Genomic DNA, 57671 nt, shown 5'->3' with positions numbered 1-57671 from the left:
AACCGTAGAGGCACTTGTCATCAGAATCGGACGGAGGCGTTGAAGGGCAGCATCTTTGATGGCACTCATTTTATCCTCTCCGGCTTCCTGTTTCTGATTGGCAAATTCTACAATAAGAATACCGTTCTTCGCCACCAGACCGATCAGCATGATAATACCGATCTGACTGAAAATATTCATCGTAATATCTCCGAAATACATGAAGACCAAAGCTCCGGCAATAGCCAGCGGCACTGTCAACATGATAATCAACGGATCTTTGAAACTTTCAAACTGGGCTGCCAGAATCAGATAAATCAAAAGGATAGCCAGGATAAAGGCGAACATCAGACTGGAGGAACTTTCACGATATTCTTTCGAGTCTCCCGACAGGGCAGTGCGGAAAGTGTCATCCAATGTTTCTTTGGCAATCTTATCCATTTCATCCAAACCTTGCCCGATTGTTTTGCCGTCTGCCAATCCCGCAGAGATGGTAGCTGACACAAAACGATTATAACGATACAACTTTGGAGGTGCAATACCGCTTTCCAATTCAATCAAGTTGTCCAGCTGAATCATATCCCCGCTACTGCTACGGACGTAAATAGCTTTCAGGTCGGCCGGTTTGTTTCGTTGTTGGCGGTTGATTTCACCAAGAATTTCGTATTGTTTACCGTTCATATAGAAATATCCCATACGTTGGCCGCTTAATCCATATTGCAGCGTTTGAGCAATGTTTTTGGTACTTACTCCCATAATACTGGCCTTGTCGCGGTTGATCTGAATACGAGCTTCCGGTTTACTGAACTTCAAATCAACGTCCGCCATCTGGAAAACAGGATTCTCATATACTTTAGCCATAAACTTGGGCAACACTTCTTCCAGCTTTTCCAAATTGGTAGCCTGAAGTACATATTGTACAGGCATGCTTCCACGACGTCCGCCGAAAGAAGACTGCTGCTGTACGAATGAACGCGCCATTGTTTTCTTCTGTACCGCTTTTGATATTTTCTCTGCCACATCCATCTGGGTATAATTACGTTCATTCATATCCTTCAGCGTGATGCGCACGTTTCCGCTACCGCTGGATACACGGGCAGTTACAGCCTCTGCATCAGGCAGAATGGAGTCTACCAGTTGATTGATGTCTTCTGTGTAATCCCTGATATATTCATAGGTGACGCCTTCCGCTCCTCGTGTATTGATACTGATTTGCGAACGGTCTTCAAGTGGGGCCATTTCCGCAGGAACTGCATTCCACAGAATACCAATCAGGCAAATGGTGATGAAAGTAAATGGAAGAGCGATCCAGCGTTTACTAAGAAAAGCGGCAAGCGAACGGCTGTATAGCCGGTTCATTCCTTCAAAGAACGGTTCTGTTTTTGCATAGAACCAACTTTGTTTTTCCCGTTTAATGAGTAACTTCGTTGCCAACATCGGAGTGAAAGTCAATGCGGCGAATGAAGATATAATCACCGAACCCGAAATTACGATACTGAACTCACGGAATAATCGTCCCGTCATTCCATCCATAAAGACGATAGGGAAGAATACCGCTACCAGCGTAATAGTGGTGGAAATAACGGCAAAGAAAATTTCTTTGGCTCCTTCTATTCCCGCTTCTTTCGGGGCCATTCCTTTCTCTATACGGATGTAGATATTTTCCGTCATAACGATGGCGTCATCTACCACCAGTCCCACCGATAGTACGATGGCGAGCATGGAAAGCACATTGATGGAGAATCCTGCCAGATACATAACGAAGAAAGCACCGATAAGGGAAACAGGGATTACGATACAAGGCACCAACGTGACGCGCCAGTCACGCAGGAAGAGGAAGATAATGATGATTACAAGTACAAAAGCCTCATATACAGTGGACTTAACCTCATTGATAGACGCACGGATAAACTTGGTATTATCAAAACCATAATTATAGTGTACATCTTCCGGCAAGTCTTTTTTCATTTGCTCCATACGTTGGTATACAGCATCCGCAATCTCAATGTGGTTGGCTCCCGGCTGTGGAATGACTACGACACCCACCATAGGAACGCCGTTCATCTTCATATAACTCTTGATATCAGCCGGCCCCAATTCAGCACGTCCGATATCACTGAATCGTACAATACGGTTATTCTCTTCTTTGACAATCAAGTCATTGAATTCATCTGCGGTATGCATCAATCCTAGTGTACGGATCGTCAACTCGGTGGTATTTCCTTCGATACTACCTGAAGGAAGTTCCACATTTTCGTTATCTACAGCGTTTTTAACATCGACGGGAGTGATACCGTAGCCTGCCATCTTTACCGGGTCGAGCCAAAGGCGCATGGAGTAACGCTTTTCTCCCCAGATAGATACACTACTTACATCGGAAATAGTCTGTAATTGTTCTTTCACAGTCAGATCCGCTATTTCACTTAATTCCAACAGAGAACGTTTGTCACTCTGAAGAGCAACCATCAAGATAGGCATGGCATCGGCATCTGCTTTTGAAACTGTCGGTGGGTCACAGTCGCGAGGCAGATAACGTTGGGCACGTGAAACCTTGTCACGTACGTCGTTGGCCGCTGTTTCCAGATCGACGGACAATTCAAATTCTACTGTAATACGGCTTTGCCCCTGCTGGCTCACACTGGACAAAGAACGGATACCGGGAATACCGTTGATATTCTGTTCCAACGGTTCAGTTATCTGGTTTTCGATAACGTCGGCATTAGCTCCCGGATAAGAGCAGCTGACAGAAATAATCGGATTATCTACCGACGGATATTCGCGGACACCCAAATAGTTGTATCCGATGAATCCGAAAAGGAGGATAATAATCGTTAATACTGTGGCTAATACCGGGCGACGTATACTTAATTCGGAGATGTTCATTGATTTATGATTTCTGATTTCTGAATTATGATTTCTGAGTTATGGATTGAAGATTTCTGATTTTTGAATTCTGATTTCTGGTTTCTGAATGTTTGCTGTATTCTGCTGACTTATAAATCATAAATTATTTGGCTTATAAATCATAAATCAGAATTCATAAATCAGAAATTCTCATTCTTCAATATTGTCAAGTGTTACGGCGAGTCCGGTACGGAGTTGCAATGTTCCTGAAGTGATGATTGTGTCTCCTACGTGCAATCCTCTAATCACTTGCACTTCAGATGCGGTGCGGATACCGGTAATAATATCCACCGGTTCGGCCTTTCCTGATTTATATAGATAGACTTTATCTTTACCCATTTCCGGCACAATTGCTTCCGTTGGGATGGCTATTGCATTAGGTATTTCATCCTTTTTCAACAGTACACTGGCATAACGGCCGGGAAGCAGGGTGCGATTGACATTCGGGTATAATGCACGGGCGGTAAATTGATGCAGATTCGGATCGATGGCAGATTCTACAGCGTATACCTGTGCGCCGAAAGCATCCAATGTTCCTTCAACGCTGAAATTGAGATTGGTGCCCTTTTTGATTTGCTTGGCATAGCGTTCCGGAACGGAAAATTCAACCTTCAGTGGAGCGATTTTTGTCAGCTTGGCAACGACTGTGGTCGGAGACGCATACGTACCGATACTGACTTGGCGAAGTCCGATCACTCCGTCAAACGGAGCACGTAGCTCTGTCAGTTCAATATTAGCTTTGATAATTTCTATATCGGCATTCAGAGTTGCTAAATCCGTTTTCACCTGTTCGTAGGCTTCTTTACTGACAGCATCCCGTTTCAATAAAGCATCCTGGCGGAATACACGGTCTTCTGCCAGTTTCAATTGCGAAATCAACCTTTGCAATTGTGCCTGCAACTGCCTGTCATTCACTTTGGCTAGTAATTGGCCTTTCTTTACGGCTGTTCCTTCTTCAAAGTTGATTTCTACAATTTTTCCCGACGTTTCGAAAGACAAATCCACTTCTTCATCGGGCAGAAGTACACCGGTAGTGGTGAATTCATCTGTCAGAGATTGTGGTTTTATGACCTTGGCATTTACATTTAAAACTTGTTTCCCTCTTTTTTTATTACCGCCCATCACTTTGTCGGCGGCTGCTAGTTCGTCGTTTTTTTTTGGTAATTGTGAGTAGATTCCTCCACCGATAATCCCGGCACCAACAAGAATAATGATGCCCCATTTAGTCTTCTTATTCATGGTTTAGTATTGTATATGGCAATTATATTGTACATCTTCAAAAATTAGACTTCCCCTAATGGGAAAGGTTTAAAGAAAGGAAGAGTAAAAAAGAGTTAATCAGTAAGCAGCCCGATATTTTCCTTCCTCTTTATCTTCCAACATATTGAGATAAGAGGTATAACGGGATTCGCTGATGAGGTGCTCTTCCACTGCTTTGCGTACGGCACATCCCGGTTCATGACGATGTGTACAGTTGCCATATTTGCAGTCGGCGGAGGTTTTGAATATTTCGGGAAAATAATGTCCGATCTCTTCTTCTTCCATATCGAATGTGCCGAAGCCCTTGATACCCGGAGTATCGATGATATAGCCATCTCCTTCCACAGGGAACATTTCGGAGAAAGTAGTAGTATGCATTCCTTTGTTGTGGTAAGAAGAAATTTCGCCGGTCTTGGCTGCTATGCCCGGCAGTATGGAATTGATAAGAGTTGATTTGCCGACTCCCGAATGTCCGGAAAATAAAGTAATCTTGCCTTCCAGTGCTTTTTTGATTTCAGCCACTCCAGTGCCGTTCTTTGCGGAAACTTTGAAGCAAGGGTAGCCGATTTGTGTGTATAAGTTGATAAGGGCGTCCAGATAGCGAAGCTCATCTTCGTCGTAAGCATCTACCTTGTTAAATACCAGTTTGACAGGGACGCGATAGGCCTCTGCGGATGCAAGAAAGCGATCAATAAAAATAGTGGAAGTTTCCGGATAATTGATGGTTACCACCAGCATACACTGATCGAGATTGGCAGCAAGGATATGAGATTGTTTGGAAAGATTGGATGAACGGCGGATGATGTAGTTCTTTCTATCTTCTATTTCACTGATAAAAGCAGTGCCTTCCTGATTAAGTATAATCCGGACACGATCACCCACTGCAACAGGATTAGTACTGCGAATCCCTTTCAATCGGAAATTCCCTTTGATTTTACATTCAATAGATTGTCCGTCATCGGTTTTCACCTGATACCAACTACCCGTGTTTTTGATTACTAATCCTTTCATATAAATTATAAATTAAAAATGAAGAATGAAGAATTCAGGCTGTGTTTCAACTGAATAATACAGCATTATAATTCCTCATTCTTCATTCTTAATTCTTCATTATTTTTTAGACGGTCATAATTTCTTTATCCTTTTCAGCCAGCATATCATCGATTTGTTTGATATACTTATCATGGATTTTTTGCAGTTTGGCTTCCGCATTCTTCTGCTCGTCTTCTGCCAATCCGTCTTTTACGGCCTTTTTCAGTGCGTCGATGCCGTCACGACGCGCGTTGCGTACGCTTACTTTAGCCGTTTCGCCTTCTCCTTTACACTGTTTTGCCAGTTGTTTACGACGTTCTTCCGTCAGGGGAGGGATGCCGATACGGATCATTTCTCCATTGTTTTCGGGCATGATACCGAGGTCAGAGTCGATAATTGCTTTTTCGATGACACGGAACATGCTTTTATCCCAAGGCTTGATCACGATACTGCGGGCGTCCGGAGTAGTAATTGCTGCTACATTGCTGATAGGTACCATACTTCCGTAAGAATCTACGCGGATACCATCTAATAAGCGTGCACTCGCTTTTCCGGCGCGGATATGTGCCAGTGCTTCTTCCAGATACATGATGGCCATATCCATCTTTTCTTGTGCATTGTCAAGGCAAGTCTTTACGTCTACCATATTTTTTGAGATTTAAAATTGCATTTTGATTGATTAAGTAGCAAAAGTATATTATTTTTTGTTCATCTGCAACAGCATACCCATCTTTTTTATGAGTGACTTGCCAATGATAATCAGGGTAACGGCGGTGATAATCATTAAAATACCCATCATTAAGCGGGGAGTCAGTTTTTCGTGAAACAGGAGAACACCGAAGAATAAAGCTGTCACTGGTTCCAGAGCACCCAATATTGCCGTTGGTGTAGAGCCTATATAATGGATGGCCAGTGCGGTACAGACCAGTGATACGGCAGTTGGCAGGATGGCGAGTGATAATACATCGGCCCAGAGCCAGGCAGACGGTATTACTTGCAGTTCCGTACAGAAATTTAAACGGACGATATAAACCGATAGTCCGAACAAAATGGCATAGAAGGTAAGTTTCGTGGTCGGCAGTTTTTTCAATGTCGAACGGTTTACACCTACTATATATATAGCATAAGAGAGAGAAGACAACAGAACAAAGATAATTCCCAAAGTCGATAGCGGTTTGTTGCCGTCTCCCTGATAAAGCAAGGCAATGCCTGAAAGTGCCAGCAGGATGGAGAAAACGGTAATGGCGGAAATCTTTTCCTTGAAGAATATTCCCATAATGACAGCTACCATCACCGGATAAACAAACAGAATCGTTGAAGCAATTCCGGCATCCATATAATTATAACTCATAAACAAAAGCAGTGATGAAAAAGAGAATAACAGCCCCATAATGACTAAGGGCAAAACGTCTGCCTTATGAAGTGCAAAAGACTGATGCTGCATTTTCATCAGAATACCCAATACGATTGTCGCAAAGAAGTACCGGTAGAATAAAACGGTATCGACACTCATTCCGGCTGCATAGAGCGGAAGTGCAAAAAGAGGATTCATACCGTAGCTCGCAGCGGCAATCGCTCCATAGATAAAACCTTTGGTTTTGTTAGTCATTGTTTTGCTTTTTTTAATGGCGTGCAAAAGTACGCAGTTCACCAATGATAAACAAGTGTTTAGGCGGTTGATAGTATAATTTAATCTTTCGTATGCTAAAAACTATTTCTTGGTAAAGAGATAACTAATCTTGTTTATGCATAAAATTAATCGTCTGACTATAGTCAAACTTGCGTCTGACTACTGTTAAACTTACGTCTGACTATAGTTGAACTTTCGTCTGACTATAGTCAGACGAAAAAGAATTAACCGTCAGATGATTAATTTTATTCGGTAGGGAGATTAGTTATACGCCTCCCGAGTAATAGTATGCAGGCAATAGGCAATCAGGTTTTTGAATAAACACTTGCATATATCTTGGATTTTCCCGAATATTGCATCTGAATTATCGAAAAACACAGATGGCCAAAGCTAAATTTCTTGTTGTTTATTGCCTGTTCATATCGGGACTTTGTTGCATGGCAAATGTGACGAAGGATATCAATATGCGCTTTAAGGACGTAAGGCAGGGACTTTCTCATCAAACAGTCAATTGTTTCTATCAGGATGAATTCGGATTTTTGTGGATCGGCACTCAAGACGGGCTGAATCGATTTGACGGACGTAAGTTTGAAGTATTCAAACCGGATAACGCTAATCCTTATTCCATCAATATCAATAATATCAGGCAGGTTTGCGGAAATAAAGCCGGATTGCTCTTTATCCGTAGTTTGCAGAGCGTGACTCTTTATGATATGCGTTTGAATCGTTTTAGGGTGTTGCGTGAAGGAGAAGTTGCGGGAATCTGTTATGCGCACGATGCATTATGGATAGCTACCGGAAAGGAAATCTACCGTTATCGCAACCTCGACCAGGCGCCCGAGTTATTCTTTTCATTTCCTTCGGATGAGGAGGATGTATTGATGAACAGTCTCATGGTTCGTCAGAATCAGACAGTGGTGGTGGGTACTTCTTCGAAAGGTGTATACTGCATCGACCAGTCTGCACATATCACCCGGCGTATGGATGTGGGAGCTGTCAATTCAATAACGGAAGATAGAAACGGGAGTATCTGGATAGCTACCAGAAACAGAGGGCTTATACGGTTGGATGAAGATGGAAAACTTACTCATTTCAAGCATAACAAGGTAGCTGAAAATACGATTAACCATAATAATGTGCGTCATGTGACGCAAGCTAATGATAGTCTCCTGTATATCGGAACCTATGCCGGTTTGCAGACTTTAAACCTGTTTACCGGAGAGTTTACAGATTATGAATATGACTTGAATGTGGAGGCGGCCGATATACGTTCCATTATTTCGATGCATTACGACACTTCGGGGACTTTATGGTTGGGGACTTTTTATCAGGGAATCCAATATTATAATGTAGCGAATGATGCTTTCCATTTTTACCGCTCGTCTACGGCTGTTGGCGGTCATTTGAATTCTTATATTATCAGTTCCATTGCCGAAGACCGTTCCGGCCGGATCTGGTTTGCAAGTGAAGGAAGCGGGTTGAACTATTATGATAAACATACCAAACGCTTTTTCCCTTTAAAAAAGGTCTATTCTCAAGAGCTTTCTTTTAAGATAGTGAAGTCTCTTTATTATGAGAAAGAGCCGGATTATCTTTGGGTAGCTTCTCTTTATCAGGGAATCAACCGGATTAATCTGTCGACCGGACATATAGAATCTATCTCGGAAAACATCTATACTCCGGAAGGAAAAACAGTTGTTGACAGAGCCTATAATCTGGTGAAAATGATAGAGTTTGCCGGCCACGATTCTTTATTGATAGCTGCCAAGGGAGGATTGCTTGTATTGGATAAAAAACACCTTCGACTTCATCATTTCGAACACCCTTCGTTGGCTGCCAAACATCTGTCGCAGGTTTGGGATATGACGTTTGACAAAGACGGGGATCTATGGCTGACTACCTCTTTTGATCTGATACGAGTCAACCTCAAAGCGGGCATTGCCCATAGTTATCCTTTCTCCCAAATAGCGCAGAGTACAGCGCAGCATCACATCAACCACATTTTATGTGATAAGAAAGGACGTATATGGCTGGGATCGACAGGCTCGGGAATTTATCTATTTGATAAGAAGACAGATTCTTTTGTGGGATACGGAGCGAAACAGGGATTGGAAAATGGATTTATAACCGGATTGGTGGAGAGTCCTTTGGATGGTTCTATCTATGTGGCAACCAATGGTGGTTTCTCTAAATTCAACCTGGCAACGACTACATTCGAGAACTATAACAGACAGAGTGATTTTCCCTTGAATAATGTAAATGACGGAGGGCTGTATATTGCGTCCGACCACGATATTTACGTGTGTGGTCTGGCGGGTATTGTCTCTATCGCCCAGGAAAAGCTGAACAAACAGTCTGTTGACTATGATGTGTTTGTAAAACGGGTGCTTGTGGATAATACGGAAATACAACCGCTTGATTCGTTGGGGCTTATCAAAGAAACCGTATTGTATGAACATCGGTTAGTATTGCCGCCCAGATATTCTTCCGTCACTTTTGAGATAGCAAGTAACACCCTGAATAATATTTCTAATATCGGTCTGGAATATAAACTTGAAGGCTTTGACAACGAATATATGAAGGCGGGCGATAATACGATGATTACCTATACCAATCTTCATCCGGGGCATTATACTTTCCATGTCCGTGGCGACCAGGTGGGCGTTCACGGTCGGGAAGCACCTTCCGTTAGTTTTGAGCTGATAGTGGAGGCTCCGGTTTATCAGCGGGCATGGTTTATTTTGTTGATGGTGCTGGCAGCTATCCTTATTGCCGGCTATATTATCCGTATGTTCTGGATACGAAAAACCTTGCGGCACTCTTTATTGGCCGAGAAACGGGAAAAAGAGTATATCGAAAGTGTGAACCAGTCCAAACTGCGGTTCTTTACCAATGTATCGCATGAATTCCGTACTCCGTTAACGCTTATATCCAGCCAGCTCGAAATGCTCCTGATGCATAAGGACATTATTCCTGAAGTATATAATAAGATTCTGGATATTTATAAAAATTCCCGCCGGATGAATAACCTCGTGGATGAAGTCATTGATATCCGTAAGCAGGATCAGGGATACTTGAAACTAAAGATTTCTAAAGAGAATATTGTGGCGGTGATAGAGGAAATTTGTGGCTCTTTCTATAGTTATGCCCAACTGAATAAGATAGATCTCCGCTTTTCTTCCACTCTGAAAGAAGCAGATTTGTATATTGACAAAACACAGATAGAGAAAGTATTCTATAATTTATTGTCCAACGCTTTTAAGTATACGAAGCCTGGTGACTGGATTTCTGTTGAGCTGTCAGCGGAAGGAGATAATGACATTGTGATTTCAGTCAACAACCTGGGGGTAGGCATTGATAAATCCAAGATCAAACATGTATTTGAACGGTTTTGGCAGGATGATTCGGCAACAACCACACGAACTGTCAAAGGATCGGGCATTGGATTGGCGATGGCGAAAGGAATTGTAGAGTTGCATCAGGGAACCATCGGAGTGGAAAGCGAACTGAATGGAGTTACCTCTTTTACCGTTACTCTCCACCGGGATGCGAATATGAATATGGAAGCCTCTTCCTCCGCAGACGAGCACGTTGCCGAACATTATATAATAGAGCCTCAAGAAATCTCGGAAATGGTGAAGCCGGATAAAACGGTGAAAATACTGATTGTAGAAGATAACCCGGAAATGCGTAAAGTATTGACGCAGATTTTTGAACAGATATATGAGGTATATACGGCTGCCGACGGGCAGGAAGGATTGGAACGGGCTTCTTCGCTCCAACCGCAGATGATTGTAAGTGACATCATGATGCCTGTTATGTCCGGACTGGAAATGTGCGAGAAGTTGAAAAGTAATTTGCAGACCAGCCATATACCTGTTGTCTTGCTGACAGCCCGCAACCGGGAAGAACATACCTTGGAAGGCTTGCAGACAGGTGCGGATGATTATATCTCCAAACCTTTTAATATCAAGATATTGGTAGCCCGGTGCAACAATATCATTCAGACTCGTAAACTACTTCAACAACGGTTTGTTCGAAACGACGAACCTAAAGTGGAAGACCTTCCGTTTAATCCGATCGATAAAAAGATGTTGATGGATGCTACGGCGATTGTGGAATCTTATATTGATAACCCAGACTTTGACGTAGCTACTTTTGCACGAGAAATGTGTATGAGCAGAACGTTGCTTTTCACCAAATTGAAAGCATTGACCGGACAGACCCCGAATGACTTTATTTTATCTTTGAGACTGAAAAAAGCAACAGAAAAATTGCGGAATGACCCCAATGCCCTGATTGCTGATATAGCATTTGATTACGGTTTTTCTAATCCAAGTTATTTTATCCGGTGTTTTAAAAATGCTTATGATATTACTCCGGCTGCTTATAGACGGAAATATGCAAACTCTTAATTTATAGTGTTTTATATACTTTCTGCCTGACGAGATTTGTACTATTTGAGCTTTTATACGGACGATTCTATTATTCGAAATCATTAATAATTGGGATTTTTGCGCTGTAATCATTCAAATTATTACATAGTATGAAAAACATCGTAATTAAATGGGCTGTGTTCCTGACAGCCTTTCTTATCTCTTTAGAGGTTAGTGCTCAAAACGTCAGAGTTTCTGGAGTGGTGACAGACGCACTTGGACCGATCCCCGGAGTTAATATCATGGAGGAGGGGACTACTAACGGTACAGTGACGGATGTAAATGGAAAATATTCAATCAGTGTCTCGGCTAAATCTACCCTTGTTTTTTCTTGTATAGGATATAAGGAACAAAAAATACGTGTCGGTACGAAAACGGTACTGAATGTGAATATGGTGGAAGAGTCGAAAATGCTCGATGAATTGGTGGTTGTCGGTTATGGAGTTCAGCGTAAGAGTGATGTAGCCACTTCGGTAGCTTCGGTCAAAGCGGATGAAATGAAAACATTTCCCGCCGGCAATGTGGCTGACATGTTACGTGGACGTGCGGCAGGTGTGAATGTAACGAGTAGTTCCGGACGACCGGGATCGACTCCTTCAATTACCATTCGTGGTTCCCGTTCTATCAGTGCAGACAATGCACCTTTATATATTATAGATGGTTCTCCTTCCAGTGCAACAGAGTTCAGTACGTTGAGTGCGGATGATATTGAATCGGTTGAAATTCTGAAAGATGCTGCGTCGCAGGCTATTTATGGTGCACGCGCCAGTGACGGTGTGGTACTGGTGACTACCAAACGTGGTAAAGCCGGAAAAGTGGAAGTCAACTATAATGGCTATCTGGGTATTCAATCTCTCTGGAGAAATTTCGATTTCTACTCTCCCGAAGAATATATGCAGCTTCGTCGTGAAGCAAAGGCGCATGATAAAGGAATAATTGATGCGCGTGAGATTTCTATAGCCGAAGCGTTGGAAGACGAGGTGATGCAACGGGTATGGGCCAGCGGAAAGTTTATCGACTGGGAAAAAGAAATGTTCAGAAATGCAATCTATCATAATCATGACGTCAGTGTACGTGGAGGAACAGAAAAAATCAAAGTATCGGCAGGTGCCAACTACTTTGACCAACAAGGAATGGTGGTTACCGGATCGGGGTATCAGAAGTTTTCTTTAAGACTGAATCTGGACTTTGAAATAGCTAAATGGATTAGTTTCGGTATCAATTCTTCTTATGCGATGACAAAACAAGATCGTGAGGATGGTAACTTTAATGATTTTATTACCAGTTCTCCATTGGCGGAGATATATGATGCGGATGGCAAGTATACAAAATATATCAACTCGGAAGGAAATTATAATCCTTTGTACCGTGCCGAACATTATGGACGTGAAGTAACCCGTGATAATTACCGCCTGAACTTTTTTATGGATGTGAAACCTTTCAAGGGATTCAATTATCGTCTGAATACTTCTGTTTATAATCAGACGTCTGAAGACGGTTCTTATAAAGATTCCCAATATCCGGGAGGCGGAGGAACGGCCGTTCTTGACGAATCGCGTACACAGAACTGGCTGGTTGAGAATATTGTGACCTATAAAGTGCCTATCCGCAACAAGAAACACCAGTTGACATTGACCGGCGTTCAGTCTGTCGACCATAATGGTTCGAAGTCTGTCGGGTACTCGGTTGAGAATCTTCCGGTGGATAAAGACTGGAACTTCATTTCTCAAGGTGAGTTTACAGGCAAGCCTCGTCGTCAGTTTAATGAAAATAACTTGGTGTCTTTCATGGCTCGGGCGCAATATTCGCTTTTAGATCGTTATTTGTTGAACGTGGCTGTCCGCCGTGACGGTTCCAGCCGTTTCGGAAAAGAAAATAAATGGGGAACTTTCCCGTCGGCAGCTTTTGCCTGGCGTGTCAATCAGGAGAGTTTTCTAAGAGATGTGTCGTGGATTGATAACCTGAAACTGCGTGTGAGTTATGGTATTGTAGGTAATCAGAACGGTATCGGCAATTATACTACTTTGGGACTGGCTGATAATAAAGGATATGAGTTTGGAAATGTTTTTCAAATGGGATATTTGCCGGGCAAGGAACTGTCTAATCCAAACCTGAAATGGGAACAGTCTGCAACAGCTAACTTTGGTGTTGACTTTAGTTTCTTCAATGGGCGTCTGAATGGTACGGTTGAGTATTATAATACTCATACGAAGGATTTGTTGGTGAAACGTTCCCTGAATGCGTCACTCGGATATACTACCATGCTAGATAATCTGGGAAAGACGAAATCCAGTGGTATCGATCTTTCTTTAAATGGTGACGTGGTACGTACAAAGGAGTTTACCTGGACACTCGGAACTAATTTCAGCATGTATAAGAATGAAATTGTCCGTATTGACGATACTCTCGATGAGAACGGGAAACCGGCAAGTCAGGTAGCCCAGGGGTGGATTATCGGAGAACCGATCAATGTATACTATGATTATCTGATAGATGGAATTTTTCAGTATGATGATTTTGATATCACTCGTGATGGTACGGGAAATCTGGTCTATACACTGAAAAACACCTATGATAGTGATAATGACGGTGTGGCCGACAGTCCGATTAATTACGGTGGCGCTATTGAACCGGGAATGGTCAAGGTGCGTGATAACAACGGGGATGGAAAGATTACAGCTGATGACAGGGTACCTATCCGTAAAGATCCGAAGTTTACACTCTCCCTTTCTTCTACATGGAACTGGAAAGGATTTGATCTGTTCATGGACTGGTATGGAGTTTCCGGCAGAAAGATTAAGAACGGTTATTTGTACGAGTATAATTCCGGTGGTTCTTTACGTGGAAAATTGAATGGGGTGAAGGTGGATTATTGGACTCCGTTCAATCCTTCGAACAAATTCCCACGTCCTTCTTATAGTGCGGACCCTGCATATTTGAGTGCCATTGCCATTCAGGATGCTTCTTATATCCGTTTACGCACCTTACAACTGGGATATACTTTCCCCGCCCGACTATTGAAGAATACTCCGATTCATAAATTACGATTGTATGCAACTGCTACTAACTTGCTGACATTTACGGAGTTTAAATCTTATAGTCCCGAACTGACTCCAGGGTCTTATCCGGAGTCCAGACAATATGTGTTTGGTGTCAATGTTTCATTCTAAAATAAAGAATCCTTATGAAAAAGTTAATATATACAGCCTTTGTCATTTGCGGAATGTTGACCGCTTCTTGCTCGGATTTATTAAATCTGGAATCAAAAACAGACGTGACGAATAATTATCTGTTCACTACTCCCGAAGGGTTGAATACTGCCGTTACAGGGTTGTATTCCCTGGCACGTGAATTACCGGGTGGAGCGGATAATAACGAATCTAATCTGTACATCGTTACCATGTGTGACTTTAATACGGATATTGCCATACTTAGAGCAGGTGTTTCTACCTCAATCGGACGTTTGAATACAAGTTTTACTCCAAGTACTGGAGATGTCAATAAGTTCTGGAAACATCACTATGGGATTATCGGAAAAGCAAATGAAATTATTGTAGCGGCAGAAGCCTTGGGACTGGATGACAGCGATGTATTGCACGCATGGAGTGAAGCGAAATTCTTCAGAGGACGGAGCTATTTTGAACTTTGGAAACGCTTTGACCGCCTTTATCTGAACGTCACTCCAACCACTGTCGATAATCTGAAACGGGAGTATAAACCGGCTTCTCATGAAGAACTGATGACACTGATGACGACTGACTTGGATGATGCAATGAAAGGTCTGGACTGGTCGCTTCCTCAAAATAACGGAAATGTATTGTATGGACGGGTAACGAAAGCGACTGCCAAACATGTCCGTGCACAGGTTGCCATGTGGGAATCGGATTGGGATACAGCCATTGAGGAATGTGAAGACATCTTTAAACAGGAGGGCATTTACTCAATGGAAAAGAAGGCCGAGAATGTATTTAATAGCGCAGATTTGAAATCCCCGGAAGTGTTGTGGAGTTTCCAATATTCACAAAACTTGGGTGGAGGAGGTTCCGGAACTCCGGTTGCCGGACATCGTATCTCTATTCAGACCACTACCCGAATCAATAAAATTGCAGGTTGTATCAATACGGCCGATCAGGGTGGATATGGTTGGGGACGTATTTATCCGAATACCTATTTATTGAGTTTGTATGACCAGGCTAAAGATACACGATACAATGAATTGTTTGTACACCGTTTCAAATACAATGATCCTACTTCTCCTAAATATGGCGAATTGATTCCCCTTGCGAAAAGTTCCAGTTATTGTGAGACGTTGCATTTCATGTCGAAAAAATACTTTGATCAGTGGACTATGGCCGATAATCCGGACCGGACAACGGGATTCAAGGATTTGATTGTCTATCGACTGGCTGAAACTTACTTAATGGCGGCAGAAGCGTATATGCGCCGTGACGGAGGAATGAGCACGGATGCTCTGCGCTGTTACAATAAAACATGGGAACGTGCCGGGAATGACAAATTTGCGGGACCTCTGACGCAAGATATTCTTTTGGATGAATATGCCCGTGAACTGAACTTCGAGGGAGTCCGTTGGCCTTTACTAAAACGTTTGGGGCTTTTGGGTGAAAGGGTGAAAGCGCATTATGGCGAGACAAAAGCTGAAAATCCTTATTTAGATAAAGATTATGCGGAATGTCGTACCAGTTTTGTAGTTGGAAAGCACGAATGTTGGCCTATCCCACAGGAGCAGATTGACTTGATGGGGAAAGAGAATTTTCCACAGAATGAGAATTGGTATTAAGCGATTGATTATCTGAAAAACATGAATGAGTATGAAAAGAATAATATATCTGTTATTGATTTTAAATCTGGGGCTGCTTTCCTGTGTCGATGATGCGTCGGTACGTGTGATGCCTGAATTTAATTGTAAAGATACAAAAGTAAACCTGGCAAAAGCGGCGGGTTCTTCCGTTACATCGCTATTATATACTAATGTCGGTCAGGTTGTTGCTCAATATCAAGCGGAGTGGCTTTCTGTAGATGTAAACGCTAAAAGTGTAATATACACTGCCTTGACGCAGAATGACGGTGAGGATGCAAGGAGTACTGTTGTGAAACTGACTTGCGGTTCATATACAGTGGAAGTGACGGTTACACAGGATTCCAAAGAACCGGATCTTTCTTTGAAGGTAGGACAAAGTGTAGATGATGGTATCGGTATGATTTTCTGGGTGGATCCTTCGGACAAGATGGTAGGAAAAGCTGTATCTGTAAAACGTCAGGGAGGAAATCCTTTTGAGGCTTCTGTGATGTCTCATAATGCGCTTTCTACAGTGAATGGATATGCCAATACGGCTTTGTTTACTGCTCCTGCTGCAAATGATGCAGTGGCATACTGTCAGTCGTTGGGTGAGGGATGGTATCTGCCTGCACGTGATGAGTTATGGGAGTTGTTTGATGTTTACAACGGTATTGGACATGCTGACCCGGATTTTGCTTCGGTTGTACCTGATAAGTTGACGGAAGTTGAAAAAGCGGCACGTGCGGCATTTGATAAGATGTTGACCGATTTGCAGGGTGATGTGATAAACGAGGCTGCCGGTTCGGGCAATGGGGAAAGCTATTGGTCGAGTACGGAAAATGCAGCAGGGGATAAGGCTTATTGGGTACGTTTCGGAAAGTCTGGTGCTGATGCAGGAAATAAAACAGCTACCAACCGTTTTGTGAGATGTATGCGCACAATTGGTGATTATACTTATCCTGAAGAGCCGGCAACTCTGACGGTGGCTCCCAATCCTGTGACATTGGAAGGTGCTAACGAAGCGGAAGCAAATGTTACGTTGACATCCAATAAGAGTGTATTCAGTGTAGTGTTGGCAGATGATTCCTGGCTTTCATATACTATTTCAGGCACAACAGTTACGTTCAAGGCAAAATCAAAAAATACCACTGGTAATATTCGTACGACAATTGCTACAATAACAGCCGGTACTGGCGCAGCCGCAAAAGCAGTGGAGGTAACGGTGAATCAAAATGTAGCTGCCGAGGGAGACGCTTCCCTCGAATTGAGTACCAATACGGTGACTATTACGCCTGATGCGGTAGCAAAATCAGAGGTAATCACAATGATTTCTGATGAGACGGAATTTGCAATAAATATCACTGATGAATCTTGGGTGAAAGCGTATGTTGATGTAACAAGTAAAACTCTTTATTTTTGGACTTTATCTCCCAATCTGAATAGTTCTAGCCGGGTAACGACTGCTACGGTAATAGCCGGAAATGGAGCGAATGCACCTAAACAAGAGGTCACGATTACACAGAGAGGACTTTTAAGTTCCGAGTTTGCGGTGGGACAGGTAATTGCGGATAATGGATCGTTAAAAGGAGGCATTGTATTCTGGGTAGATGGAACTAATCGTGGTAAGGCTAAGATTATGTCGTTGGACAGAGAGAATTTGGCATGGTCTACAGCAGGCTCTCCGGCTTCTACCGGAGTGGATTTATCTAATGATGACGGTTTGGCAAATACTACTGCCTTGGCAGCATTGCCGAATGCAGCGGAAATGCCTGCTCTTAAATATTGCATGGATAAAGGTGCTGGATGGTATTGGCCTACAAGATCGGATCTGGAACAGATGTTTGAAACCTATAATGGGACTAAAGTAGCAGATGCGACGGAGGATAATCCGAATGCGATTACTGATTTTGAGAAAGCAAATCGTGCGGCATGGGATCGGGTTGTCAGCAATGCGGGAGGAACTATTATGAATGAGGCTGTGTCATCTTCTACAGGAGATACATATTGGGCTTGTCGTGAGGCTTCGAATGGTGTGAATGGATTTTATGTACGTTTTGGAAAGCCTATATCTTGGAGCAGTGCAACCTCTAAAAAGAGTTCTTTAAGATATATTCGTGCAGTCCGTTCAATCTCGAAATAATGGTATTAGGTATGTATAAGGTATATAGAAAAATAATCTTAGCCTGCTTGTTATTGATTGTTGCCGGCACGGTCTGCGGTCAGCGTGTGACGCAAACGATCAACGATGGTTGGAAGTTCTCCCTCTTTGAGGGAGACGCGTCCACTGCTGACTTTGATGTGTCCGGTTGGACTGACGTTTCCATTCCTCATACTTGGAATGCAAAAGATGCAGAAGATGAAATCCCCGGTTATTTCCGGGGAAAAGGCTGGTACAGGAAAGCCGTGACAGTGGAGGAACTGATTGCAGGTCAAAGAGTTTATCTTTGTTTTGAAGGAGCCAATCAGGAGACAAATGTATTTGTGAATGGAAAGTTGGTAGGGAATCATAAAGGTGGTTATTCTGCTTTTACGTTTGATGTGACTGACTATGTTCATACCGGACGCAATTTGGTGGCAGTGAGTGTTGACAACTCTTATAATCTGGATATTGCTCCTCTTTCGGCGGATTTCACTTTCTTCGGCGGACTTTATCGGGATGTTTATCTGGTGTATACTTCGCCCGTGCAGCTATCTACCACCCATTATGCTTCCAGTGGAGTATATCTCAAAACTGTTGGGATAACAGATGCTCAAGCGGAAGTGTGTGCAAAAACATTCTTGTCCAATGCTTTGAAAAGTAATCAGGCATTGATTCTTGAAACGGAGATTTTGGATGCAGACGGTAATAGAGTGGCACTTTCCGCAAAGAAAGTGAATGTGAAGGCAGGAGAGAAGAATGTAGCCTTTGAAGCGTTGATGACTATTGCGCAACCCAAACGGTGGGATGTTGATTCTCCTTATTTATATAAGGTGTATAGCCGTTTGAAGAATAAAAAGGGAGAAGTTCTCGATTGCGTTGTTAATCCGCTGGGAATCCGTGAATATCATTTTGATGCGGAGAAAGGTTTTTTCCTGAACGGGAAATATCGGAAATTGATTGGTACCAGCCGGCATCAGGATTACAAAGGAATGGGGAATGCCTTGCGGGATGAAATGCATATCCGGGATATACAGTTGAGTAAGGATATGGGAAGTAATTTCCTGCGAGTGGCTCATTATCCGCAAGATCCGGTTGTGATGCAGATGTGTGATAAGTTGGGGCTGTTGACTTCGGTTGAAATTCCGATTGTAAATGCTATTACTCAAAGTAAGGCGTTTATGGACAACTGTGTGGAGCAGGCTACGGAAATGGTTTGTCAGAACTATAATTATCCGTCTGTCATCATTTGGGCTTACATGAATGAAGTGCTTTTGCGTCCTCCCTTTAATCCTGACAACAAGAAAGAACGGGCGGAATATATGAAGTTTCTTCATCAAATAGCTTCGGCTGTTGAGGCACAGATCAGAAGTCTGGACTCGGAACGCTATACCATGTTGCCTTGTCATTCTGCTTCCCAAATCTATCAGGAAGCAGGGATTACTGAATTGCCGATGTTATTGGGATTTAATCTTTATAATGGATGGTATGGTGGTAATTTGGGCGGATTTGAAGAGAAACTGGAAGAACTTCACAAGGAGTTTCCTCATAAACCGTTGCTTATTACCGAATATGGGGCGGATGTAGATACTCGTATTCACTCTTTTTCGCCGGTGCGGTTTGATTTTAGTTGTGAGTTCGGCTCTGTCTATCATGAACATTATTTGCCTGAAATTCTAAAAAGGGATTATATCGTGGGGGCTATGGTCTGGAATTTGAATGATTTTTATTCCGAAGCCAGAAGAAATGCTATGCCTCATGTGAACAATAAAGGGTTGGTAAGTACGGATAGAGAACGTAAGGACGGATATTATCTTTATCAGGCTTATCTGAAAGAGTCACCTGTCCTGCATATTGCTTCTAAATCTTGGAAGAATAGGGCAGGAGCCAGTCGGGATGGAAAGAGTTGTACGCAACCGCTGAAAGTTTATACTAACGCGGATAAGGTGGAGGTCTTTTTGAATGGAAAAAGTTTGGGAGTATATCCGGTAGCAGATAAGGTGGTTTCCGTGGACATTCCTTTTGTAAACGGAAAGAATGTGGTGGATGCTGTGATTGAAAAGGAGGGACGTGAATATCGTGACCAGTATGTCTGTGATTTTAAATGTGTCAATGTGAAGAATGGCTTTACGGAAATCAATGTACTACTGGGTGCTCGACGCTATTTTGAGGACCGGATAGCAGAGATGTGCTGGATACCCGAACAGGCTTATGCAGAAGGTTCATGGGGATATATTGGTGGGGAAGTGGCTCCGAACAAAACTCGTTATGGCTCTTTGCCTGCCAGCGATACAGATATACTGGGGACGGATCAGGATCCTGTCTTCCAGACACAGAGAGTAGGCATTGAGGCTTTTAAGGCAGATGTACCGGATGGTGTTTATGCTGTATATTTATATTGGACAGAACTTACTTCTGAAAATAAAAGAGAGGCTTTGGTGTATAATTTAGGAAATGATGTGGTGAGGGAGGACTATATTAACCGGGTATTTTCTGTGGATATAAATGGAGTATCTGTTGCCAAACAACTGAATATTGCAGAAGAATACGGTTCCGAACGTGCGGTTATTAAGAAATATATTGTTCCGGTTTCACAAGGAAAGGGGCTTGTCGTTCGTTTTGGAGCGGTGGAATCTGTGCCTATTTTAAATGCAATACGAATCGTAAAAGAATATTAGATGATGAAAAATAGTATAGTTATATTGTTTTTACTGCTGTTATCCCAGTTTGGTTATGCGCAGGGAAGCACATTTAAGGTCACTGCCCGTCCGTGGGTGAAAGGACAGAAAGATCTTCCCTGGAAAGAGTATGATACCCGTACTATTGTTCAATTGGATGGGTTCAAACCTACTGGCAAAGTACGTGTGAATAAGTATGGAAGTGATTTGGATGCTCCCAGGCATCGGGCTACAGGATTTTTCAGGGTAGAACGTACCGGAGATCGATGGTGGATGATTGATCCCGATGGGTATCGGCATTTGCAGAAAGTGGTGGTAGGAGTACGTTTAGGTACTTCCGAACGCAATAAACAAGCAATGCTGGACAAATTCGGTACGGAGGAAAAATGGATCGAAGGAACGGCACGGATGATTCATTCGCTGGGCTTTTCCGGGGCCGGCTCCTGGAGTAATGAAGAAGCTATTGCCTCTTACAATGCCTCTCATAAGGAGGTACTGACTCGCTCAATCATTCTGAACTTGATGAGTGGATATGGGAAGAAACGAGGAGGAACTTATCAGTTACCTGGTAATACGGGATATCCTAATCAGTGTATTTTCGTTTTTGACCCAGAGTTCGAAACCTATTGCGATGAGATGGCACAAAAACTGGTCGCAAATAAAACGGATAAAAATATCATCGGCTATTTTTCGGATAATGAACTGCCGTTCGGGCCGAAGAATCTGGAGGGGTATCTGACTTTGAAGAATCCCAATGATCCGGGAAGATTGTATGCAGAATCCTGGTTGAAACAGCAGGGTATTACTTTGCAGCAAATTACGGACGAACATCGGGAAGAGTTTGCGGGGGTAGTAGCGGAACGATACTATAAAGTGGTGTCGGAAGCGATTCGGAAGTATGATCCCAATCACCTTTATTTAGGTAGTCGTCTACATGGAAAACCTAAGTTTGTCCGCCAGATTGTGGAAGCGGCAGGCAGGTATTGTGATGTCGTTGCTATTAACTACTATGGTGCATGGACACCGAGTGAGAAGACCATGAAGCATTGGGGCGAATGGGCTCAAAAACCTTTCATCATCACGGAATTTTATACGAAAGGAATGGATTCCGGGCTGGCAAACACAACAGGGGCAGGTTTTACCGTTCAAACCCAGCAGGAACGTGGATATGCCTACCAGCATTTTGTTTTAGGATTATTGGAAAGTGGGAATTGTGTCGGATGGCATTGGTTCCGTTATCAGGATAATGATCCGACGGCAAAAGGGGTAGATCCTTCGAATCTGGACTCTAACAAAGGGCTGGTAGATAATGAATACAATCTTTATAAACCGTTGGCCGATGCTATGAAAGAATTGAATATCAACGCTTATCGTTTGGCTGACTGGTTCGACCAACAATCAACTAATAATAAATAAAATACATACCATGAAAAAACTATTTATATTGGGAACTTTTCTGTTTATAAGTTCTATTCCTATGGTGTCTTGTACGGATGATGATGATAAAGATCCTAATTTTATGCCTCCTGACATAGTGATGGGAGGGGGAGATGTAGAGTCGGAATATCCGGAGGATTTGCCTGCTCCCGGAGCTTCTGTGATGTATACTCCGTCATTAAATGCCAATATGTATCGCCCTATCAGTGTTAAGTATTCCAGTGCTTATCCGCCTATATCCAGTTGGAAAACAGAGAATACACGTATTATTGCGTATATGGACGGGTATAAACCGGCTATTAAAACGTTGAAAGCGTATCAGGAGTCGGTTAATAAATACGGAAGTTCGACTACGCTTCCGAAACAGGCGGCTACGGGAAGATTTTATACGAAGAAAATAGACGGACGTTGGTGGTTGGTTGATCCGGAAGGTTGTCTGCATCTGGAACGTAGTGCGACTTCTTTGCGTAAGGGAACTTCCAGTCGTAATAAAACGGCCTGGAATAGCAGGTTTGGAACTGATGAGAAATGGTTATCTATTACTCAACGTGAATTGAGTGAGATCGGCTTTCACGGTACAGGTGCTTTCTGCACAGGAACTTATTCACTGATTCAGACTCATAATGCTTCCAATCCGAGCAGTCCGTTAACTTTGGCGCCTTCATTTGCTTTTCTAAGCCAGTTCAAGAGTGCGAAGTCTTATAGTTATCCCGGAGGAAGCGATGATAACGCGGCAGGTCTTGTGTTTTATAATGGATGGAGTGAATGGTGTGAATCATATTTGGCAGGTAGTGCTTTCGCAGATTATTTGCGGGATCCTAATGTGTTAGGTTTCTTTTCTGATAATGAGATAAACTTCTCTTCAAACAGTTCTCGGATTTTAGATCGTTTTCTGGCTATCAGTAACTCAAGTGATCCGGCTTATGTTGCGGCGAAAGCTTTTATGGATTCTAAAGGTACGCAAAATGTGACGGATGACTTGAATAATGAGTTTGCCGGGATTGTAGCAGAGAAATATTATAAAGCAGTGAAAGAGGCAGTGAAGAAAGTAGATGATAAGTTGCTTTATCTGGGAACAAGATTACATGGAACTCCTAAATATATGGAAGGAGTAGTGAGAGCTGCCGGAAAATATTGTGATGTTATTTCTATCAACTATTATAGCCGTTGGAGTCCTGAACTGACAACAGCGATTGCTGATTGGGCTAATTGGGCGGACAAACCGTTTCTTGTAAGTGAGTTTTATACGAAAGGGGTGGAGGACTCTGATCTGAATAACCAGTCGGGAGCCGGATATTCTGTCCCTACACAAAACGAGAGAGCTTATGCTTATCAGCATTTTACATTAGGATTGCTTGAAGCTAAGAATTGTATCGGATGGCATTGGTTCAAATATCAGGATGATGATGGTACGGATAATTCGTCGAAACCTGCTAATAAAGGTCTTTATGATAATTCTTATCAACTCTTTCCTTATTTATCTTTCTTTGCCCGCGAATTGAATTTTAATGCGTATGATTTGATTCAGTATTTTGATAAATAGGTGTTTGTTTCTATATAATATTTGAGAGGAAAAACAAGGTGCGAATTTTACAGGATTAGTTTTGGTTAAAGCTATCCTGCTAAATTCGCACTTCTTATTTCTAAATGAATAATCAATGTCTTATCAGAGTAGAATATCATCTGATAGACAAATGAATATCGGTAGTGAAATATTAGTTATGTACTAACGTACCTATCTCTTCTCCACTGATAACCTTCTTTAAGTTGCCTACTGTGTCCATATCAAATACGACGATTGGCAGATTGTTTTCTTTACACATACAAGTCGCTGTCAAATCCATGACTTTCAGACCGCGTTTCAGTACCTCATCGTATGTAATATCGTCGAATTTGGTAGCGGTAGGATCTTTTTCGGGATCAGCTGTGTAAATACCATCTACACGAGTACCTTTCAGCATAACGTCTGCTTCGATTTCTATGCCTCTAAGTGAAGAACCGGTGTCAGTAGTAAAGAAAGGATTTCCCGTTCCAGCGGACATAATGACTACTTCGCCGTTCTCCATACATTCGATAGCTTTCCATTTACTGTAGAATTCACCGATAGGTTCCATCCGGACTGCTGTCAACACACGTGCCTTTACACCGGTAGCCACAAGAGCAGAACTTAGAGCGAGACTGTTGATTACGGTAGCCAACATTCCCATTTGGTCTCCTTTCACACGATCAAAACCTTTATTGGCTCCGCTTAGTCCGCGAAATATATTGCCTCCTCCGATAACGATACCAATCTGTACCCCTTGCTGGTGGATTTCTTTGATTTGTTCAGCATATTCTGCCAGTCTTTTTTCATCAATGCCATATTGCTTTTCGCCCATTAAGCTCTCTCCACTAAGCTTTAGTAAGATTCTTTTATACTTTGCCATACCTTTTGCTTTTTATTGTTTGCCGCAAATATAGAGATAATTTATCGGATAGCCTCACTGGGATATGATTACTTTTTTCATTATTTGTCTTCCCAAAAGGGTTTGTACAATTCCCCGCAATGAAAGATAAACGAGAAAAGCCAGCCACAGGGCATGATTTCCTAAAAGGGGATGGAAAGCGTAATAGACTCCAAAGAAGCTGGCAGAGGCAACTAACATGGAGTAAAGCATCTGCCGGGTAGCAGTGGCACCGATAAAAATGCCATCCCATAAGAAAGCGGAGAAACCGGCTAACGGAATAATGAGTGCCCAGTAAAAATAAGTGTCTGAAGCGCTGATTACTGAAGTGTCATTGGTTAGTAATCCCAGGAATTCTTTTCCGCCAGCTGTATAGAGAATCGTGAATACCAGTGAAAGACCGAACCCCCAATAGAAAAGATGATGTACTGTGTTACGTAAGCCTGTTTGGTTTTTGGCACCAATGTAACGGCCGGCCAGTGCTTCACCGGCATAAGCGAATCCGTCCATAATGTACGAAAATAAGGTAAATAATTGCATGAGCAAGGTGTTCACGGCTAATACGATTTCTCCTTGGGCGGCCCCTGCAGAGGTAAAAAACATAGTGACTATAACAAGGCAGAGGGTACGGAAGAATATGTCCCGGTTGACTTGAAAGAAACGGTACATGGCTTGTTTCTGTATGATTTCTTTCCACACGATTCGTTTTTTAAGCGCACTATAGTAACGCATGTATAACAAAATAGCCATGAAGAAACCTGCATATTGGGCAATTAAAGTCCCTGTTGCCACTCCTGCTACTTTCATGTCCAATAAGTAGACAAAACATAGACTGGCTACAATGTTGACAATATTTTGAGTGATAGCGATATACATGGGAAAACGTGAATTCTGCATCCCGATAAACCAGCCGGCGAATCCATAAAGCCCTAATGTGGCAGGAGCTCCCCAAATGCAGATGTAGAAATAGGTTGTTGCCAGTTGCTTGACCTCCGGTGTGGTTTGTATCAGTGTAAATGCCAGTTTCAGGATAGGGTATTGGAGTATCAACAGGCAAAGTGCTATAAATAATCCTACTCCAACAGAACGTAGTAGTAACCGGGTGATTTCGTTTAAATCATGCTGACCGTACGCTTGTGAAGTCATTCCGCTTGTTCCCATGCGCAGGAATCCAAAAATCCAGTAGATAATATTGAATAACATTCCCCCTACTGCAATGGCTCCAATGTACGCCGGAGAACCGAGATGTCCTACAATCGTGACATCGATAAGTCCCAGTAGCGGAACGGTAATATTCGATATAATCGATGGGATGGCTATCTGTAATATTCGTCTGTTTACGGAGGATTTTTTTTTATCTGTCATTGTATAAAAACACTTTTATCAATTTGATTGTTCTTTTCGCGAACAAAGGTACATTTTTTATTTTTTTATTGTATCTTTGTGTGTCACGAACTAAATAGCAATCAGATGGATTATGAGGACCTTAACTATTTTTCTTATCTCTTTATTTTCATTGCCGCTGGTGCTGAATGCGCAGTCGGTTGATGAGATGTTACAAAAAGTGTCTGCTGCCATTGAGGCAGGGCAGAATGGGCAGGCTGTGAGCTATTTCCGGCAGACTATCGCTCTGAATATAGACCGTACGGAAATGTATTATTGGACGAATGTAGACAAGAACAGTGAAATTAGCTCCAAACTGGCTACAGAATTAGCGCTTGCCTATAAAGAGAATCGGAATTACGATAAAGCCTATTTATTTTACAAGGAATTACTGCAAAAGACTCCTAATAATGTAGATTGTTTGGAAGCTTGCGCAGAAATGCAGGTATGTCGTGGGCAGGAGAAAGATGCTTTGCGTATGTACGAAAAAATATTGCAACTTGAGGCGGATAATCTGGCGGCTAATATCTTTTTAGGAAACTATTATTATTTGACAGCAGAACAGGAGAAGAAAAAGTTGGAGATGGATTATAAAAAACTTTCTTCTCCCACTAAAATGCAGTATGCCCGCTACCGGGATGGATTATCGAAGTTGTTCACTACCCGGTATGAGAAAGCGCGTAACTCTTTGCAGAAAGTGATTCTGCGTTTTCCATCAACAGAAGCTCAAAAGACATTGGATAAGATATTGAGGATAGAAAAAGAGGTGAATCGCTAAGCGGTTCACCTCTTTGATTTTTTTCGAGGTACTTTTTCATTCCATCTCAATTGGACAAAGTAGTACTCCACCTGTTGTATGACGATCTATCGATTGATATACAGGTTGACCTCTTAATATTGTTTGGGATAATATAGTCATATTTCTTGTTTTTCTATGGGTTCCTGTTATCAGAGTAATAGCTTTATTTAGCATGAATTCATTAGAATCGCCTAAAGGAAGTAAAGTGTCTTCTGGATTTTGGGATAAATTAAACTCGTTCCAATCGTAATCGGGTGTAAAGCCTGCACTGTAGTCTGAATTTATAGCATTGGTAACCCTTGTAGTAATAGGCCAATATGCCCATTCATATTTGTCATCTGAATATTCCTGCATTCCGACATTTTTTCCTTCTGTCAATTGACCGATGAGCACGATATTCATAAAAGGCTCCAAACTGCTGATAACTAACTCTGAAGATGATGCAGTGTTTTCACTTGTCAAGATGTAAATCCGATTGGAATTAAGTTTCAAATAACCTGCCGTTCCTTTTGTTTCTGTATTGAAATATCTGGTATGCGTCACTTTTCCTTTATTGTTGGAAAAAATACCAAAAACATTATCTTTAGACTCTTCGGGAATCAAAAGTCCGGCTAACATATTGGCAGAATGTTCATAACCACCTCCATTATAACGTAAATCTAAGACAAATTCATTCACGCCTCTTGACTGGAAATCCGCAAATATAGTTTTCATTTCTTCGTCATAAGTACGATCCTCTACCCCCTTTGGACCGGGAGTGAAATGATTGTAAACTAAATAACCTATTTTTTTATCTCCAACGGTTAATACATCATGATAATATAACGGATTATCTTCGACTGCCGTAGAAGCTTCTATGTCAATTGTTTTAGTCGTTTCATTATGAGTTATAGTCCATTGGGTGGCAGAACCACTGAATAAAGTTTTGTAATTTCCTTCTTTTATATTATTTTTTCCATTTATACCTATAATCCAATCTCCTCGCTCCAAACCAGCTTTATCTGCAGGACTATCAGGTAGAATATACAAAACTCGTGCATAATAATATCCTAAAGGCTTGTTATTTCTATCTACTACACTAAACAGTGTAAATTCCATCCCATAAGTATTGTCTGCATCAATACTGGTACGTGTCTTATAACCTTTATTTTTTTTCATGTAAGAATAATAGTAGAGGTGTTTTCCATTTCTTGTTTTACCATCTTTTAGGCTGAGTAACGAATAAAAAAAAGCTTCAGGGTCGGCAGTGTAATCTATTTTATTAGTCGCTGGTAACTCGCTATACCATAAATAGTCGTTGCGCAATTTCTTCTCTATCCAATGATTTATGCTAATGTCTGTATTATCGTCGTTTCCTTTTATCGAATCATCGTTATCATCGGAACAAGACACGATAAGTAAACAAAGAAATATCCCTATCCATATATTTAAACTGAAGTTTGCTTTTATCATCTTTCTCATTTTTAATCAGGTTGTTAATCACAAATATATTTATTTTTTCAACACATTGTAACAGTAATAGTTTGTTAAGTGATAATTATTTCAGTAAATATTCTACTTCCTTAAACATATACCCTCTTTTAATCAGCTTCTCATCTTCTAATATCAACTTTCCTTCAGGTTCTACACAAACGATTCGTGCAAGAAATTCTCCATTGGCATCTTTATATCGATGCATCCCTTCCCTTCTGAAAAGAGATTTTTCATATTGACAGGCTATTGATGGCGTATCGCCTTTTTTGAGCAAGCTATAATAAGATTGGATACGCAGCATGATATTTTTCAGTATTTCAAATAGATCATGCTCTTCTTCTGTGATTTGTAGCAGTGAAACGGGGTTAGGAGCAGAACTGTGAAATATCTCCTGATTAATATTAATTCCGATGCCTGCAATGCTCTGACTGATATTCCGCCCCATCAGATCGTTTTCTATCAACATCCCACATATTTTTTTTTCTTTCCAATAAATATCATTCGGCCATTTGATAGAAATGTCGGTGGTATAGGTATCCAATTCTTCTTTAATAGCTAAAGATATAATCTGTGAAATAAGAAACTGACGTCGTGCTTCCAAAAACCCGGGGAAGATAACGGTGCTGAAAAGAAGATTCTTGCCAGGAGCTGATTCCCACGAATTTCCACGCTGTCCCCGACCGGAAGTCTGAAAATCGGCGACAACGACAGTTAGTTCCTCCACTTTCTGTTCAGAACAGAGAGATTGCAGATAATTGTTGGTAGAGTTCGTCTCGTTGATATGAATCAATGGAACCGGGAATGTATCAGGGGAGGGCATCATATTCTGCGCGTAACTTTTTAGTAAATTTCTTGATTACCTCATCATAAGAGTGGTCAATAAGCTCTTTCATCAATTTATCGTCTACGTCACTGTCAAAGCGGACACTATTCCAGTACTTTTTATTAAAATGATAAGCCCCTTCAATTCCCGAATAATGTTCACGCAATTCGATTGCTTTTTCCGGATCACATTTTAGTGCGATGTGATTAGCTTCTTCCAGGTCAATGAGAGCAAACATCTTGTTCATAACCTTTACAACTAGTGATACATCATCGAAAGGAAAAGATTCGGTGACTCCTTTCTTGTTCAAGCAGTATTCTCTGACAGTTTCTACATTCATAATAAATTAATAATTATAGTATGTTTTCATAATTAGTTTATATCATAAATTTAAGCGCAGATTGCACGAATTTCACGGCTTTTATAATGATGAATATGTAAAGCCACAGCATTCTTTAATATAAAGGAGGATAAAACGCTTCCTCTATGTGTTCAACCTTGAAGTTCCCGTCGTTGCCTACTACAGTGATGATATCGAAGCGTACAGGAGTGTCAATCTGAAACAATCTGATATAGGCATCTGCTGCACGTACTGTACGTTTTATTTTGGGTAAATCTACAGCATCTTCCGGGGCCGCAAACAGAGTGTCACTGCGCGTCTTCACTTCTACTACAATCAGTTCATTGTCTTTTGCGGCTACAATGTCCAGTTCGAAATGTCCTTTTCTCCAATTCCGGTCACGAATAAGATAACCTTTCTGCTCAAGATAAGCTACGGCGGCATTTTCTCCGGATTTTCCTAAATCATTATGTTCAGCCATCTTTTTTTGCAAATTTACTGCTTTTATTCTTTGTTTTTACAGAAGTAAAAGTAATTTTGCAGAAGATATGAGAAAAAGGAGTAAGAAGTGCCTGAAAATGCATGTCGAGTGTACCAAAAGGGAACGACGGATGAGCATTTTATTGAGCGACGAAGAACAGCTGATTGTAGATCGTTATCTTGAGAAATATAAGATAACGAACAAGTCACGTTGGCTTCGTGAAACAATTCTCATGTTTATTCATAAGAATATGGAAGAAGATTATCCCACCCTTTTTGGTGAACATGATATGAGGCGATAGTTGAAAATTAAAAATTAAAGAGGGGAATGCTAGACGATATTTACTTCATGAAACAGGCTTTGATAGAGGCAGGTAAGGCTGCCGAGCGGGGAGAAGTTCCCGTTGGAGCTGTTGTGGTTTGTAAAGAGCGGATTATTGCGCGTGCCCATAATCTCACAGAAACATTGAATGATGTAACGGCTCACGCCGAGATGCAGGCTATTACAGCTGCTGCCAACGTGCTTGGTGGTAAGTATTTGAACGAATGTACCCTGTATGTCACCGTTGAGCCTTGCGTGATGTGCGCAGGGGCTATTGCTTGGGCACAAACAGGCAAGCTTGTGTTTGGTGCCGAAGATGAAAAACGCGGCTATCAGAAATATGCCGGTTCGGCTCTACATCCTAAAACAGTGGTTGTAAAAGGGATAATGGCTGACGAATGCGCTGCACTAATGAAAGAGTTTTTTGCAGCGAAACGGAAATGAAAGCAGTGTAATGGCTATTTGATTTCCTCAAAATCTACATATTCGCCATCATCCTGGGTGAATATTTTTTTATGTCTTTTCTCCGGAACATTCTCGGAATATATTTCTTCTTCATCATCATTTGAACGGCGATTCGTTTGGTTATAGCTTTGTTGGCTTGTACGTCCTGATTCCGTTTGTTTCGGGCGGGATGAAGAAGAACTACGTCCTAATCCGAAAATCGTTCTTAGTATGAAGCCGACAATAGAAAGGCCAAATACGAAAATGGCAATGATAAAAATGAGTATGAATAAAAGTATATGCATCGGACTATGATTTTTATGTTGTTACTTTGATAAAACTCATAGTACAACAAACGTGCCAAGAGATTGTTTATTTACTTTTTCTTGTAAAAAGTGAAAGTAAAATATACCATACAATAATGGCGGCAAAACTGCTAATTCCAAGAAATAGAAGAAGAGGAATGCAGATAATCAGGAATATAAAACTGATTTTGTTGTCATTCCATGACAGGTTTTTAAATTTCAAAGAAAACATCGGTATTTCTGATACCAGTAGTCCGGAAAACAGACAGACAAGTATAAGAAGGTAGACAGGATGGCAGTTGTCTGATATCAGGAAGTCATGTGCCCCTGCCACTAATGAGCCCCAAAACAGAGCATTGGCTGGTACTGGGAGTCCGACAAAAGAGCTGGTCTGCCGTGTGTCATTGTTGAATTTAGCTAGGCGCAAGGCCGAAAAAACAGAAATCAAGAATGCCAAATAGGGTAGATAAGGAGCGATGAACTCCATATTTGCCGGATAGTACATTTCTTTGAACAAGGAGAATACGATCAGTGAGGGAGCAACTCCGAAGCTGACATCATCTGCCAATGAATCCAGGTCTTTTCCGATAATGGAATGTGCATTGAGTGCACGAGCCAACAATCCGTCAAAGAAATCAAAAATAGAACTTAAAGCGATGAAAAGTAGAGCCAGTTCATATTTTGCTTCAAAAGCCATGACGCAAGCAATACAACCGGAGAAAAGGTTCAGGCAGGTTACGGTATTCGGAATACTATTTTTAATAACGTTTGTCATTGTGACAGAATTATTTAAGTTTGGCGATAACCGTTTGGTTACCGGTCGTTAATTGTCCCATTTTGACACAAATCTCCGTGCCAATGGGTAAATACACATCCACGCGGGAACCGAATTTGATAAATCCCATGTGTTCGTCAATATAACATTCTTCTCCTACTTCAGCGTAGGTGACAATACGGCGTGCCACTGCTCCGGCGATTTGCCGGGTGAGTATTTCCACTCCTTCCGGAGTTTCGATCACTACCGTAGAACGTTCGTTTTCTGTGCTGGCTTTCGGCAGCCATGCTTTCATAAAATTGCCATTATGATGTGCTACCTTTTTAATAGTACCATCTACCGGATACCAGTTGGCATGTACATTCACGATGCTCATAAAAATAGATACCATTAAGCGGCGGTCATGGAAATATTCGTTTTCATCCACTTCTTCGATGACGACGATTTTTCCATCGGCGGGTGCTACGACAATCTTTTCAGTGTCCTGCCCGAAGAGACGGATCGGACATCGAAAGAAATTCACCATCAGCAGATAGACTGCTATACTCGCTACTGCTACCACATAAAAAGGTATTTTGCAATCGATTCCCCAATAAAGAGCTGCATTAATCAATAGCAATAGCAAAAAGCTTGCCCATAATATATGTGTTCCTTCGCGGTGAATACGTATTTTCTTCAATTTCTTTAGTCGGCCCATGAATGCTGTTTAATGATATTGTCTGCAAAAATATACTTAATTTAAAAAATCAGCAAGTAAATGAGCATAGAAATGCGAATGTTGATAACTTTTTGAGGATTATTTTTGTTTATAACCCAAGAGGTAGTAATTTTATGCCTTCAAATTAACTACTTATCATTATGCAGGATTTCGTTCATTTACATGTCCATACTCAATATTCTCTGTTGGATGGTCAGGCTAGTGTAGCTCGTCTGGTCGATAAAGCCATGCAAAATGGGATGAAGGGTATTGCCGTGACCGATCATGGAAATATGTTCGGTATTAAGGAATTTACGAACTACGTTAATAAAAAGAACAGCGGTCCGAAAGGTGAAGTCAAAGACCTGAAGAAGCGAATTGCAGGAATTGAGGCTGGCACAATAGAGTGCGCAGATAAAGAAGCGGAGATTGCTGCCTGCAAAGCTAAGATAGTGGAAGCGGAAAACAAGCTTTTCAAACCTGTCATCGGTTGTGAAATGTATGTTGCGCGCCGCACTATGGACTTAAAAGAAGGTAAGCCCGACCAAAGTGGTTATCACTTGATTGTATTGGCTAAGAATGAAAAAGGTTATCATAATCTTATTAAATTAGTATCGCACGCATGGACACGCGGATATTATATGCGCCCGCGTACTGACCGTAGCGAACTGGAAAAATATCACGAAGGACTTATTGTCTGTTCGGCCTGTCTTGGTGGTGAAGTGCCGAAACGGATTACTGCCGGGCAATTTGCAGAAGCTGAAGAAGCCATACAATGGTATAAGAACCTGTTCAGGGATGATTATTACCTGGAGATGCAGCGCCATAAAGCGACTGTTCCCCGTGCCAATCACGAATGTTATCCGTTGCAGGTAAATGTGAACAAATATCTGATTGAATATGCTAAGAAGTTCAATGTCAAACTGATTTGTACGAATGATGTTCACTTTGTAGATGAAGAGAATGCGGAAGCGCACGACCGTTTGATCTGTTTGAGTACCGGTAAGGATTTGGATGATCCTAGCCGTATGCTTTATACCAAACAGGAATGGATGAAGACACGCGAAGAGATGAACGAACTCTTTGCCGACGTTCCCGAAGCGTTGAGCAATACGCTGGAGATTCTTGACAAGGTAGAATATTACTCCATCGACCATGCACCTATCATGCCTACTTTTGCTATTCCCGAAGATTTTGGGACGGAAGAAGGCTATCGGGCGAAGTTTACGGAAAAAGACCTGTTTGATGAGTTTACTCAAGATGAGCACGGTAATGTGGTATTGAGTGAAGAGGATGCGAAAGCGAAAATCAAACGCTTGGGTGGCTATGATAAACTCTATCGTATTAAACTTGAAGGAGATTACTTGGCGAAACTAGCTTTTGACGGAGCTAAGAGAATTTATGGTGAACCTCTGTCGGAAGAAGTCAAAGAGCGAATGAACTTCGAACTGTATATCATGAAAACGATGGGTTTCCCAGGATACTTCTTGATTGTACAGGACTTTATCAATGCGGCACGTAAGGAATTGGGTGTGTCGGTCGGTCCGGGACGTGGTTCAGCTGCCGGTTCGGCGGTGGCCTATTGTCTGGGAATTACGAAAATCGACCCTATCCAGTACGATTTGCTGTTTGAGCGTTTCTTGAATCCGGACCGTATCTCCTTGCCCGATATCGATGTGGACTTTGATGATGACGGTCGTGGAGAGGTACTTCGTTGGGTAACGAATAAATATGGTCAGGAAAAAGTAGCTCATATCATCACTTATGGTACAATGGCTACCAAGTTAGCTATCAAGGATGTTGCCCGTGTGCAAAAGCTGCCTCTATCGGAGTCTGACCGATTGGCTAAATTAGTGCCGGATAAGATTCCTGATAAGAAACTGAACTTGCGGAATGCGATTGAATATGTTCCCGAACTACAAGCTGCGGAAGCATCATCCGATCCGTTGGTACGGGATACGATCAAGTACGCTAAGATGCTCGAAGGTAACGTACGTGGTACAGGTGTACATGCTTGTGGTACGATTATCTGTCGTGACGATATCACCGACTGGGTACCTGTCAGCACTGCTGATGATAAGGAAACGGGCGAAAAAATGCTTGTTACCCAGTATGAAGGTTCGGTGATTGAAGATACCGGATTGATTAAGATGGACTTCCTTGGTCTGAAAACTTTGTCTATTATCAAAGAGGCCGTTGAAAATATCCGTTTAAGCCGTAATGTTGAAGTAGATGTCGATGCGATAGACATCTGCGATCCGGCTACTTATAAATTATATAGTGACGGACGGACGATTGGTACATTCCAGTTTGAATCTGCCGGCATGCAGAAGTACCTGCGCGAATTGCAGCCTTCTACATTCGAAGATTTGATTGCCATGAATGCCCTTTATCGTCCGGGGCCGATGGATTATATACCTGATTTTATCGACCGTAAACATGGGCGTAAGCCGATTGAGTATGATATTCCGGTAATGGAGAAATACTTGAAGGATACGTATGGTATTACGGTTTATCAGGAACAGGTGATGCTTCTGTCGCGCTTATTGGCGGACTTTACCCGCGGTGAGTCTGATGCACTCCGTAAAGCGATGGGTAAGAAGCTGCGTGACAAGCTGGACCACATGAAACCTAAATTTATTGAAGGTGGGCGTAAGAATGGGCATGACCCGAAAGTTCTTGAAAAAATCTGGACCGACTGGGAAAAGTTTGCGTCATACGCTTTCAATAAATCACATGCTACTTGTTATTCGTGGGTAGCTTACCAAACCGCCTATCTAAAAGCTAATTATCCTCCTGAATATATGGCTGCTGTGATGAGCCGAAGCTTGTCGAACATTACCGATATTACGAAACTGATGGACGAATGTAAGGCAATGGGTATTCAGACGCTGGGACCGGATGTAAACGAAAGTAACTTGAAGTTTACAGTAAATCATGATGGTAATATCCGTTTTGGACTAGGGGCTGTCAAAGGTGTGGGTGAAGCTGCTGTCCATAGCATTATGGAGGAACGTAGTAAGAATGGTCCTTTCCTCGGTATATTCGACTTTGTGCAACGTGTCAATCTGAATGCCTGCAACAAGAAGAATATGGAGTGTCTGGCATTAGCCGGAGGGTTTGATAGTTTCCCTGAACTGAAGCGGGAGCAATACTTTGCTGTAAATTCTAAGGGTGAAGTATTTCTGGAAACATTGATGCGCTATGGTAACCGCTATCAGGCAGATAAGGCAGCTGCTTTCAACTCTTTGTTCGGTGGTGAAAACGTTATTGATGTTGCAACTCCTGAAATTCCTCAAGGTGTAGAACGTTGGAGTGATCTCGATCGCTTGAACCGCGAACGTGATTTGGTAGGTATTTATCTTTCCGCTCATCCGTTGGATGAATTCTCTATCGTGTTGGAACACGTCTGCAATACCCGTATGGCAGATTTGGAAGATAAAGCTGCACTTGTTGGTCGTGAAATAACGATGGGAGGAATCGTGACTAGTGTTCGTCGCGGGGTCAGCAAGAATGGAAATCCGTATGGTATCGCCAAGATTGAAGATTATTCCGGTTCTACCGAAATCCCATTTTGGGGAAATGACTGGGTGACTTATCAGGGATACCTCAACGAAGGAACTTTCTTATATATTAAGGCTCGTTGCCAAGCCAAACAATGGCGGCAGGATGAATTGGAAGTGAAAATCACCTCTATGGAGCTTCTTCCCGATGTGAAAGAAGAACTGGTGCAGAAGATCACGATTATCATTCCTCTGTCAGTCTTGAACTCGGCTTTGGTTACTGAACTTGCCACTTTGACTAAGGAACATCCGGGAAATACGGAACTGTATTTTAAAGTGACGGATGATGCCGATGTAAGTCACATGTCAATTGATTTGATTTCCCGTCCGATCAAGCTTTCAGTGGGGCGGGATTTAATAACATATTTAAAGGAACGTCCCGAACTGGGATTTCATATAAATTGATTATATTTGTGGCGAGAATAAGCTAACGAAATAACGTTTAATAATTAATACTTAAAAAAATGGCTTTAGAAATTACAGACAGCAACTATAAAGAGGTTCTTGCAGAAGGAAAACCGGTTGTTGTAGATTTTTGGGCTCCTTGGTGTGGCCCATGCAAGATGGTGGCTCCTATCATTGAAGAATTGGCTGCGGAGTTTGAAGGACAAGTAATCATCGGTAAGTGCGATGTAGACGAAAATGGTGATATGGCTGCTGAATATGGTATCCGTAATATTCCTACTGTATTGTTTTTCAAAAACGGTGAAATAGTAGACAAACAGGTAGGTGCAGTTGGCAAACCGGTATTCGCAGAAAAGGTGAAGAAGCTTTTATAGTCGATAATACTTAATACTTATCACTTAATACTTAAAAAAAATGGGACTGGAAGACGATTTTTTATTAGCAGATGCCGATGACGAAAAGACCATCGAGTTTATCAAAAACTATCTGCCTCAAGAACTGAAAGAGAAGTTCTCGGACGATGAATTGTATTATTTTCTCGATTTAATCGACGAGTATTACTCTGAAAGTGGCATTCTCGACGCTCAACCCGATGAAGACGGCTATGTCAACATCGATTTGGAAGAGGTTGTGGCTTACATTGTAAAAGAAGCCAAAAAGGATGAAATAGGGGAATACGATCCTGAAGAAGTCCTCTTTGTGGTTCAGGGAGAAATGGAATACGGAAACTCTCTGGGACAGGTGGACTAAACGACGTCCGGTCTCATTGCAGATAAAATTAAGATAAGGGGTGTGCTCTGTGAGTATACCCCTTTTTTTTTGCGGGATTTTTCTCAAACAGTTTTATGCTATGAGAAAAAGTTCTCACTATAATGAGAAAAAATACTCATTGCTATGAGAATTAATTCTCACTACAGTGAGAATAATCCCTTGCCTGAATAGTCTGAAACAGCGTATTCTGGTTATATTTCTTCCAATGCATAATACTGATAATCGCGAAGTATCGTCTGAAGAAATTTCTCTTGATTACCCTCACGGGGAGTAACGGAAAGTAATTCCTGTACTTTTTTGGCAAGTGCCGTGATACGTCTTGCCCGGTCTTTTTCGCTGGATTCCAAAGTCCGGGTAATTACATTCACTTGTTCGAGAGATAAATCAGCCGACTGGGGATATACCGGATGATAATTTTGGGTCAGATAGTCGAATTCATCCAGGCTGACATGTATCTTACGATAGTTTTTCTCTTTAATTACCATAGTGCCGGCAGCTAGATCCCCTAATCGTTGGTTGTTCTTATTCAATAAAACGACCAGAAGTCCAAGGCCACTTGTGATGGGACCATCAATTGGGAAAAGAAGCCATCGTAACAGATAAGAGCCGATGCTTGGAGTAGAACCGTCTACTTTTACGACACGGATATTGATGAGTTTTTTGCCAAAGCTCTGTCCGTGATTGAACATCTCGCAAAGAAAAGAATAACCGAGAATCGGTAAATAAACGACGCACAGAAAAAAGAACAAACTGAATCCTGACGGTAAACTTAATTTAGACAAGAGCGTAATAGTGGACAAGATGTAAAGCCCGATCAGAAAATAATCGATGATTAAAGCCATCAGTCGTTCGCCGATACTGGCGGGCGTTTGGCTGATACGAACGAATTGTCCGGTTATTATCGTAGATTCTGCCATTTCAGGTTAAACATTTTTAGGATTCCGTTGCAAATATATCATAATTCTCTTATTTTTGCTTCCGGTTTCGGACAAAACTTATCCGAAATCTATTGAAAAGCATGAAAGAAGTAACGTTTATTCGTCGGAACATTGAAAAATGGAAGGAGACAGAGAAAGTTGTGGAGCGGGCGGCAAGTCTGTCCCCCGACCAACTAGCCGATGCGTATACGGACTTGACAGCTGACCTGGCATTTGCCCAAACACATTTCCCAACTTCCCGTATTACTATTTATCTGAATAATCTGGCTTCAGCGTTGCACAACGAAATCTACCGCAATAAACGCGAGAAGTGGACACGGATTATTACCTTCTGGACACAGGAAGTGCCACGAACCATGCACGGTGCACGGCGCGAATTACTGACCTCCTTTTTGATTTTTGTTGCCAGCGCATTAATCGGCGTATTATCAGCAGCGAATGACCCGGATTTTGTCCGGCTGATATTGGGAAACGGTTATGTGGATATGACACTCGACAATATTGCCAATGGTGAGCCGATGGCCGTATATAATGGTTCTTCCGAAGTACCGATGTTCTTGGGCATTACACTTAATAACGTGATGGTCTCTTTCAACTGCTTTGCAATGGGATTGCTGACCAGCTTTGGAACAGGGTATATGCTTCTCTCCAATGGTATCATGGTAGGAGCTTTTCAAACATTCTTTTATCAACACGATTTGTTGTGGGAATCCAGTCTTGCCATCTGGTTGCACGGAACGCTTGAAATCTGGGCGATTATCGTGGCCGGTGCCGCCGGATTGGCTTTGGGCAACGGCTGGCTGTTTCCCGGCACTTATTCCCGACTGGAATCTTTTAGGAGAGGAGCGAAGCGAGGCTTGAAAATAGTGATCGGCACTGTTCCGGTGTTCATTATGGCAGGCTTTATAGAAGGTTTTCTTACCCGGCACACAGAGCTTCCCGATGTGTTGAGGCTTGGCGTGATATTCACTTCTCTGGCATTTATTATATTCTACTATATTTATTTACCAAATAGAAAAAAACATGGAATCACAGAAACCTAAGATTGCGATGTACGTGAAACGTCCTTTCGGTGAGAAGTTGAACGCTTCTTTTGATTTTATAAAAGAGAATTGGAAACAATTGTTTAAGTATTCAACTTATCTGATACTCCCTATATGCTTAATTCAAGCCGCAAACTTTAGTGGTTTAATGGGAAGTATGACAGATATTACTGCTATGCAGGCCTCCGGAGGAATAAGTGATAATCCTTTAGCTGCTCTGGGACCTTCATTTGCACTGAATTATGCAGGAGTTATCTTTTTTTCATGTTTGGGAGCTTTGTTGATGACTTCCTTGATTTATGCGATGGTACGATTGTATAATGAACGGGAAGAACGCCTGAACGGGGTTGTATTCGGCGATATAAAATCGTTGTTGCTCCGTAATATTAAAAGACTGTTTTTGATGGGGATCGCCTGCAGCTTTTTATTCATCTTTGCGGTGGTCTTTATTGTCTTATTGGCTGTATTGACACCTTTCACACTCATTCTGACCATCCCGCTTTTATTCGCCTTTATGGTTCCTTTGGCATTAATGGCTCCCATCTACTTATTTGAAGACATTTCGTTGGGTGAGGCATTTGCAAAAACATTCCGGTTGGGATTTGCTACCTGGGGAGGCGTCTTTCTAATTTTAATTGTGATGGGGATTATTGCCAGTGTGTTACAAGGAATCGTTTCTATACCCTGGTATGTGATCTATATTGTAAAAATGATCTTTACGATGAGTGACGGAGGTGCAACCTCTTCATCAGTCGGACTGAACTTTGCGCAATATTTGTTCTCTATCCTGATGTTGTATGGTTCTTACTTATCGGCTATATTCGGTATCGTCGGTCTGGTTTATCAGTATGGTCATGCATCGGAAGTGGTGGACAGCATAACGGTAGAAAGTGATATTGACAATTTTGATAAACTCTAAACCAAACCTCTACTAGATGAATCTCACTTCCCCGGCTGATACACTAGTTTGTGATACGGCGCAGATTGCCCTCTGGCAGTCTGATCCGGCATACAACTATAACCGTGAACTGATTACTCCGGAGATGAATGTCTTTGAGTGGATCAGTCGGCAGTTTGGGGAGTTGTTGCGCAAAATATTCGGCAGTCATTTTGCTGAAGAGTATTCAGGGCTTATTCTGGTATGTATTGCCATTCTTCTTTTGTTGCTGATTGTTTGGTTTGTCTATCGGAAACGCCCGGAATTGTTTATGGTCTCGCATAAAAATGTGTTGCCTTATACAGTTGAAGAAGACACCATTTACGGAGTAGATTTTCCGGGAGGGATTGCGGAAGCGCTTTCCCGTCAGAATTACCGGGAAGCAGTACGTTTGCTCTATCTGCAAACTTTGAAACAACTTAGTGACGCTGAACGTATTGACTGGCAACTTTATAAAACGCCTACCCAGTATATCAATGAAGTCCGGCTACCGGCTTTCAGGCAACTGACCAATCATTTCCTGCGGGTACGTTATGGCAACTTTGAGGCGACGGAAGAACTCTTCCGGACAATGCAGGTCTTGCAGGAAGAAATAGAGAAAGGAGGCGTCGCATGAAAGGAAGTCGCTGGTTCATTGTCTTTATTGTCGCTTTTCTATTCATCATGTTTGCAATAGAATATCATTTGCCGAAGAATTTTGTGTGGAAGCCCACTTTCGGACATCATGACGAGCAACCTTTCGGATGTGCAGTATTCGATAGCGTATTGTCTTCTTCTTTGCCACAGGGCTACACTTTTTCGAGGAAAAGCCTCTATCAATTGGAACAGGAAGATACGACGCAACGCAGAGGTATATTGGTTATCTCTGATAATTTGCGATTGTCGGACGTCGATGTAAACGCTCTGTTGAAAATGGCGGAACGCGGAGATAAGATCATGTTGGTGAGTACCTTGTTCGGCAGATATTTGGAAGATACCTTGCAGTTCAGGTCTTACTATTCTTACTTCAGTCCGATGGCTTTGAAGAAATATGCAACTTCATTTTTGAAAAAAGATAGCTTGCATTGGATAGGAGATTCGACGGTTTATCCCCGTCAGACTTTCTATTTTTATCCCCAGTTGTGTTCCTCTTATTTTTGGGGAGATTCACTTCCGGAAAGGGTGTTGGCACAAAGAGTTTTTGAGTCGAATGAGTTCCGGTATGAAACCGAGGCGGACTCGTTGACAACGGATAGTCTTGTTTATATGCCTGTAGCAATGTCCCGTCGGTGGGGGAAAGGAGAAGTTATTTTAGTTTCCACTCCTTTGATTTTTACCAATTACGGAATGTTGGACGGCAAAAATGCAACCTATATCTTCCGTTTGTTGTCGCAGATGGGGAAGCTTCCCATCGTTCGCACGGAGGGGTACATGAAAGAAACGGCACAGGTGCAGCAATCACCTTTCCGTTATTTTCTAGCACATGAACCGCTTCGTTGGGCTTTGTATCTGACGATGATTACCATCATACTCTTTATGATATTCACAGCGAAGAGGCGGCAACGGGTGATCCCTGTTATTCACGAGCCGGCCAATAAATCTCTTGAATTTACCGAACTGATAGGCACGCTTTACTTTCAGAAGAAAGACCACGCGGATTTGGTTCGCAAGAAGTTTTCCTATTTAGCCGAAGAACTTCGGAGAGAGATTCAAGTGGATATTGAAGAAGTGGCCGACGATGAACGCTCTTTCCACCGGATTGCCCGGAAAACCGGAATGGATGCCGGAGAGATTGCTAAATTTATCCGCGAAGTCAGACCCGTGATTTACGGAGGACGTGTTATTGATGCGGAGCAGATGAAGGTATATATCGATAAAATGAATGAAATAATCAATCATATCTAAAGAAGAAATTTATGGAAGAGAATACAGAACAGCGAGTAGATTTAACTCTCTTTTCCGAGAAGATACAAGAGTTGAAAGACCGGATTGCTTCCGTCATAGTAGGGCAGGAGCAGACAGTCGATTTGGTACTGACAGCGATTTTGGCGAATGGACACGTATTGATAGAAGGTGTTCCGGGAGTTGCGAAGACACTGTTGGCACGTTTGACAGCTCGTCTGATTGATGCAGACTTCAGTCGTGTCCAGTTCACTCCGGACTTAATGCCGAGTGACGTATTAGGTACGACTGTGTTTAATATGAAAACCAATGGTTTTGATTTTCATCAGGGACCGATTTTTGCAGATATTGTATTGGTCGATGAAATCAACCGTGCTCCTGCCAAGACACAGGCTGCCTTGTTTGAGGTAATGGAAGAGCGCCAGATCAGTATTGATGGAACGACTCACCGGATGGGAGATCTTTATACGATTTTGGCTACCCAGAATCCGGTAGAGCAGGAGGGAACATACAAACTTCCCGAAGCACAGCTCGACCGTTTTCTGATGAAGATAACGATGGATTATCCTTCATTGGAAGAGGAAGTGAATATCTTGGAACGTCATCATACCAATGCCGCATTGGTGAAGTTGGACGACATCGTTCCCGCTATTACCAAAGAAGAACTGCTGTCGCTTCGTGCTTTTATGAATCAGGTATTTGTAGACCGCACGTTACTTCAATATATCGCATTGATTGTACAGCAGACCCGTACCAGCAAAGCTGTATATTTGGGAGCTTCTCCACGTGCATCTGTAGCCATGCTGCAATCGTCGAAAGCGTATGCTCTTTTGCAGGGACGTGATTTTGTGACACCGGAAGATATCAAGTTTGTAGCTCCTTATGTACTTCAGCACCGTCTGATCCTGACTGCGGAAGCTGAAATGGAAGGCTATTCACCGGTGAAAGTGACACAACGCTTAATTGATAAAGTGGAAGTACCAAAATGAAAAGATTTATGATTTATGAGTTCTGATTTATGATTTATGATTTGGGCTGCGCGTTGGATGTCTGACACTATTCATAACATAAATCGAAAAAATCATAAATCGTAAATTATAAACTGTACGTAAATTGTAAGTTGAAGAAATCGTAAACCCAAGAAATTATAAATCATAAATCATAAATCATTTGTTTCTAACTCGTCGTTTCTATATTGCCCTTGTCATAGTTATCCTGTTGTTGGGTAGCGGATATGTTTTTGCCCCGTTCTTTGTTATCGGGCAGTGGGCACTCTTTGTCTTGTTTTTGGTGGTACTGGCAGACGTATATTCTCTTTATCGTATTCGTGGAATCCGTGCTTTCCGCCAGTGTGCCGACCGTTTCTCTAATGGCGACGAAAATGAAGTAAGTATTCGGGTAGAAAGTAGTTATCCACATCCTGTATCTTTAGAAATCATAGATGAGATCCCTTTTATCTTTCAGAAACGTGATGTCGACTTTCAGGTGAAGCTTGGAGCAAACGAGGGAAAAACAGTTACCTATCGTCTTCGACCTACTCATCGTGGTGTTTACTCTTTCGGTCATATTAGAGTTTTTGTGACCGGAAAAATCGGCTTTATATCCCGGCGCTATACTTGTGCAGAACCTTTGGATATCAAAGTGTACCCGTCATATCTGATGCTGCATCAATATGAATTGTTGGCAATAAGTGATAATCTGACTGAATTGGGAATAAAGCGTATTCGCCGGGTTGGGCATCATACGGAGTTTGAGCAGATTAAAGAGTATGTAAAGGGGGATGATTACCGTACGATTAACTGGAAAGCAAGTGCCCGCCGGCATGAACTTATGGTGAATGTGTATCAGGACGAACGCTCACAGCAGATTTATAATGTGATCGATAAAGGTAGAGTGATGCAGCAAGCTTTCCGTGGAATGACCTTGCTGGATTATGCAATTAATGCTTCGCTGGTGCTTTCGTATGTTGCTATGCAGAAAGAAGATAAAGCCGGATTAGTGACTTTCGATGAACACTTCGATACTTTTGTGCCTGCTTCCAAGCAATCGGGATATATGCAGACATTGCTGGAAAGTCTTTATAGTCAGCAGACCACTTTCGGGGAGACAGACTTCTCGGCTCTTTGCGTTCATTTGAACAAACATGTCAGTAAGCGTAGCCTGCTGGTACTATATACTAACTTCTCGAGCATAGGAGGAATGAACCGTCAATTATCTTACCTGAAACAACTAAACCGCCAGCACCGTTTGCTCGTAGTCTTTTTTGAAGATGTCGATTTGAAGGAATATATCGCCCAACCGGCAAAAGATACGGAAAGCTACTATCGGCACGTGATTGCAGAAAAGTTCGCTTACGAGAAGCGGCTGATTGTATCTACTTTGAAACAACATGGCATCTATTCTTTATTAACTACACCGGAGAATCTTTCGATTGATGTGATTAATAAGTATCTGGAGATGAAGTCACGACAGTTGCTTTAGACATAAGAACAAAAGAACATATTTTTGTAGTCTTTTGTACTTATGTTCTTTTGTCTGAAAAAATGTCTCAAAGAGTGATGGCTTTCCGTGTTTCCACAAAGAAGAATATAGCCATTCCAATGATGATAATTCCCAGTATCCCATAGAAGAGTCTTGCCCGGTTGCGTCCTACATTCCGGACAATGGTTTGTGCGTTGCGCGTTGTAAAGAACCAGTCCCAGTTCAGCAATGACGCCAGCAGGGAGACGATTCCTGCCAGCGCAAAGATTCCTTGTACGATATATTGTCCGGTCATAGTCTGATCACTCTATTTCCGTCTTCCAGTTCTTCAATCGTTACTTTTACGGCATTTCCCGGAAGTAGTTCTTCTACCAGTTCCGGCCATTCGATAAAGCAGAGAGCACCACTGTAGAAATAGTCTTCGTAGCCCATGTCGTACACTTCACTTAGTTTCTTGATGCGGTAAAAATCGAAGTGATAGATTAATTCTCCGGTTTCGTCCGAACGGTATTCGTTGACAATGGCAAAAGTAGGAGAAGTGATAACATCCGTTACGCCCAATTCTTCGCAGAGCGCTTTGACAAATGTCGTTTTGCCGGCACCCATCTTTCCGTATAAAGCAAATACAGTGTTGTCGCCCATAGCAGCGATAAATTCACGGGCTGCTTCATGGATACTTTCCAGTGATTGAATTTTGATTTCCATATACTATCTATTATTATGACTTTTTCCTGCAACAACTCTTTCCGATTTTACAAACAGCGTAAATCAGGATAGAGAAGAATATGATGGAAGCTCCCGAAGGGACTTTCCAGTGATAAGAAATAAATAATCCACCCAAGCAGCCCAAGAAACCGATGCCGATTGATAACCAGATAATCTTCTTGAAACTATAGGTGAACAAGTTGGCTGTCATCTGTGGAATGGTGAGAAGAGAAATGGCCAATACGATGCCTACCATTCGCAGGCAGGCTACAATTGTCAGCGCAATGAACATCATCAACACATATTCAAATATCTCTACCGGAATCTTTTGCGAACGTGCAAACTCACGGTCAAAAGCAATATATAGGATAGGGCGGATAAACAGATAAAAGAATCCGGTCAGTATTAGTGCCAATATGCCGAGCATCCATAAATCGATTTGGTTGATGGTCAGGATATTGCCAAAGAGGTAAGCCGACAGGTCAGGCGCAAATCCCGGCGACAGGAAGCTGAACATAATTCCGAGTGCCATCCCTAACGTCCAGAATACTGCAATGGCAGAATCTTCGCGCATATCTTTCCGTCTGCTAAGCCACTCGACACCAAAAGCCGATAATACCGAGAAAACGGCTGCCGAGAGTATCGGGGAAATTCCGGCAAACAATCCTAATCCGATCCCTCCGAAAGAAGCATGAGTGATTCCTCCGCTGATAAATACCAGGCGGCGGGTTACGATATATGTACCGATAATCCCACAGGCAATGCTTGCCAGCAGACTTCCCAATAGGGCGTGTTGAAAGAATGTATATTGTAGTAAATCCATCACATCACCTGTCATCTGCCTTTTTTACTTCTACGTTTCTTCTTTCTCCGATAATCAGAAAAACTTCGTCTTTGAGATCATCCGGTAATTCAATGCCACGGAGCTGAAGGCTACGTATCCATCCGGCCACTTCTACATCCAGTGTCGTATACAATACATCCCGAAACATTTCTGTTTCTTCTTCTGTATACGCATCTCCTGCCCTGCCAATGAACTGATCCAGTTCTTCGTCATCGTAATATTCTATTTTTTTGCTGACAGCTGCCAGCAGGCTATCCCGTTCGCATACTTCGTGTTGTCCGCAGCATTCCACATCTACTTCCTTCACTTCCGGCATACGGTCCAGTTCGCCCTTTTCTATTTTCTTTTGCAGTCTTTTGTTGCGGATAATTCCGGCTATCAGCGCAATGACACCCAGCAACACCAGACTTATAATAAGTATCCACATGACAATATAACAGTTACCAATCAATTTTGTGCAAAGTTACTTATAAATTTGCATTCTATCATGTATGCTATCTATTTCTTTCGTACTTTTGTATGTTACCTACAAAATAAACATTGGCGGGTGAATTAAATTTCACCAATCAATGAAAATGACTTAAGATATTTGAAGTACAATGAAGAGAGATTATTTACTATTAGCGTTACTGTTGGTTGGAAACATTACTTTTGCCCAATCTCCTATTGAGAGGGCCTTGAATACAATCAACCGTTCCTCTGCCGAAGCTACTATCAATTTTTTGGCTAGTGATGAATTGCAAGGGCGTGAGGCGGGGTTTCACGGTTCGCGTGTGACTTCGGAATATATTGTTTCTTTGTTGCAATGGATGGGAGTATCGCCTTTGGCTGACAGCTATTTCCAGCCTTTTGATGCTTACCGTAAAGAACGTCAGAAAAAAGGACGTCTGGAAGTACATCCTGATTCCATAGCAAAACTGAAACAGGAAGTTCATCAGAAGCTTACCATGAGGAATGTATTGGGAATGATTCCCGGTAAAAATACCAAAGAATATGTGATTGTGGGGGCTCATTTCGACCATTTAGGTATTGATCCTGTACTTGATGGCGACCAAATATACAATGGTGCTGACGATAATGCTTCCGGTGTATCGGCAGTGCTGCAAATTGCAAGAGCCTTTTTAGCCAGTGGACAGCAACCCGAAAGAAATGTAATCTTTGCTTTTTGGGATGGAGAAGAAAAAGGACTGCTAGGCTCTAAATATTTTGTACAAACTTGTCCTTTCCTATCTCAAATCAAAGGCTATCTGAACTTTGACATGATTGGTCGTAACAACAAACCTCAACAACCCAAACAAGTCGTTTATTTCTACACAGCCGCCCATCCGGTCTTTGGGGATTGGTTGAAAGAGGATATCAGAAAATACGGTTTGCAATTGGAACCGGATTACCGCGCCTGGGAAAATCCGATAGGAGGAAGTGATAACGGTTCGTTTGCCAAAGTAGGTATTCCGATCATCTGGTATCATACGGACGGGCATCCTGATTATCACCAGCCTTCCGATCATGCCGACCGATTGAATTGGGATAAGGTCGTAGAAATCACCAAAGCCTCTTTTCTCAATATGTGGAAGATGGCAAATGAGAAGTCTTTTTAATGAAGCAGATAAAATACAATCCTGATAATTAGCGGGAAAAGTCAGGATTGTATTCCTTATTTTTTGAGTATTCTTTTTAAATAGTCGATAGGTGGCAAATTCACAGTCTCAAAACTTCCTTTATAAAATACAGCAAAATTATTAAAAACACACGGTAACTCTTTTGCTTTCTGTAGCGTATCTACTTGAATAAAAGAAACAGGGACATCATTTGTTTCACAATATTGTTTGATCATTTCAATGTATTTATAGATGTAGGGGCATTGCATATCATAATAAATCGTCAGTTCCTCACTTTCTATTTTCAGATTTTTGGCATTTGGCGCAAATTGCGGTACTGTTCCGTCGAAAGAAAGAGCAAGCAATTCATATCCGTTATCAGTAGTGTCAACCACCTCAAAACCAAATTTCTTTGCAAATGATTGGTCGGAAAGCCAGCTCTTCTGTTTTTTTGCCCCAAGCATACAAATGCCGGATCTACCTTTTTCTTTGGCATCAGCTATACAGTACTCTATTAATGCTTTCCCATATCCGTTTCCTCGGGGGCTACCTAGCACCCATAAACAATACAGATAATAATAGTTGTCGCCGATGACGGGAACCCAAGCTGTTTCAAGAGGGGCATATTCAATAAAAACAGTAGCTTTGGCGTTTAACTTTCTAAAGACATGGCCTTCATTCAGCCGGTCGGAAAGCCATTGCCGTTTTGCTTCAATACCAGGATGAGACTTTTTGCTGCGGATGATGCAGCATAAATGCTCATTAGAAAGATTTTCTGTTGTTAAGTTTGTAAAGTCAGTATTCATATACACCTTTGTTTCAAGTTAGATATTATCAATCGGATAGTGTAGTAATTGTAATACTTGATTAGCCCGGTTGACAGATAAGCAAATACAAATGTAGTGAATTTTGCGGATAATCTCTGTTGGGTGACTATGGAAATCACAAAGACTTTTTATACATCTACAGAGGATGTTGAACGAGAACTCATGCGAATGTAAAACTTCATTGCCTAACTTAGGATTAGATTGACCGCAGTTCTACCTAATCTGGAGCGAGACAATGAAGTTTATAAAAATAAAAAGATAACAGATATATAATATTAAGGTCGATATATTTGTAAACTCAAAGAGTTGTTCTTTTATCTTTTTATTATTCTACAGGTTGTGCGCCAGTGTCGCCTTCAATCTTCCATCCCGGGTTCTGATAAACGACTGAACTTGTAAAATCATTCTTATCCGAGGCTGTCTGACGAAATACAGCCATACCTATCGGATTCAGATAATGAGCAGGTGTAAAGAGGAATCCCTTCTGCCCGGCAATCAGATTATTCTTCGTGATTTTTTCGTATGGAAGAATATATTTACTTAAATCAGGTGAGGACATATTACCTTCTGCCGGATCTACTTTACATAAATCTGCCAGTTGCGTTTCATAGTTGCTTCCCCAGTATAGCATACCTTCTACACGGTAAGGTTTGGATATTAACTGGTCGCATGCACGCCAGCGTTTCAAGTCTTCCCAGCGCAAAGCTTCTGCACAAAGTTCGTTACGGCGTTCACGGCGGATATTATATAACGTCGCGTCTATCAATTGGCCATGAGAATAAGCACCGAAATCGCCTTTAGCCTCTTCGCTCATCTGTGTTGCAGCGATTGTCTTATTATAGTCTTCGTCCACTTTGGCGCGTCGGCGTAAAGCTTTCCAATATCCGTCGGCTGTTCCGTCGATTCTATCATTTTTTTCATACGAAGCTTCCATGTAAATCAACATGGCTTCTGCCGCACGGAAAACAATACCACCTGATGTTCCCGCACTATGGTCATTTGCCATGTGACTGGAGTAGTGTTTGCCTTTTTTGATGATGAATCCGGTTGTTGCCAAACTTCCTTTATCGCCATAAATGAAACGGATTGAGCAATAACTGGGAGTTCCGTCATCACCGTAATAATTCACATCACCTTTATTTTCGGTGTTGGCATCACCCGGCTTTTTGGTAAAGATAACAATGCGTGAATCACGATTCTGTAAAGTGGAATTTACTCCTTCTTTCTCCCAATCGGGATTATAACCGGAACCGGCTGCATAGATGGGAAGTCCATTGCGCATCAGGAACGAATTGACCATGCCACGAGTCCATCCGGAACCACCGCCATTGCGTGCCAACTCCATTTGCAAGTTGCTGGTTACCAATCCTTCCTTGAACTGTTTCCACATCAGTATTTCATCATATCCTTCCATGTTTTCATCGCAGAACATGGTGTAGTAAGGATTGATGGAAACCAGACTGGCGTTCATACCTTCGGGGGTATCGGTATTGTCTGCCAGTTTTCCGACGATATAGTCGCCTACCACTTTTGATGACTTCATTGCTTCATCAAGAAAATAAGCCACTTCTGCATCACTATTAAAACCGCTTACATCTGCGGGATTACCCGGCCATCCTTTTCCACCGGGTACAAAAGCTGTTCCTTTGTGATACTTTTCCCAAGTTGCTTCGAAGAGGGCAACGCGTGCACGTAGCAAGTGAGCTACGTTTTTGCTGATGCGATTCTTGCCACCGGGACTTTTATCAAGCAACAATTCTGTTGCTTTTTGCAAATCGTCCAGAATGAAGCGTGCCACCTTATTACGCGGCTGGCGCTTGCTGGATTCCACCAAAGTCTCTTCTATGTCGGGCAATGCAGTAGTGATAATAGGTAGATCTCCTAAAGAAACCAATAATTTATAATAATTGTATGCCCGGATCACGTACATTTCTCCGATATAATGCTTCACATTATCCTGATTGCCGGTAATAGTGCCTGCTTCGAATTTCGGTAAAGTATTATCAAAGAAATAGTTGCAGGTTCGTATTTTGCTCCAGTCCCATTCGCCTTCACCAGACGGCACCTTCTTTTGCCCGGGTATCCAGAAGGCCGGTGAGTCACCACTGGCTTGGTTATCAGTATCATTATCTTTGCCGAAGAAATTGATGCCATACGCATCGGTCACTGTTTCAAATGGGTAAGCATTGATTGTGTATGCAGCCAGATCACTTTCGGATGCAAAATATTTTTCGGGAATTACTTTATCCAGTGGTTCCCTGTCGAGAAAATCATTGCAACCGGTCAGTCCGCCCAATAGCAATGTTCCTATTGTCAAAAGTTTAATATGTTTTTTCATAATCGTTTATCATTTAAAATGTTGCACTTAAACCGAATGATACAGTCTTGGATAGCGGATAGGTACATCCGTCCCAGTTACCGATGCCAACAGTTTCGGGGTCAAACGTATCGGCCAGACTGGTAATAGTAAATAAATTCTCTGCTGAAACAAAGAATCGCAGATTGTTTACGCAGAATTTTTCTGTCAAAGATTTAGGTAATGTATAACCTAAAGTAACGTTTTTCAGACGGCAGTAAGCCGCATTTTGCAAATATCGGGTCTGTGGATTACGGTTTCTATCATTCTCGAGAGGACGCGGATAATAACCACCCAGGTTAGCTCCTAGCGGATTAGTCGTATCTTCTCCGCGGAAATAGTCCAGATGAGGTTTGAAAAAGTTGGTTTGCCAGTAGCCTACTGCTCCCCAGAACATTGTAGAACCACTCCCCGGCATATAATCACGTTTCATCGTTCCTTGGAAAAATAATTTAAGGTCGAACCCTTTCCAGGCGGCATCCAGATTCAAACCAAAGTTGTAGCGTGGTGTACTGTTGCCTATTTTCTTCAAATCACCATGATCAGCCAGTGTTTTGTTACCTCTGCTGATCTGGCCGTCACCGTTCAAATCCGCATACATGATGTCACCTGCTCCCCAGCCGGAACCGAGTACATCCTGTGCGCCATTGGGCATACCGGCCAAATGATCTTTCATCTCTTGATCGGTCTTTGCGATGCCGATTGTTTGGAATCCCCATATATCACCTACGTGAGCGCCTGCATAATACGTATTATTATTGTCTTTATCTAAAATTGTGTTTGACGGATTGGGGTATTTATCAATAACCACTTGATTGTCTGACAAAGATAAGGTAACTCCATACTTAAAGTCGCGTATCTGGTCGCGCCAGTTCACCTGTATTTCCCAACCTTTGGAAGTCATATCGAGGTTGTTTACTTTGGGAACGGCAATGCCTAAGAGATTGGGTAGTTCGGGGGCGGGGCCTACCATGTTTTTAGATTTACGCTGGAAATAGTCGAATGTTACATTCAAACGATTGTTGAGCATAGATAAGTCGAAACCTAAATCCAGTGTTTGTGTCTTTTCCCATGTCAGTAAGGAAGATACCAGCGCGGATTCTTTGGAAATATTTGGTTTTACGCCATTTACCAGCCAACTGCCTAGTGCGTAATTGCCCCATTGGTCTTTGTTAATATCAATAGTTCGATAGAATGGATACCAGTTATCTGTGTTTTGGTTGCCCAATTCACCCCATGAACCACGTATCTTGAATGTGCTGATTAAATCGGTCAGATCTTCAAAAAATGCTTCACGGGCCATGTTCCATCCTAAGGAGAATGATGGGAATAGATTCCAGCGGTTATCTCGAAGGAAACGTGAAGTGCCGTCATATCTCATATTTACTTCAGCCAGATAACGTCCTTTGTAGTCGTAATTAACACGTCCGAAGAAGCCGGCTGTAGCCCATTCGGAGTACCCTCCTCTGTTTTGTGCATTTGTCTGCGTGGTGTTCAAGGTAGCCACTTCCGACATGATACCGTCTTGGGAAGCGGTAATATCACGTTGTTTGAATAGTTCGCTCTGAAAACCCAGCATCACTTTAAAGTTGTGCCCGCTTTCTAATGATTTGCCGTATTCGGTAAAGATGTTCGGATTGAAGAAATTACTCTTATAAGCATATTCTGTAACGCTGGAAGTTTGATTGGCAATAATGTAGGGATTTTTACTCACATCATAACCATAAACGGTTTGATAATCGGTATGGTCGAAATTATAGTTGGAACGGTAGTTCAATTCTACGTTAATTTTCCAGTCTTTGATGGGTTCCACGATGAAAGCAAGCTGGTGTGCCATCACGTCTTTTTGTGATTTATATCGGCCTCCTTCTGTTAATTGGTAAATCTTGGATTCGACAGTATAGAATCCGTTTGGGTCTACTACCGGAATGACAGGCCAGTAGCGACATACATCGAAATAGAATACATTACTTTTGATATCGCCTCCGGCAAATGAAGGAGCTTCATAATCCGTCCGGTTAAAACGCATACTATAACTTATTTTCAACCATTTGGTTAAGTCCGCATTGATTTTTGCAGTAAAGGAGTAGCGTTGTTTGTTATCATCTCCAAACTTCAAGAGACCTCCTTGGTCCAGATAATTCGCAGAAAGATAATATTGTATTTTATCCGTTCCACCATTTACGCTCAATGAATGCTCGTGGGTAAAGCTATTGCCAAATAACGTTTTTAACCAGTCGGTATTGCCGGTAGGCATCACGTCTTGCCGTTGGGGATCATCGAATGAATTCCATCTTCCCGCATCGGTCGGCCACATATATTGTGTGCTTTTTCCTGCCTGAAAATCCAGAATTTGTTGAAGTTTGGTGGCGCTATACATGGGAGTCTGTCCACCATTAGTTAACTGGTCATTGACTGCCAGAGCAAAATTGTATGAATCCGCCATTTCAGGCATATTCAAGGGAGATACAAAACGGAAGTTGTTATTATAGTTAACTACCGTTTTTCCCGATTTACCTTTCTTTGTTGTAATCAGGATGACTCCACCTGGTGCCCGCGAGCCATAAATGGAGGAAGCGGCTGCATCTTTCAGTACAGAAATATTCTCAATATCCTGTGGATTGATGGCGTTCATGTCTCCCTCCATACCGTCAATGAGCACCAATGGTTCTACCTTTGAACCAGCTCCAATTGTTCCAACACCACGAATATTGAATTTTTTGTCTGAACCTAAGGAGCCACCACCATCACCAGTAGAGATATTCATACCCGGAACCATACCTTGCAAAGCTTCTATGGTAGAGTTAACGGGACGTGCCGAAATTTCTTTTGCTCCTACCGTAGATACAGATCCTGACATTCACTTTCTTTTGTGTACCAAAAGCAACCACAACAACTTCATCCAATGTTTGTGTATTGTCTTTAAGGATGATATTCAATGATTGTCCTGTGAATTTGATTTCTTGAGTCTGATAACCAACAAAAGAGACTACAATAATATCTCCGGTTTTTACATTGTTTAAAGAGAAGTCACCGTTGATTCCGGTGATTGTACCGTTCGTCGTACCTTTGGCTACGACGGATGCACCGATGATGGTTTCACCTGCTGCATCTTTTACTACACCCTTACAAGTAGTACCCTGTTGTACAACGGAAACTTTTAGAGTGCTTTCACCAGTTTCCGGATAAGCTGCTTCTACTGACATTGTCAGTAGGAACAACAACATACTAACTGACTTTAGTTGTTTTAACATAGCATTGAATTTAGAGTTTTTCCTAGAATCCGGAATTACTTTTAATAAGTTCTTTCAGAACTTATTCCGTGCGTAAAACGTTGGATTCAAAGCCTTAAATTCAAAAAAAGAGTCATCTTTTAAGCGATCTTTTCTACTTGTTTTATACCCATTTTATATCTATTTCGTACCTGTTTGTGTTAGATGAAATAACAAGGATGATGAAATAAACAAGTAGTTTCATTTCAATATGAAGATAAAATACGGCTTTGGGTATTCTTAAAAAGAAAAAATGAATGAGAATTTGATATTATTTTTGAAAATACATGCTATGTATTAAAATATATTATATATTTGTGCCGTTAATTCTAATTTTATAAACCATCCTAGTTCTGAAAGAACTTATTTTTTCATCATTGATTACTGAACCCTAAAAGTGTCCTCCAATTGTAAGAGAGCTGTTTATTTGTGAGTTAGCTATTATCATTAATATGATTCCCGTATAGACTTATATACATAACTAGAATTTGGTAGATACCAATATCTGTATAAACAGTTGGGGCAGGTGTTTTTTTATTAGATTTACTTAGACAAATATGTGTTGGCTATGGAGTATCTATCATTACATCCGGCAATAAATAGCAGATGGCAACAGACGAAACAGGATAGTTACATATCTCCATCTTTTGGAAATGAAAGCTACTTTTTTCTTTTTAGAAATAGCCTTTTTAATTTGTTTCACAGCTTTATCAACGGGAGTAACCCAAAACAATCCTTCTCCTTTTGCCATAGCGGTGTCTACAAATCCGGGACGAATATCGGTAGTGTAAATAGAATAAGGAGATTTAGTTGCTTTTTGTCGTAATCCTTCCATATAGTTGATTTGATAGGCTTTCGACGCATTGTAGGCGGGAGCGATGCCACTGCCGCGTGTACCTCCAACAGAGGAAATAGTAACCAGATGCCCGCTTTTTTGCTGTTCGAAATATCGGAAACCCCAGTCTGCGATGTTGGTGAATCCTATCACGTTCGTTAGTAAGGTAGGTTCTTCCAATTGGTAGGAGAGTTCGGGATTTAGTTCTCCGGTCCCGGCACAGATAATCAATATATCCATTCCACCCATCTTTTGAGTGAGAGTTTTGAGGGATGAAATGGTAGCTTGTGTATCGGTGATGTCGCACACTTGATAGAATAGTTTGTCTTTGTCCCGGGCGCATACCTCTTCTAATAGATTTTCCCTGCGACCGGTAATGCCGATAAGATAATCTTCTTGAGAATAGACTTCTGCCAATCCGCGACCGATGCCGGAAGTTGCACCTATAATTATAATTTTTTTCATGAAATACAATATACTTTGTTTGCCCGCAAAAGTAAGGGTAGGGAATAAATAAACTCTTGATTGAAATCAAGAATTTATTTTTGTACGACTTTTCTTCGGATACGACTTAATGTTTCGGGACGAATCAGAAGATAGGAAGCCAGTTCTTTTAAAGTTATCAGTTTCAGTAAGTCGGGACAACGGTTGATAATTTCAAGATAGCGTTCTTCCGGTGTCAGGCTGTACATTGAAATCATCCGGTCGTAGACTTCCCACAATAACGTTTCTGCGATGCGACGCCCCAATTTTTGGTGAGCGTCGTTGGTATCGTAGAAGTCTGCCATTTGCTGATAATTGATTACGTATACCGAGCAGTCACACAAGGCTTGTATATCTACATTTGATTTGTCCTGTAACTGAAAAGCCGGATAGTTGCCAACAAAAGAATGATCGAAAGTATAGCCTACAATGCTGTTTTCGCCTACACTGTTGGTGCAACAGTACCGGAAAGAACCGGAACTGACGAACCCCATTGTTTTGCATACTTCTCCCTGGCGGGAAAAGTAGTCTCCTTTCTTATAATAGGTCTGCTTCCCCTGTTGTAATACAAAATCTACAATAGGGGAGTAGTTGATGTGGGAAGTATATTTGTTGAAATCTTCCACAGCGTATGAAAATTAGCCTTCGTTTATAACCTGAAATCCGGCCTGTTTCAAATCTTCCCAGTATCCGGGATATGATTTGGTAACGACTTGCGGATCGGCAATAAGTAAATTGGGATGGCGGATAATTGCCGGTGCAAATGCCATTGCCATCCGATGGTCTTCATAGGTTTCAATCACCGGAGTTTCTTCCGGTTCACATCGTTCGCCGTTCCACATTAATATACTGTCATTTTCTTCCTCGATCACATATCCCAGCTTTTTAAGCTCGGCTCGCAGGGCGGCAATACGGTCAGTCTCTTTTATTTTCAGGCTTTGTAATCCGGTGAAACGGAAAGGGATATTCAGCAAGGCACAGGTAACAACGAATGTCTGTGCCAAATCCGGAATGTCGACAAAGTCTTCTTCCAGTCTTTCCGGCGCTTTGCCTGTTTTTTTCAGTTTCACACCTTGCGATGTAAATTCGGTAGTTATACCTAAGCGTGAGAAAACTTCTGCTCCCCGGCTATCTCCCTGATAACTGTTATGAAACAACCCCAATAATTCAATTTCTGCTTTGGGAGATAAGGCGGCAATCTGATACCAATAGGAAGCTGCGCTCCAGTCATTTTCCACTTTGAAAGGAATGCTCTGATAGAGTTGTGGAGCAACGGAAATGCTACTGGGAGAAGTCCATGCGGCTTTGGCTCCAAAGTCCTGCATCAGTTGCAATGTAAGATTGATATAAGGACGGGAAATTATCTCACCGCTTAAATGCAAAGTCAAACCGTCTTTGAGTGCCGGACCTATCATCAATAGAGCAGATATATATTGGGAACTGACATTTCCTTTCAGTGTTATTTCGTTTCCTTTCAATTCTGCACCTTTGATGCGGAGGGGAGGATATCCTTCATTGCGGGTATACTCTATTTCAGCTCCTAATTCCCGAAGCGCATTGACTAATATCTGTATCGGACGTTGCTGCATACGGGCTGTTCCTGTGATTGTCCGTTCCCCCGGGGTCACACTTAAATAGGCGGTAAGGAAACGCATAGCAGTGCCCGCAGCCATGATGTCAATCGTCTCTTTCCCTTCGGTGAGAGCTTTTATCATCACCTGTGTATCGTCACAATCGGACAGGTTTTCAGGAGGATAAATACCTTTGCCCAGCGCATTGATGATTAATGCACGATTACTGATACTTTTAGAAGCCGGCAACTGGATAGTTGCTGTTACTACTGAAGGAGGGATGAGTTTATAGAGCATCATTTCTTGATCTATTCTTTGTTATGGTGTACAAAAGTAGAGATTTATTCGGAGACTTCCAACTGGTTTTGACTCTTGGCTAGGGAGTTGAGTCAATATCTGTATCTTCTTATTTATTCTTTTTACCATTAACAATGATTTGTATGGAAAGAAATTTTAGGTTCTTCGTCAAATTTGGTGGTAATCTCTTTTTTATTTCGATGGTTTTCCTCTTCTTCTTTCTTAATCCTATAAAAAGTTGTAGATATGTTTGCTTTTTAGTAACTTTAAAGACACCACATCATTAAG

The 57671-nt window shown here is 41.8% G+C and carries 44 protein-coding genes and 1 pseudogene (1 of these 45 running past the window's edge); 20 read left to right on the top strand and 25 right to left on the bottom strand.

Annotation, left to right across the window (positions count from 1 at the left end; all coding sequences use genetic code 11):
• The 5 genes from KTR06_RS15980 to KTR06_RS15960 form a co-directional block, all read right to left on the bottom strand.
• Window positions 1–2862, bottom strand: partial view of an efflux RND transporter permease subunit gene (locus KTR06_RS15980; protein ID WP_004299194.1) — the 5' portion only. 171 nt of this gene lie to the left of the window's left edge; 2862 of the gene's 3033 nt are visible here — the first part of the coding sequence; its start codon is at window positions 2860–2862; its stop codon lies off the left edge, out of view.
• Between the two features lie 171 nt (window positions 2863–3033).
• On the bottom strand, window positions 3034–4122 hold the full coding sequence (locus KTR06_RS15975; protein WP_004299195.1) for an efflux RND transporter periplasmic adaptor subunit: 1089 nt from the start codon (window positions 4120–4122) through the stop codon (window positions 3034–3036).
• 99 nt (window positions 4123–4221) lie between these two features.
• Entirely contained in the window at window positions 4222–5154 is a 933-nt protein-coding gene (gene rsgA, locus KTR06_RS15970) for a ribosome small subunit-dependent GTPase A (RefSeq protein WP_008650069.1), read from the bottom strand.
• A 106-nt stretch (window positions 5155–5260) separates the two neighbouring features.
• Window positions 5261–5821 (bottom strand): ribosome recycling factor, encoded by a 561-nt coding sequence (frr, locus tag KTR06_RS15965; protein WP_004299198.1) that lies wholly within the window; start codon window positions 5819–5821, stop codon window positions 5261–5263.
• Window positions 5822–5872: 51 nt separating this feature from the next.
• Window positions 5873–6784 carry a DMT family transporter gene (locus tag KTR06_RS15960; protein ID WP_211421122.1) on the bottom strand — a complete coding sequence of 304 codons (912 nt, stop codon included), beginning with the start codon at window positions 6782–6784 and terminating at the stop codon, window positions 5873–5875.
• A 401-nt stretch (window positions 6785–7185) separates the two neighbouring features.
• On the opposite strand from KTR06_RS15960, the gene KTR06_RS15955 reads away from it, so the two are divergent.
• The 7 genes from KTR06_RS15955 (at window position 7186) to KTR06_RS15925 (ending at window position 23834) form a co-directional block, all read left to right on the top strand.
• Window positions 7186–11220 carry a response regulator gene (locus tag KTR06_RS15955; protein ID WP_211421121.1) on the top strand — a complete coding sequence of 1345 codons (4035 nt, stop codon included), beginning with the start codon at window positions 7186–7188 and terminating at the stop codon, window positions 11218–11220.
• A 131-nt stretch (window positions 11221–11351) separates the two neighbouring features.
• Window positions 11352–14411: a TonB-dependent receptor gene (locus KTR06_RS15950; protein WP_217290552.1), complete on the top strand. Its 3060-nt coding sequence runs from the start codon at window positions 11352–11354 to the stop codon at window positions 14409–14411.
• Window positions 14412–14425: 14 nt separating this feature from the next.
• Window positions 14426–16039 carry a RagB/SusD family nutrient uptake outer membrane protein gene (locus tag KTR06_RS15945; protein WP_015531347.1) on the top strand — a complete coding sequence of 538 codons (1614 nt, stop codon included), beginning with the start codon at window positions 14426–14428 and terminating at the stop codon, window positions 16037–16039.
• 25 nt (window positions 16040–16064) lie between these two features.
• Complete coding sequence (locus KTR06_RS15940) at window positions 16065–18179, top strand: BACON domain-containing protein (protein WP_217290551.1); 2115 nt, start codon at window positions 16065–16067, stop codon at window positions 18177–18179.
• Window positions 18180–18190: 11 nt separating this feature from the next.
• Entirely contained in the window at window positions 18191–20854 is a 2664-nt protein-coding gene (locus KTR06_RS15935; RefSeq protein ID WP_217290550.1) for a glycoside hydrolase family 2 TIM barrel-domain containing protein, read from the top strand.
• 3 nt (window positions 20855–20857) lie between these two features.
• The gene (locus tag KTR06_RS15930) at window positions 20858–22270 is read left to right on the top strand and encodes an agarase (RefSeq protein ID WP_117683288.1); all 1413 of its coding nucleotides are present in this window, start codon (window positions 20858–20860) and stop codon (window positions 22268–22270) included.
• 10 nt (window positions 22271–22280) lie between these two features.
• Complete coding sequence (locus tag KTR06_RS15925; protein ID WP_004316311.1) at window positions 22281–23834, top strand: hypothetical protein; 1554 nt, start codon at window positions 22281–22283, stop codon at window positions 23832–23834.
• A 172-nt stretch (window positions 23835–24006) separates the two neighbouring features.
• On the opposite strand, the gene pyrH is transcribed toward KTR06_RS15925, so the two are convergent.
• Together pyrH and KTR06_RS15915 are read right to left on the bottom strand one after the other, a co-directional pair.
• Window positions 24007–24717 carry a UMP kinase gene (pyrH, locus tag KTR06_RS15920; RefSeq protein ID WP_004299207.1) on the bottom strand — a complete coding sequence of 237 codons (711 nt, stop codon included), beginning with the start codon at window positions 24715–24717 and terminating at the stop codon, window positions 24007–24009.
• 54 nt (window positions 24718–24771) lie between these two features.
• Window positions 24772–26100 carry an MATE family efflux transporter gene (locus tag KTR06_RS15915; RefSeq protein WP_117683279.1) on the bottom strand — a complete coding sequence of 443 codons (1329 nt, stop codon included), beginning with the start codon at window positions 26098–26100 and terminating at the stop codon, window positions 24772–24774.
• Window positions 26101–26212: 112 nt separating this feature from the next.
• Here KTR06_RS15915 and KTR06_RS15910 point away from each other — a divergent pair, with 112 nt between their 5' ends.
• Complete coding sequence (locus KTR06_RS15910) at window positions 26213–26896, top strand: lipopolysaccharide assembly protein LapB (RefSeq protein ID WP_117683278.1); 684 nt, start codon at window positions 26213–26215, stop codon at window positions 26894–26896.
• Between the two features lie 36 nt (window positions 26897–26932).
• Here the strand turns inward: KTR06_RS15910 and KTR06_RS15905 are convergent, their stop codons facing one another.
• The 4 genes from KTR06_RS15905 to KTR06_RS15890 all read right to left on the bottom strand — a co-directional run bounded on the left by KTR06_RS15905 (window position 26933) and on the right by KTR06_RS15890 (window position 30034).
• Window positions 26933–28366, bottom strand: a complete 1434-nt coding sequence (locus KTR06_RS15905; protein ID WP_181981041.1) for a S41 family peptidase — start codon at window positions 28364–28366, stop codon at window positions 26933–26935.
• 88 nt (window positions 28367–28454) lie between these two features.
• Window positions 28455–29213, bottom strand: a complete 759-nt coding sequence (locus KTR06_RS15900) for a biotin--[acetyl-CoA-carboxylase] ligase (protein ID WP_117683277.1) — start codon at window positions 29211–29213, stop codon at window positions 28455–28457.
• Window positions 29197–29553: an MmcQ/YjbR family DNA-binding protein gene (locus KTR06_RS15895; protein WP_004316305.1), complete on the bottom strand. Its 357-nt coding sequence runs from the start codon at window positions 29551–29553 to the stop codon at window positions 29197–29199. Before KTR06_RS15895 ends, KTR06_RS15900 begins: the two co-directional genes overlap by 17 nt.
• A gap of 115 nt (window positions 29554–29668) precedes the next feature.
• On the bottom strand, window positions 29669–30034 hold the full coding sequence (locus KTR06_RS15890) for a YraN family protein (RefSeq protein ID WP_008770699.1): 366 nt from the start codon (window positions 30032–30034) through the stop codon (window positions 29669–29671).
• A gap of 67 nt (window positions 30035–30101) precedes the next feature.
• On the opposite strand from KTR06_RS15890, the gene KTR06_RS15885 reads away from it, so the two are divergent.
• Window positions 30102–30335, top strand: a complete 234-nt coding sequence (locus KTR06_RS15885) for a hypothetical protein (protein ID WP_004299215.1) — start codon at window positions 30102–30104, stop codon at window positions 30333–30335.
• A 26-nt stretch (window positions 30336–30361) separates the two neighbouring features.
• Window positions 30362–30799 carry a nucleoside deaminase gene (locus KTR06_RS15880; RefSeq protein WP_008640836.1) on the top strand — a complete coding sequence of 146 codons (438 nt, stop codon included), beginning with the start codon at window positions 30362–30364 and terminating at the stop codon, window positions 30797–30799.
• 14 nt (window positions 30800–30813) lie between these two features.
• Here the strand turns inward: KTR06_RS15880 and KTR06_RS15875 are convergent, their stop codons facing one another.
• The 3 genes from KTR06_RS15875 to KTR06_RS15865 form a co-directional block, all read right to left on the bottom strand.
• Window positions 30814–31104: a DUF4834 family protein gene (locus tag KTR06_RS15875; protein ID WP_004316302.1), complete on the bottom strand. Its 291-nt coding sequence runs from the start codon at window positions 31102–31104 to the stop codon at window positions 30814–30816.
• Window positions 31105–31171: 67 nt separating this feature from the next.
• Window positions 31172–31879, bottom strand: a complete 708-nt coding sequence (gene pssA / locus KTR06_RS15870; RefSeq protein ID WP_004316300.1) for a CDP-diacylglycerol--serine O-phosphatidyltransferase — start codon at window positions 31877–31879, stop codon at window positions 31172–31174.
• Window positions 31880–31889: 10 nt separating this feature from the next.
• Window positions 31890–32576: a phosphatidylserine decarboxylase family protein gene (locus KTR06_RS15865; protein ID WP_004316298.1), complete on the bottom strand. Its 687-nt coding sequence runs from the start codon at window positions 32574–32576 to the stop codon at window positions 31890–31892.
• A gap of 161 nt (window positions 32577–32737) precedes the next feature.
• Here KTR06_RS15865 and dnaE point away from each other — a divergent pair, with 161 nt between their 5' ends.
• Genes dnaE through KTR06_RS15850 form a run of 3 tightly spaced genes read left to right on the top strand, consistent with a single transcriptional unit; the run spans window position 32738 to window position 37294 of the window.
• Window positions 32738–36544 (top strand): DNA polymerase III subunit alpha, encoded by a 3807-nt coding sequence (dnaE, locus tag KTR06_RS15860; protein ID WP_203462468.1) that lies wholly within the window; start codon window positions 32738–32740, stop codon window positions 36542–36544.
• A gap of 59 nt (window positions 36545–36603) precedes the next feature.
• Window positions 36604–36918: a thioredoxin gene (trxA, locus tag KTR06_RS15855; protein ID WP_004306576.1), complete on the top strand. Its 315-nt coding sequence runs from the start codon at window positions 36604–36606 to the stop codon at window positions 36916–36918.
• Window positions 36919–36958: 40 nt separating this feature from the next.
• Window positions 36959–37294, top strand: coding sequence for a hypothetical protein (locus KTR06_RS15850; RefSeq protein WP_004306577.1), 336 nt, complete (start codon window positions 36959–36961; stop codon window positions 37292–37294).
• Between the two features lie 212 nt (window positions 37295–37506).
• On the opposite strand, the gene KTR06_RS15845 is transcribed toward KTR06_RS15850, so the two are convergent.
• Window positions 37507–38232 carry an RDD family protein gene (locus tag KTR06_RS15845; protein ID WP_008025064.1) on the bottom strand — a complete coding sequence of 242 codons (726 nt, stop codon included), beginning with the start codon at window positions 38230–38232 and terminating at the stop codon, window positions 37507–37509.
• 101 nt (window positions 38233–38333) lie between these two features.
• On the opposite strand from KTR06_RS15845, the gene KTR06_RS15840 reads away from it, so the two are divergent.
• The 6 genes from KTR06_RS15840 (at window position 38334) to KTR06_RS15815 (ending at window position 44595) form a co-directional block, all read left to right on the top strand.
• Window positions 38334–39296 (top strand): stage II sporulation protein M, encoded by a 963-nt coding sequence (locus tag KTR06_RS15840; protein WP_217290549.1) that lies wholly within the window; start codon window positions 38334–38336, stop codon window positions 39294–39296.
• On the top strand, window positions 39277–40215 hold the full coding sequence (locus tag KTR06_RS15835; RefSeq protein ID WP_217290548.1) for a hypothetical protein: 939 nt from the start codon (window positions 39277–39279) through the stop codon (window positions 40213–40215). The genes KTR06_RS15840 and KTR06_RS15835 overlap by 20 nt, the downstream gene beginning before the upstream one ends.
• Window positions 40216–40231: 16 nt before the next feature.
• The gene (locus KTR06_RS15830; RefSeq protein ID WP_008640840.1) at window positions 40232–40849 is read left to right on the top strand and encodes a DUF4129 domain-containing protein; all 618 of its coding nucleotides are present in this window, start codon (window positions 40232–40234) and stop codon (window positions 40847–40849) included.
• Window positions 40846–42117, top strand: a complete 1272-nt coding sequence (locus KTR06_RS15825; RefSeq protein WP_217290547.1) for a DUF4350 domain-containing protein — start codon at window positions 40846–40848, stop codon at window positions 42115–42117. The genes KTR06_RS15830 and KTR06_RS15825 overlap by 4 nt, the downstream gene beginning before the upstream one ends.
• 11 nt (window positions 42118–42128) lie before the next feature.
• Window positions 42129–43103: a MoxR family ATPase gene (locus tag KTR06_RS15820; RefSeq protein WP_015531362.1), complete on the top strand. Its 975-nt coding sequence runs from the start codon at window positions 42129–42131 to the stop codon at window positions 43101–43103.
• Between the two features lie 181 nt (window positions 43104–43284).
• A complete protein-coding gene (locus KTR06_RS15815; protein ID WP_120067872.1) occupies window positions 43285–44595 on the top strand; it encodes a DUF58 domain-containing protein in 1311 nt (436 codons plus the stop codon).
• Window positions 44596–44662: 67 nt separating this feature from the next.
• Here KTR06_RS15815 and KTR06_RS15810 read toward each other — a convergent pair whose 3' ends face one another.
• Genes KTR06_RS15810 through KTR06_RS15795 form a run of 4 tightly spaced genes read right to left on the bottom strand, consistent with a single transcriptional unit; the run spans window position 44663 to window position 46571 of the window.
• Window positions 44663–44890: an immunity 17 family protein gene (locus KTR06_RS15810; RefSeq protein ID WP_004307942.1), complete on the bottom strand. Its 228-nt coding sequence runs from the start codon at window positions 44888–44890 to the stop codon at window positions 44663–44665.
• A complete protein-coding gene (gene tsaE, locus KTR06_RS15805) occupies window positions 44887–45300 on the bottom strand; it encodes a tRNA (adenosine(37)-N6)-threonylcarbamoyltransferase complex ATPase subunit type 1 TsaE (protein WP_004307943.1) in 414 nt (137 codons plus the stop codon). Before tsaE ends, KTR06_RS15810 begins: the two co-directional genes overlap by 4 nt.
• Window positions 45301–45313: 13 nt before the next feature.
• Window positions 45314–46123 (bottom strand): metal ABC transporter permease, encoded by an 810-nt coding sequence (locus tag KTR06_RS15800; protein WP_120067918.1) that lies wholly within the window; start codon window positions 46121–46123, stop codon window positions 45314–45316.
• Window positions 46124–46127: 4 nt separating this feature from the next.
• Complete coding sequence (locus KTR06_RS15795; RefSeq protein WP_120067874.1) at window positions 46128–46571, bottom strand: phospholipase; 444 nt, start codon at window positions 46569–46571, stop codon at window positions 46128–46130.
• A 172-nt stretch (window positions 46572–46743) separates the two neighbouring features.
• On the opposite strand from KTR06_RS15795, the gene KTR06_RS15790 reads away from it, so the two are divergent.
• Window positions 46744–47742, top strand: coding sequence for a M28 family metallopeptidase (locus KTR06_RS15790; RefSeq protein ID WP_061447771.1), 999 nt, complete (start codon window positions 46744–46746; stop codon window positions 47740–47742).
• Window positions 47743–47798: 56 nt separating this feature from the next.
• On the opposite strand, the gene KTR06_RS15785 is transcribed toward KTR06_RS15790, so the two are convergent.
• The 6 genes and pseudogenes from KTR06_RS15785 to aroA form a co-directional block, all read right to left on the bottom strand.
• A complete protein-coding gene (locus tag KTR06_RS15785; protein WP_004299279.1) occupies window positions 47799–48548 on the bottom strand; it encodes an N-acetyltransferase in 750 nt (249 codons plus the stop codon).
• A 346-nt stretch (window positions 48549–48894) separates the two neighbouring features.
• Window positions 48895–50907: a RagB/SusD family nutrient uptake outer membrane protein gene (locus tag KTR06_RS15780; RefSeq protein WP_120067876.1), complete on the bottom strand. Its 2013-nt coding sequence runs from the start codon at window positions 50905–50907 to the stop codon at window positions 48895–48897.
• 13 nt (window positions 50908–50920) lie between these two features.
• Window positions 50921–54152 (bottom strand): annotated as a pseudogene (locus KTR06_RS15775) (SusC/RagA family TonB-linked outer membrane protein).
• A 628-nt stretch (window positions 54153–54780) separates the two neighbouring features.
• Window positions 54781–55497, bottom strand: a complete 717-nt coding sequence (locus KTR06_RS15770) for an SDR family NAD(P)-dependent oxidoreductase (protein ID WP_015531366.1) — start codon at window positions 55495–55497, stop codon at window positions 54781–54783.
• Between the two features lie 74 nt (window positions 55498–55571).
• On the bottom strand, window positions 55572–56141 hold the full coding sequence (locus KTR06_RS15765; RefSeq protein WP_004306591.1) for a Crp/Fnr family transcriptional regulator: 570 nt from the start codon (window positions 56139–56141) through the stop codon (window positions 55572–55574).
• A 12-nt stretch (window positions 56142–56153) separates the two neighbouring features.
• On the bottom strand, window positions 56154–57383 hold the full coding sequence (gene aroA / locus KTR06_RS15760; RefSeq protein ID WP_371745220.1) for a 3-phosphoshikimate 1-carboxyvinyltransferase: 1230 nt from the start codon (window positions 57381–57383) through the stop codon (window positions 56154–56156).
• Between the last annotated feature and the right edge of the window lie 288 nt (window positions 57384–57671).

The organism is Bacteroides sp. MSK.20.12, from assembly GCF_019052435.1.
Taxonomy (GTDB): domain Bacteria; phylum Bacteroidota; class Bacteroidia; order Bacteroidales; family Bacteroidaceae; genus Bacteroides; species Bacteroides xylanisolvens.
The sequence above is the reverse complement of the archived record's forward strand: the minus strand, read 5'-3'. Positions and strand labels throughout refer to the sequence as shown.

Excerpts from the sequence above, each read along its gene's own strand:
- KTR06_RS15975 (WP_004299195.1), bottom strand. The coding sequence starts at position 4,122 with ATGAATAAGAAGACTAAATGGGGCATCATTATTCTTGTTGGTGCCGGG.
- rsgA (WP_008650069.1), bottom strand. The coding sequence starts at position 5,154 with ATGAAAGGATTAGTAATCAAAAACACGGGTAGTTGGTATCAGGTGAAA.
- frr (WP_004299198.1), bottom strand. The coding sequence starts at position 5,821 with ATGGTAGACGTAAAGACTTGCCTTGACAATGCACAAGAAAAGATGGAT.
- KTR06_RS15960 (WP_211421122.1), bottom strand. The coding sequence starts at position 6,784 with ATGACTAACAAAACCAAAGGTTTTATCTATGGAGCGATTGCCGCTGCG.
- KTR06_RS15955 (WP_211421121.1), top strand. The coding sequence starts at position 7,186 with ATGGCCAAAGCTAAATTTCTTGTTGTTTATTGCCTGTTCATATCGGGA.
- KTR06_RS15950 (WP_217290552.1), top strand. The coding sequence starts at position 11,352 with ATGAAAAACATCGTAATTAAATGGGCTGTGTTCCTGACAGCCTTTCTT.
- KTR06_RS15945 (WP_015531347.1), top strand. The coding sequence starts at position 14,426 with ATGAAAAAGTTAATATATACAGCCTTTGTCATTTGCGGAATGTTGACC.
- KTR06_RS15940 (WP_217290551.1), top strand. The coding sequence starts at position 16,065 with ATGAGTATGAAAAGAATAATATATCTGTTATTGATTTTAAATCTGGGG.
- KTR06_RS15935 (WP_217290550.1), top strand. The coding sequence starts at position 18,191 with ATGTATAAGGTATATAGAAAAATAATCTTAGCCTGCTTGTTATTGATT.
- KTR06_RS15930 (WP_117683288.1), top strand. The coding sequence starts at position 20,858 with ATGAAAAATAGTATAGTTATATTGTTTTTACTGCTGTTATCCCAGTTT.
- KTR06_RS15925 (WP_004316311.1), top strand. The coding sequence starts at position 22,281 with ATGAAAAAACTATTTATATTGGGAACTTTTCTGTTTATAAGTTCTATT.
- pyrH (WP_004299207.1), bottom strand. The coding sequence starts at position 24,717 with ATGGCAAAGTATAAAAGAATCTTACTAAAGCTTAGTGGAGAGAGCTTA.
- KTR06_RS15915 (WP_117683279.1), bottom strand. The coding sequence starts at position 26,100 with ATGACAGATAAAAAAAAATCCTCCGTAAACAGACGAATATTACAGATA.
- KTR06_RS15910 (WP_117683278.1), top strand. The coding sequence starts at position 26,213 with ATGAGGACCTTAACTATTTTTCTTATCTCTTTATTTTCATTGCCGCTG.
- KTR06_RS15900 (WP_117683277.1), bottom strand. The coding sequence starts at position 29,213 with ATGATGCCCTCCCCTGATACATTCCCGGTTCCATTGATTCATATCAAC.
- KTR06_RS15895 (WP_004316305.1), bottom strand. The coding sequence starts at position 29,553 with ATGAATGTAGAAACTGTCAGAGAATACTGCTTGAACAAGAAAGGAGTC.
- KTR06_RS15890 (WP_008770699.1), bottom strand. The coding sequence starts at position 30,034 with ATGGCTGAACATAATGATTTAGGAAAATCCGGAGAAAATGCCGCCGTA.
- KTR06_RS15885 (WP_004299215.1), top strand. The coding sequence starts at position 30,102 with ATGAGAAAAAGGAGTAAGAAGTGCCTGAAAATGCATGTCGAGTGTACC.
- KTR06_RS15880 (WP_008640836.1), top strand. The coding sequence starts at position 30,362 with ATGCTAGACGATATTTACTTCATGAAACAGGCTTTGATAGAGGCAGGT.
- KTR06_RS15875 (WP_004316302.1), bottom strand. The coding sequence starts at position 31,104 with ATGCATATACTTTTATTCATACTCATTTTTATCATTGCCATTTTCGTA.
- pssA (WP_004316300.1), bottom strand. The coding sequence starts at position 31,879 with ATGACAAACGTTATTAAAAATAGTATTCCGAATACCGTAACCTGCCTG.
- KTR06_RS15865 (WP_004316298.1), bottom strand. The coding sequence starts at position 32,576 with ATGGGCCGACTAAAGAAATTGAAGAAAATACGTATTCACCGCGAAGGA.
- dnaE (WP_203462468.1), top strand. The coding sequence starts at position 32,738 with ATGCAGGATTTCGTTCATTTACATGTCCATACTCAATATTCTCTGTTG.
- trxA (WP_004306576.1), top strand. The coding sequence starts at position 36,604 with ATGGCTTTAGAAATTACAGACAGCAACTATAAAGAGGTTCTTGCAGAA.
- KTR06_RS15850 (WP_004306577.1), top strand. The coding sequence starts at position 36,959 with ATGGGACTGGAAGACGATTTTTTATTAGCAGATGCCGATGACGAAAAG.
- KTR06_RS15845 (WP_008025064.1), bottom strand. The coding sequence starts at position 38,232 with ATGGCAGAATCTACGATAATAACCGGACAATTCGTTCGTATCAGCCAA.
- KTR06_RS15840 (WP_217290549.1), top strand. The coding sequence starts at position 38,334 with ATGAAAGAAGTAACGTTTATTCGTCGGAACATTGAAAAATGGAAGGAG.
- KTR06_RS15835 (WP_217290548.1), top strand. The coding sequence starts at position 39,277 with ATGGAATCACAGAAACCTAAGATTGCGATGTACGTGAAACGTCCTTTC.
- KTR06_RS15830 (WP_008640840.1), top strand. The coding sequence starts at position 40,232 with ATGAATCTCACTTCCCCGGCTGATACACTAGTTTGTGATACGGCGCAG.
- KTR06_RS15825 (WP_217290547.1), top strand. The coding sequence starts at position 40,846 with ATGAAAGGAAGTCGCTGGTTCATTGTCTTTATTGTCGCTTTTCTATTC.
- KTR06_RS15820 (WP_015531362.1), top strand. The coding sequence starts at position 42,129 with ATGGAAGAGAATACAGAACAGCGAGTAGATTTAACTCTCTTTTCCGAG.
- KTR06_RS15810 (WP_004307942.1), bottom strand. The coding sequence starts at position 44,890 with ATGACCGGACAATATATCGTACAAGGAATCTTTGCGCTGGCAGGAATC.
- tsaE (WP_004307943.1), bottom strand. The coding sequence starts at position 45,300 with ATGGAAATCAAAATTCAATCACTGGAAAGTATCCATGAAGCAGCCCGT.
- KTR06_RS15800 (WP_120067918.1), bottom strand. The coding sequence starts at position 46,123 with ATGGATTTACTACAATATACATTCTTTCAACACGCCCTATTGGGAAGT.
- KTR06_RS15795 (WP_120067874.1), bottom strand. The coding sequence starts at position 46,571 with ATGTGGATACTTATTATAAGTCTGGTGTTGCTGGGTGTCATTGCGCTG.
- KTR06_RS15790 (WP_061447771.1), top strand. The coding sequence starts at position 46,744 with ATGAAGAGAGATTATTTACTATTAGCGTTACTGTTGGTTGGAAACATT.
- KTR06_RS15785 (WP_004299279.1), bottom strand. The coding sequence starts at position 48,548 with ATGAATACTGACTTTACAAACTTAACAACAGAAAATCTTTCTAATGAG.
- KTR06_RS15780 (WP_120067876.1), bottom strand. The coding sequence starts at position 50,907 with ATGAAAAAACATATTAAACTTTTGACAATAGGAACATTGCTATTGGGC.
- KTR06_RS15770 (WP_015531366.1), bottom strand. The coding sequence starts at position 55,497 with ATGAAAAAAATTATAATTATAGGTGCAACTTCCGGCATCGGTCGCGGA.
- aroA (WP_371745220.1), bottom strand. The coding sequence starts at position 57,383 with ATGCTCTATAAACTCATCCCTCCTTCAGTAGTAACAGCAACTATCCAG.